Below are 57,671 nucleotides of genomic sequence, written 5' to 3'. Positions count from 1 at the left end.
GTTATGTTGGCAGCGCCAGTAACTCGGTTGTCCATTTCGAGGAGGTACGCCGCAACTCTTTCGACTGCATCTTTGCGGCCCGGAAGAAGCATGTGATCCTCAGCGTGCTGGAGGGCGTTGGTGGTCATGCGGAGCAAGTTATGCGTCACGGCCGCATCGCTGTCGGCAACCGTTTCGAGGCTTTGGCGCTTAATCGTCTCGACGATCGCTTTCGCCGTGAAGCGGTGTACGTCGCCGTTTTCCAGACCAAAGATGTCGCCGACAAGGTGAAACGCAATGTCCACTTTTGCACCGAGGAACCGACTCGAATTTTGCCGACTTTTCCTTACTCGATTTGCATTTGTTAAGGCGCGGCCTCAGCCCACCTCAGTAGCTTTCTCTTGCCGGGCAGCGATTCCATCGTGCGCGGGCGGGTGCGAGTTTGCAGCGAAGCTATGGGGAGCCTCATGTATATTAGCTCATCGCAGTCATCCGCCGACGCGATCGGCCCAGTCAGGGCAAGTCATCCAGAGGGCAAGGCCCTAATCGTCGATCTCGAAGATATTCTCCTCAACGTCGACTTTTCCCTTCAGTCGGCGTTTGTGCTTCTTACGCGAGATCCGGCAAGTATCGGACAGTTCGCGTTGCGTCTTCTGCGTGGGAGAGCCTCCGTCGACTCCTACATCGCCAATGCAGCATCCATAGACGCCTCCCTTCTGCCCTACAACGAAGTTGCTCTCGATCGCGTTCGACGAGCGGTTGCCAAGAACAGGACAGTCTATCTGGTCTCATCCTCGAACGAGCGTTACGTGCGCGCCGTGGCCAACCATCTCGGCCTGTTTGCCGGCGTGTTCGCCTCGAATAGTGACGAGCGAATGTCCGCGTCAGTCCTTCGGCAGCAAATCGATGATGCCTTGGGGCGCAATAGCTTCGAATGCTTCATACCAACCGAATCAGAGCAGGTACTCTGGCCCGTTTCGCCGGGGCAGATGCGCAATTGGCTGAAGTTGATGAGAGTGCATCAATGGACGAAAAATTTTCTGATATTCGTTCCGATGGTGACTGCTCAACGGATCGACCCGAATTCCCTCCTTTACGCGATACTGGCCTTCGTCTCGTTCTCGCTTATCGCCTCCGGCGCGTATATCATCAATGATCTTGTCGATATCGACGCTGATCGAGCGCATGTCCACAAGAAGCACAGACCTCTTGCCGCAGGCACGCTATCAGCGTCGCGCGCGCTGATTGTTGCTGCGCTGCTGACTATGACGGCTATCAGCCTCGCCATCTCGGTCTCAATGCATTTTGCGGCGGTAATCGCCTTGTATCTGCTGGTTACGACGGCCTATTCGCTCGTGCTCAAGCGCAAAATGCTTGTCGACGTGATCGTGCTGGCTGGACTCTACACAATTCGAGTAGTAGGCGGCGCTGTCGCAATCGTTGTTCCCCTATCGGAATGGCTGCTCGGATTCTCGATGTTTGTCTTTGTGGCGCTCGCGTTGGTGAAACGTTACGTGGAATTGACGGCTAGGATCGAGGCCGATTTGCCGGAGATGTCGAATAGGAACTACCGTAAGTCGGATTTGGGCGCTGTCGCTGCGCTGATGGCAGCGGCGTCGTTCAACGCGGTCACGGTGTTTGCTCTCTACATTTCGTCGGATACAGTCCACCATCTTTATCGGCATGCCCACTATCTCTGGTTAATTTGTCCGATTCTCATCTATTGGTTCGGCCGACTCCTTATGCTGGCGCACCGACGGGAGTTGGATGATGACCCGATATTGTTCGCCCTCAGGGACAAAAACAGTCTGCTCGCATTCGTGATGATTTGTGGAATTCTGATTAGCGCGATCTGAGGAGCTCACTGACTCGATTGGACGGTCGTTGGGCGGAGTTGGCTGCTTACAGGATTTGATTCGCGGTAAGTGATAGATCGCATGCCGCTTTACGTGACGTGTCGAGAATTCGGAAGCGACCTCATGGACAATTTTGTCGTTGCCAAACCTCCGCGTGCCCTTCCGCGAAAGGAGAGACGCGAACGACGTCTCGGCGATCTTGCAACAAAGGATGATTTCGTAGCCCGAGGAACTTGGTTCGCCGTGACATTGGGTATCTCCACGGTGCTGGGTGTCCAGATCGCTCTCGTTTTCATTGTCACCGGCGGGCATTTCGCATACAGCCTTGAGGCCCCCTACACGCACCTTGCCCTTGCCGACCAGATTGCACTTGGAAATTACGGACTCTTCGCCGGAGAACATTCGGCGCCCAGTTCGACGATCATTTTTCCCTTTCTGCTGTCTGCGTTGCGCTTTCTGGGCCTGGGCGCACTCCTTCCGCTTCTCGTCAACGTTGCATCGACGGTGGCTACAGGTGTTCTTGCCGTACGCCTCGCCAAGGAGTGCCAGATACCGCTGGCGCGCCTTTCGACCCAGTACTTGTTTGTATTGGCGGCCGTTATTGCCGTCGCACTCAACCTGCCAGGCTTGGCGCTGACCGGTCTTGAACATTCGCTGCATGTCGCAATGTCTGTCGCCTATCTGCTCGGTCTGGTGCGATTCGTGAGATATGGCCGCTGCGATTGGTGGTGGTTTGTCTGTATCATTGTTCAACCGATCATACGCTTTGAGGCGGCGGGGATGCTGGTCGCAGACACACTGATTTTCATCGCGTTCCGTCGCTATGGCTATGCGTTGGCAATCCTGGCAATTGGTGTGCTGTTGGTTGCGGGTTATTCCGCATTTTTGCATTTGCTCGGTCTGCCCCTGTTACCAAGTTCGATTTTGGCCCGTTCGGATTGGTCTAGTGCAGCGGTCGCCGATCACAGCGGTTTGGTGGCAGTCGGCGTTGCTCTGGCCAAGAACGTCTACTCCAATCTGAACAGTTTTGGAGCTGCGCAGATCCTTGCGGGAATTGCTCTTGGCGTAGTTTGGCTGGGAGGGGTAATGCGGGAACTTCAATGTCGCCCGATCACGAAATCGGACCAGGTCAAGCTGGCGACGCTTGCCTTCATTACCTTCGTTTCGCTAGCGCAAATAACGGGCGGCAAGCTAGGCTGGGTTCCACACCGTTACGAAATTTACGTGCTTGTTCTCAATGTGTGCGGCCTCGCCATTATCTTCGGCGAGGCGCTCTCTAAGTGGTGCACGAATGCGTCCTGGCGAGGCGTGGCGATCTTCTGCGCAGCTCTCACGATGATCTTTGCCGGATATGCCACGCAGTTTGCCTTCGCGATTCACTTGGCGCGCAGCGAATATCTTGGCGGCGCCCAACTCCACAGATTCGTCACGGATTTCTACCGCAAGCCTGTCGCCGTTAACCAACTTGGCTACGTCAACTACGGCAATTCCCAATATGTGCTGGATCTGTCCGGCCTGGGCTCCGAGTCCGCACGTATAGCGCGCATGACGGAGCACTCACTTGACTGGATGGATGTTCTCATGGAACGTCACGGAATTGGACTTGCGATCATGACACCTGGGATGGTTCCTCAGCATTGGATTAAGATCGCGACCTTGTCACGCAACGGGAGCAGTACCGAGAATTCCGACAGCGGCTTCGTTTTCTTTGCGCGTAAGGCAGACGATGTCGCTGAGATCGTCCAGGCTCTCGACAAGTTCGAGAGCACCTTGCCTAAGGGGGTGCAGCTAAAGCGCGACTATCCTCGGACGGGATAAAGGTCATCGTCGCGGGAGGTCGGATTAGGAATCGAAAGGAACGAGCATCTGGCGCTCTCCGTTATCCCGCATTGCGCCGCGAAGACCATCAAACGTCTCGCGCGCGGGCCCCAATTGAAAAATTCCGCTCAGGGTATTGCGAAGAACTCGATGTGAGTAGATCGGGTCCGATACACCTCGCTATCCGGGCCTCGACGAGGCGTGCGGACACTTCGCCTCTGGGCCGATTCCGATGAAAAAGGCGGCAGTAGTCCTGATGTATTGGCGCCAGCGCCGATGGGGCCCACCGGCCGTTATGCGGGTTTGAGTGATTGCGTCGGGATCAGCTTGGCCATCTTACGAAGGTTCCGGGCGGTGGCTGCGAGGGTGAACTCATCACGAGCACCTTTTGGACCTCGTCAACTTAGACGGTCGAGCTTGAGAATGCGCTTGAGGTGCGCGAACAGCATCTCGATCTTTTTGCGGAGCCGACGCGAGGTGCCTCCTTCCCACGACCTTGCGATCTGGCGGACCATGTCGCGAGCGCCCTCTTAGATTGAGCCCGGCACCCTCCGTGAGGGCTGCTTGGGCAACACCGGGACTTCAGTGCGCACCGATCGCAATCGCGCTTGCTGGCCATGTAAAGCATCGTGGCGCCATCGTTCACCAGCGCTCCGGTCGTGGTGAGTACCTTGCCGCCAGGACAGCGATACACGCCACCTGCGTGGTCATAGGTGAAGTCCTCGCGCGAGAATATCCCATCTGTGCGGACCGACTTGTCGAACACTGTGACGTGTGGCTCGATGCCGTGCTCGTATAGACCAACCATCCGAGATCTCGGCCGAGCCATAGCCGCAGTCGCCGAGACGAATGATCTGCACGTAAAATCCACGGCCGTTCCGACAAATGGGTCGATAAACCTGCGTTGAAACCGCAATGGCTTTTCTCCTTCGGAATGACGGCCTCTCGATCGACGAGCACGACGGGCTAGCCACTCGCCAATGCGGCGAGCGGAATACATGGGTCCAAGTCAATGGTCCGCTGCATCGCGAAACAACGCCTCGCTCGGACAAATCCAAACCATGGGCCCGCGACACCGATTCTAGCGACCAGCAGGGAGGCTAGCGCCTCCTTGCGCGCCCCTGGGCCATCGGTAACGACGCCGAGTGATTGTGGCGTCTGCAAAACGCAGCAATTGCTCTACAAGTGCAGCAATCGCTCTGGAGCGACGTAACACCGGGTTCGCTAGACCGTTGCGGTGTCAAACTCAAGATCCCGCCATGTCCCGAACGGCAGCGCCACGGCCGCGTCGATCGTCAACGCCCTGAAAGCGGTAGCCGGTGATCCACCGGAGGTACGTGCGAGCTTTGCCAAGGGCCAATGCGTCCATGGCGCTTATATCCCCTCGGATCAGGCAGAGGAGATTACTAAATCCCAGAGCTTCACAAGACCATCGCGCGTACTGGCCCGCTTCTCGGTCGGCGGCGGCAATCCCGGAGTGGTGAATACCGACGAGCGCGCGCTGCGCGGCTTCAGCTTCAGGCTCGGGAACGTTGATCATCGGTCCGACATTCTCACGCAGAGCGCTCCGGTGCACTATGCGAGGACGCTCGACCAGATGCTGGCGCTCCTCAACGCGAGCATTCCGGGAGCGGACGGCAGGCCGGATATGGAGAGAATCAGCGCATTTGCCGCCGCCAATCCCGAAACGCTGCACCAGGCCAATTACATCGCCACGCGTCCGGTGCCGGCGAGCTTTGCTGGAACAACCTATTGGGGCGTGCACGCCTTTCCCACGACGAATTCGATGGGGGAGACGCGGTTCATCAAGTTCAAGGTCACGCCGGTCGGCGGAGACTTCGCGCTGGCGGAGGACGAGGCCAGGACGAAGTCTGCGGATTTCCTGCACGAAGATCTCCAACATCGGATCGCCGCAGGCGATGCCCGCTTCAGCGTGATGGCGCTGCTCGATCGTCCCCGGGATCCCACTATGGACGTGACCATCCGTTGGCCGGACGAAGAACGACGAGAAGCAGTGCGGCTCGGAACGATCGTCATCACAGCTATCGAGCCAAACGATGCGTGCGACGCCTTCTTTTTCGATCCGGCAAATCTCGCCGAAGGCATCAGTCATCCGCCTGACGAGATCTTCGCGGGGCGCAGCGCCGCCTATGCCATCTCGTTTGCGAGGCGTCGTTGATCAGGTGAGTTCCCACTGATGGCCGCGGACTATGTCTCGCCTTCCGGCGTCCCAAGTGTTTCGCGGCGCCACACGGCTGGGCTGACACCGAGGGCTGCCGAGAACACCCGCGTAAAATGGCTTTGATTGGCGAACCCGACCGATAGTGCAATCTCGGCCAGCGGCAACTCGGGCACCGTCATCAACTGCTTGGCCGCCTTCACGCGCTGACGAAGCAGCCATTGGTGCGGCGGCAAACCAGTTGAGACCCGAAATGCACGTGAAAAATGGCTGACCGAGAGGCCGAACTCGGCCGCGATCTGCTGCAACGAAAGCTGCCCGCCGAGGTCGGATTCGAGTTTTTCGCAGGCGCGTTTCACTTGCCAAGCAGCGAGACCGCCGCGACTCGATACGGTGATGGGCTGCAGCCCGCCATAGGCCTGGGCGATGTGCGCGCTGAACGCGAGCATCATGTGGTCGATGAAAAGCTGGTTGACCTCGGCCGGCCGACTGAGCGCTTGCAACAGCGATGCTCCGATATGACGCATGACCTTGTCGTCATGGCCGAAGCCGAACTGACAGGCGAGGTCGCCAACACGCCGTGTACGGGATTCCTTGGCGACGGCGTCAAGCGCTGAACGCGGAAGATAAAACTGGAGGGAATGGAACGGCTTGTCGATGACAAAGCCCGGATCGCTCCTGAGGTCGTAGAGATACGTTGTACCGGCTCTGACATCCGCCTTAGTGACGCACTTGCCGTGATCCCAGAGTTCGCAGTCCGGGTAATTGTGAAGCTTAAGGCTGACGAGATAGGCCTCATCGGCCACCGAGCCCGAAAGGCCCGGCACGGGGTTATCGTCCTGGGTTTCCGTAACGGCGAGGTCGACGCCACGCATCGAACGCGTGATCAGCGAGGGCGGTGCATCCCTCAGGCGCAACTGCTGCCTAACCCTTTGTCCGAAGGTGCTCGCCTGTGCCATAGGCGCGGTCCCTTAGGTTTCGCTTCCCGTTGCACCATACGCTTGGCGGCGCCACGCGCCCGGGCTGACCCCGACCGCGGCCGAGAATACCCGCGTGAAGTGGCTTTGATTGGCAAACCCGACCGAAATTGCGATTTCGGCCAGGGGCAGATCGCGGACAGTCATCAACTGCTTGGCCGCTTTGACGCGCTGATTGAGCAGCCATTGATGCGGCGGCAGTCCGGTGGAGATTCGAAACGCGCGCGAGAAATGACTGACCGAGAGGTCAAACTCGGCCGCGATTTGTTGCAATGAAATCGTCCCGCCGAGGTCAGACTCGAGCCTTTCACAGGCTCGCTTCACCTGCCACGGCGCAAGACCGCCGCGAGCCAACTCGCCACTTCGCCTCAGCCCGCCATAGGTCTGGGCGACATGCGCGGTGAACGCAAGCATCATGTGATCGATGAAGAGCTGGTTGGCCTCGACCGGCCGACGCAGCCCCTCCAGCAACGACGCTCCGACATGACGGACGACCGCGTCGTCGTGTCCGACGCCGGGCTGATAGTCAAGTTCGCCGACGCGTGGCGCGCCGCTCTGTCTGGCGATATCGTCGAGTGCCGAGCGCGGCAAATAGAAAAAGACCGAATGGAACGGCTTATCTATGACGTAGCGTGGATCGCGCTTGAGATCATAAAGATACGTCGCACCGGCGCGGATGTCCGTCTTGACGATGCTCCGCCCGCGTTCCCAGCATTCGCAGTCCGGGTAGTCGCGAAATTTAAGACTGACAAGATAGGCATCCTCAGATGGAAACGAGCCCGAAAGATCGCGCACGGGATCGTCATTCCGGGTTTCGGTGACCGCGAGTTCGGCGCTGCGCAGGGAGCGCGTGATCAGCGAGGGCGCGTCCTTCAAGTACAAGGGTCGCCCGAGCCTTTCTCCGTAGACGCCCGCTTGTGTCATCTGAGGTCAGTCTTATCAGTGGAGTTGGATTGGGCGGGCTATCCTCGCGCCCGCAAGATCGCAGGACAGTATCGGAGGTGGATGGCTACCGTCCAGACTCGCTCGTGGAACGAGTGGCTGTGTTAGCCGCAGCCCGATCAATTCGCAACAGAACGATTTTCACAGTGATTCCAACGTAGTTTCGCTTTTTCGGCGAGGCTTCTCCAAATCACAGCTCGGTTCCATCGTGCGTTTGTGAATGCTAATGGCGCTTCCCCCCCGCATTGACCACGCCGTCAGCCGTGTACAGCGCTCGCCGAGGCTTTGAGCAGAATCCGGCAAAGCACCGCCGGTTTGGGAAAGAACCCGTAGTTCTCCGCGCCTAGAACACGCGCCGAAAGCTCGCGGCGCCCAGGCGCATCGATACAGGCTATACCAAGCGTCGGCTTCGCGCAGCCCGCAAGTCACGCCTGGCGACGCGAGTACTGGCCCCAACGCGAGTACCCCCTCATGAGCAAGCCGATCTCGCACGATCCTCTGCAGACTCCGCCGGCTACGCCCGTCGCGCGCCAAAACGACTTGCCGGTCTCCGACCGTCGCGCCGCCGACGCAGAGATGGCGCGTGTGCTCCACACCACGCCATTTCGCATGGCATTGGATGCCTCCGGCGCCGGGATAGCTCACTGGAAGCATGAACCATTGCACGACGTCGTCGAACCCATGAGCCACCATGTCGTCATGGCTTACAACGGCGTGACGCAGCACATGGAGCGGCGGTCGGGAAGATCGGTTGTGAGTGGAACGTTTCGTCCCGGGGTCGTGATCATCATTCCGGAAGGATCGAGCTCCCGATGGGATATCCCGAAGCCTGTTGATGTCGTGCAGCTTTATCTTCCTCACGCAACCCTGAAGCGCGTTGCCGACGAAGCCGCGACCGGCACGTCGACTGATCTCCTGGAGCGAACGGCACATCCCGACCCCATCACATCCCGATTGCTCCTTAGCGCGGCCGGCGTGCTGGAGAGCAATCGAGCACTGGATGCCCTGTTCAGGCATCAGCTGACAGACCTCCTGGCCACGCGCCTTCTGGCCGCCCACACCAGTTCGCCGACGACGCTGCAGCCGCCCGTGGGTGGGCTTTCGCCGAAGGTCCTGCACCGTGCGATCGAACGCTTGCGTTCGGACAGCGACGCGGATGTCTCCCTCGATGCCCTGGCTTCGGATGCCGGCCTGTCGCGTTTCCACTTCTGCCGCGCCTTCAAAGAGAGCACTGGGCTTTCGCCTCTTGCCTGGTTGCGGCAATACCGGCTCGAGCAGGCCATGAACCTGCTGCGCAACACCGACGCTTCGATCGTGTCGGTGGCGGTAGAGCTTGGCTATGCCTCCCAGACGGCTTTCGCCGCAGCGTTCAGGCGATTGACCGGGGAAACGCCGAGCGATTGGCGGCGACGCGTGCGCTAGCTCCTCCTGCAGTTGATGAAGTGCCTTCAGAAGCGAGGATAGCTCCATGAACAAGCCGATCCTGCACGATCCGCTGGAGGCTCTGCTCGTTGCCCCAGATGCGAGCCACAGCGACTCCCCGGTCGCCGAGCGACGCCGTGCCGACGTGGAGATGGCGCGCGTCCTCAAGACTGCACCGCTCCAGATGGCTTCCGACCCTTCCAACGGCGCCATCGCGCATTGGAAACATGGGGCTCTGCATGACGTGGTCGAGCCCATGACCGACCACGTGATCATGACTTACCCCACAGGCGTTCAGCGCCTGGAGCGGCGCACCGGGAAGTCGGTTGCGATTGGAACGGCGCGTTCCGGAGTTGTGACGATCATTCCGTCCGGTTCAAGCGCCAGATGGGATATTCCCGGCTTTGTCGATGTCATTCAATTCTATCTTCCACACGCGGCGCTCGAACGCATCGCCCGCGAGGCCAACGCGCCCGCTCCCGGCGATCTTCTCGAACGAACGGGGCATCCCGACCCCGTCGTATCCGGGTTGCTGATGAGTGCGGCGGAGGTGCTGGAGGGCAATGCAGCCCTGGATCTCCTGTTCAGGCAGCAACTGACCGATCTCCTGGCTACACGTATCCTGGCTGAGCACACCGGCGCGCCAACCACGTTCGAGCCGATCACGGGCGGGCTGTCTCCCCATGCTCTGCGACGCGCGGTCGAACGCCTGCGCTCGAACACCGATACTGACGTGTCGCTCGCTGCGCTCGCATCAGACGCCGGGCTCTCGCGCTTCCATTTCTGCCGCGCCTTCAAGGAAAGTACCGGGCTTTCGCCTCATGCCTGGCTGCGCCAGCAGCGGCTCGATCAAGCCATGAACATGCTGCGCGATACCGATGCGTCGATCGCGTCGGTGGCCGCACAGCTTGGTTATGCTTCCCAAACAGCGTTCGCCGCAGCGTTCAAGAAGTTGACCGGCGAAACGCCGAGCGATTGGCGACGGCGCATGCGGTAGCAGCAATCTCTATGCAGGCACCGCAATCGCGCTGGCGCAGCTGGAGCTCCGGTTCGGTAGATGATCAAGGTGCCCTACGCTCCCCATAGACGGAGACAAACGATGACCTCGAAGACCTTCGTCAGCCTCTTTGCAATCCCGCCGCGACGAAGACTCGTCGCAACGACAATCGTGTACGGACTTTCGTTGGCAGTTCGCTTCACCTCTGCAACCGGCGAGGAGGTGGAAATTCCACAGCAATCCCTGCAGAGGACGAACCCGGCGATGTCCATCGTAACCAACGATGACGTGCAGCTTCCCTATGCCAACTGGCGCGGTCCGAACGCCACCGAGCCGATTTTCTTTCGCCGCCGCTCCGCGGCATCGATGCCGAGCTGCCCCTCCCCCTAAGACCTGACGATTCCGTTTCACCTCTTCGCGTCGTCGTCGATCACAACGAGCCGCTACTTCGGGAGCGGCGGCAGCAACGCGCGTATGCCCGAAGACCAACAACAGGAGAATATCACATGCGACTTGTCATCATAGGCGCCGGCTTCGCCGGCATGTACGCTGCACTTTCCGCCGCCCGGCTGCGCGACATCCAGGGTGCTTCGCCCGACGAGCTCGAGATCGCGCTGGTTGCACCGGAGCCGACGCTGGTGGTTCGCCCGCGGCTCTACGAGCCGAAGCCGGAAACCCTGACGGCGCCTCTGCTGGATGTCCTCAAGTCCATCGACGTCGTCTACGTGCAAGGCAGTGCCGAAACGGTCGATACCAAGTCCCGAATGCTGCAGGTCGCTACTGCCAAGGGCCCGCGAAAGACGCTCTCCTATGACCGGCTGGTCGTGGCCACCGGCAGCCGGCTTTTCCGCCCGAATATTCCGGGCCTCGCCGAACACGGCTTCAGCGTTGACCAGCTCGACGAAGCGATTGCCCTCGACCGGCATCTGCACAGCCTGGCGGATCGGCCGGCAAGAAACGGACGCGACACCGTCGTCGTCGCCGGCGGCGGCTTCACCGGCATCGAAGCGGCGACGGAGATGCCCGCGCGGCTTCGTGCGATCCTCGGCAAGGATGCCAATCCGCGCGTGATCATCGTCGAACGTAACGGTGCGATCGCTCCCGATATGGGCGCTGGCCCTCGTCCCGTCATCGAGGATGCCCTGCGTAAACTCAGCGTAGAGACCCGGGTCGGCGCTGGCGTCACCTCGCTCGATGAAACCGGTGTCACGCTCTCAAATGGCGAACGCATCGAAGCGGAAACCGTAGTCTGGGCGGGAGGCATTCGCGCCGCGCCATTGACCCAACAGATCCCGGCCGAGCGCGACAATTTCGGACGTCTGCTGGTTGATCAGGATCTGCGTGTGACGTCGGTGTCTGGCGTCTTTGCCACCGGCGATGCCGCAAAGGCAGCGTGCGACGATGTCGGCAACTTTGCGCTGATGTCCTGCCAGCACGCTACCAGGATGGGCGCCTTCGCGGGCAACAATGCCGCTGCAGAGCTGTTGGGCGTCCCGACCAAGCCGTATCACCAGAAAGCCTACGTCACGTGCCTCGACCTCGGCGAAGCCGGCGCGCTCTTCACGCGGGGCTGGGAACGGAAAGTCGAGATCGTCGGCGAGGTTGCAAAGAAGACGAAGCACGAGATCAACACCGTGTGGATCTACCCGCCGCGGGCCGAGCGTGCCGCCGCGCTGGCGTCGGCCGATCCGGAGCACGTCACCGAAGTCTGAGGGCCTCACGCGATACGGCCGCGCTTCCCACGCAGAAGCGCGGCTCCCTCGCCATCGATCAAATTGGAGCTCATCACGATGAAACACGAGACCGTGCGCGCGAGCGCGTTCGCCATGCCGCTGACGAACCCGGCTTTTCCACCCGGCCCCTACCGCTTCATAAATCGCGAATACTTCATCATCCAGTACCGGACGGATCCCGAGGCGCTGCGCCGGATCGTACCGGCGCCGCTCGAGCTGGCCGAACCGGTCGTAAACTACGAGTTCATCCGCATGCCGGATTCGACCGGCTTTGGCGACTACACCGAAAGCGGCCAGGTCATCCCGGTTTCCTATCAAGGGCAGACCGGCAGCTTCACCCATCAGATGTTCCTCAATGATCATCCGCCCATCGCCGGCGGGCGTGAGCTGTGGGGCTTTCCCAAGAAGCTTGCGCAACCGAAGCTGGCGGTCGAGATCGATACCCTGGTTGGCACCTTGAACTACGGCTCGGTGCGCATCGCGACCGGCACCATGGGTTACAAGCACCGGGCCCTCGACATCGAAACCGAGGCCAGAAAACTCGCCGCGCCCAATTTCCTGCTCAAGATCATCCCACATGTCGACGGCTCGGCTCGCATCTGCGAGCTGGTCCGCTACCACCTCGAAGACATCACTGTGAAAGGCGCGTGGACCGGGCCAGCGGCGCTGGACCTGTATTCGCACGCCCTCGCCCCCGTCGCCGAACTGCCCGTCCTCCAAGTGCTGTCGGCCAAGCACCTCGTGGCCGACTTGACGCTCGGGCTTGGCACTGTCGTCCACGACTACCTGTCGCCCGCACAACGACGCGAATCCAGGTCCGAGATCCTTATCGAAGCGAACGCTGGCTGACCGGATCAGCCGCGATATCGGGAGATTGAAAATGCTGAAGGTGATGCGCGAGCAAATCAGCTGCGTGCCGCAAGCGTCCACGCCGCTGCCATATGACGTCGTCGCCCTGGTGCTGCAGGGTGGCGGAGCTCTGGGAGCCTATCAGGCCGGAGTGTATGAGGGCCTGCACGAAGCCGGTATCCGGCCGAACTGGTTGGCCGGCATTTCGATCGGCGCGCTCAATGCGGCGATCATTGCCGGATCGCCGGAAGATCAGCGAGTCGAGCGGCTACGCGAGTTCTGGGAGACCATCTGTGCATGGCCGGTGGGATGGCCCGCCGGCGAAGGGCTGGCCGATGCCCTCCCATTCGCGTTCGATATGCGCTCGTTGCACAATGCGATGGCAGCGATGAGGGCCTTATTCCAGGGGCAGCCCGGCTTCTTCAAGCCACGCTTCCCGTCGCCGTTCTGGTCGCCCTTTTCGGGTGATGCAGCGACCAGCTTCTACGACACCGCACCGTTGCAGCGGACGCTGGAGAAGCTCGTCGATTTCGATCGGCTGAACGCGGGCGAGGTGCGCGTCAGCGTCGGCGCGGTCAACGTCCGCACCGGCAACCTGACCTACTTTGACACGACCGAACGTAAGCTGGGGCCGAAGCATTTCATGGCTTCCGGCGCGTTGCCACCCGGCTTCCCTGCCGTCGAGATCGAAGGCGAACACTATTGGGATGGTGGCGTCGTCTGGAACACGCCGCTCTCACGCGTGCTGTCCAGCGAGCCGCGCGACACGCTGACATTCCAGGTCGATCTCTGGTCGGCCAGGGGGCGCGTTCCCAACGACATGATGGAGGTATCGAGCCGGCAGAAGGACATCCAATATTCGAGCCGTACGCGCGCCATCACGGACCAGGCGCTACGCATGCAGAAGATGCGTCAAGCGCTGCAGCGGACGATCCAGGCTTTGCCGGAACGCGCAAGGCAGGATCCGGAAATCCGCGCCATCGCGGACATGGCCCGCCATCGCTCCTACAACATCGTCCACCTCATCTATCAGTCCAAGATCTACGAGGGCCAGTCAAAGGACTACGAGTTCGGGCTGAACGCGATGCGCGCGCATTGGCAAAGCGGTCTGGACGATATCCGCCGCACGCTGGCCGACCCACGCCGCCTGGACCCGCCAGCTCCCGAGGTCGGCATCATCACACATGACGTCCACCGCCCCGATTGAAATCTAGCGTCCCACCCGACTTCGGAGAGAATCATGTCGACCCTTTCGTATGCTTCCGAGCAGGAAACGAAAACCAGCATTCGCCCGTCGCGTCAGGCGATCAGTCGCGCCGCGCTGGCATTCGCCGCCGCCCTCGGCGTCGCCGGGGCTGCCGCTTTCAGCCACTACTACATCACCACCGGCCGCTATCTGGAAACGACCGACGACGCCTACGTCAAGGCCGACTCCACCATCATTGCGCCGAAGGTTTCCGGTTACATCGCCGAAGTGCTGGTCGCCGACAATGAACCGGTGAAGGCTGGCCAGGTGCTGGCGCGCATCGACGATCGTGATTTCAAGACCGCGCTGAACCAGGCCAAGGCCGACATTGCGGCTTCGGAAGCCGCGGTCAAGAACCTCGACGCGCAGATCGAACTGCAGCAGCCCTTCATTCAGCAGCAGACGGCCGAGGTCGACGCGACCGAAGCCAATCTGAAATTCGCGCAGCAGGAGCGCGCCCGCTACGACGACCTCATGAAGTCGGGCTCGGGAACGATCCAACGCGCCCAACAGACTGACGCAGCGCTGCGCTCGCAGACTGCACAACTTCAGCAGGGCAAGGCGGGTTTGCTCGCAGCCAACAAGAAGGTCGAGGTGCTCTCGACCCAGCGCGCGCAAGCAGTCGCGCAACTCGACCGCGCACGTGCGGTCGAACACCAGGCTGCCCTGAATCTCTCCTATACGCAGATCACTGCGCCCGTCGACGGGACAGTCGGCGCGCGCACGCTGCGGGTCGGCCAATATGTTCAGGCCGGCACGCAGCTCATGGCGGTGGTGCCGCTGGATGCGGTCTACGTCGTCGCCAACTTTAAGGAAACTCAACTCACGCATGTGCGCAACGGACAGCCGGTCGAGCTACGGGTCGACAGCTTCCATTCGACCAGACTGAAGGGCCATGTCGACAGCCTGTCGCCGGCGAGCGGGCTCGAATTCGCCCTGCTGCCGCCGGACAACGCCACCGGCAATTTCACCAAGATCGTGCAGCGCGTGCCCGTGAAGATCGTGCTCGACGACCAGCACCTGAGCGGCCTCTTGCGTCCCGGAATGTCGGCGGAGCCGACGGTCAACACAAAATCGGCCGTCATCGCCGAGCGAGACGCCGAGAAACGGCTTGCCGCTCGTGGCGCCGAGCCCCGCACCTGAACAACGCACCTTCTCCTGCACGCGAGGAGACCGCCATGACGACACTGCAAACCGCCGTTAATGCCGTTCCTACCGGCCAAGGCCAATTATCGGCCGCGGCTCCCGCCGTCTCCGCAAGGACCTGGCTCGCGGTGATCGGTGCCACCCTGGGCGCCTTCATGGCGGTGCTCAACATCCAGATCGTCAATGCCTCACTTGCCGACATCCAGGGCGGCATCGGCGCAGGCATCGATGACGGCGGCTGGATCTCGACGTCTTATCTGATCGCAGAGATCGTGGTGATCCCGTTGAGCGGCTGGCTTGCTCAGGTGTTCTCGGTCCGCATCTATCTTCTCACCAACGCCTTCCTGTTTCTGGTGTTCTCGGCGGCCTGCGCGCTCGCGCAGGACCTGCCTCAGATGATCGTGCTGCGCACCTTACAAGGGTTTACCGGGGGTGTGCTGATCCCCATGGCGTTCACGCTCATCATCACGCTCCTGCCGAAGCCGAAGCAGCCGATCGGGCTGGCGATGTTCGCGATCTCCGCGACGTTCGCGCCAGCGATCGGTCCGACCATCGGCGGCTATCTCACCGAGAATTTCGGCTGGGAGTACGTCTTCTACGTCAACATTGCGCCCGGCGCGGTCATGATCGCCATGCTGTTCTTCTCGCTGGAAGCTGCGCCCATGAAGCTGTCGCAGCTTGCGGAAGGCGACTGGACTGGCATCATCACGATGGCGGTCGGGCTCGCCGCACTTCAGACCGTTCTGGAGGAGGGCAACAAGGACGACTGGTTCGGCTCGCCCTTCATCGTTCGGCTGGCCATCGTCGCCGCGGTTGCGTTGACGCTGTTTCTGGCCATCGAACTCACGGCAAATAAGCCGCTGCTCAACCTGCGAATTCTGTTCCGTCGTAATTTCGGCTTCGGCGTGCTCGCGAACTTTTTGCTCGGCGTATCGCTGTATGGCTCCGTCTACATCCTGCCGGTCTACCTGTCCCGCATCCAGGGCTACAACTCCGAGCAGATCGGCATGGTGCTCGCTTGGACCGGCCTGCCGCAGCTCCTGCTGATCCCGCTGGTGCCTCGCCTGATGAAGCGGTTCGATCCGCGCCTCGTCATCGGTATCGGCTTCGTGCTCTTCGGCGGATCCAACTTCTTGAACATCTACATGACCAACGACTACGCGGCTGATCAGCTTTTCTGGCCGAACGTCATCCGCGCGTTTGGTCAAGCCCTCGTCTTTGCTCCGCTCTCGGCGGTCGCCACCGGCGGAATCGAGGCCGAGAATGCCGGGTCCGCGTCCGCCTTGTTCAACATGATGCGCAACCTTGGAGGCGCGATCGGCATCGCTGCGCTTCAGACGCTGCTGACCAAGCGTGAGCAGTACCATTCCAACGTACTTTCGCAGTCGGTATCGATGTTCGAGCAGGCGACCCGCACCCGGCTCGATCAGCTCACGCAGTATTTCATGAGCCATGGCGTGATCGACCGTGCCGACGCCGCTCACCGCGCCTATGTCGCAATCGGCAAGGTCATCCAGAAGCAGGCGTTCATCCTCGGCTTCAGCGACACCTTCTATCTGCTCGGCGTCTCACAAATCGTCGCCCTGACTGCGGCGCTGATGCTCACCAAGCCCGACCGCCTCGACGCCGGCGGCGCCCACTGACCGTCTTTCTGTTGTGTCTCGAACATCGAAGGGAATCCCCATGTTGAAGGGAAAAGTAGCTATCGTCACCGGATCGACCAGTGGCATCGGACTGGGCATCGCGAAGGAATTGGCAAGGCTCGGCGTCGAGTTGGTGTTGAACGGCTTCGGCGACGCTGGCGAGATCGAGAAGATCCGCATCGGCATCGAACGCGAGCACGGCGCGCGCGTGGTCTACGACGGCGCCGATATGTCAAAGGGAGACGCGGTGCGCGGATTGATTGCCGCAACTGTCGAGAAATTCGGACGCCTCGACATCCTGGTGAACAATGCCGGCATCCAGTTCACCGCTCCGGTGGAGGAATTTCCAGCTGCGAAGTGGGATGCAATCCTGGCGATCAATCTGTCCGCAGCGTTCCACGGCATTGCCGCGGCGGTGCCCCAGATGAAAAAACAGGGTTGGGGACGGATCGTCAACATCGCTTCGACGCACGGTCTTGTCGCCTCGACTCACAAGGCCGCCTACGTTGCGGCCAAGCACGGGCTGGTTGGCCTGACCAAGGTGGTCGGCCTGGAAACCGCCGGCAGCGGTGTCACTTGCAACGCCGTCTGTCCCGGTTGGGTGCGAACGCCCCTGGTCGAAAAGCAGATCAGGGACATCGCCGCAGAAAGAGGCATCGATCAGAAGGAAGCGGCCAAGGAGCTTTTGGCCGAGAAGCAACCCTCTCTGGATTTCGTCTCTCCCTCGCAGCTTGGCGGCACCGTGGCTTTCCTCTGCTCGCCTGCGGCGGACCAGATCACGGGCACGGCAATCGCCGTCGATGGCGGCTGGACCGCACAGTAGCCAAGCGACACCGCACCGGCGCGCGCCGCTCCAACCGAAGACATTGAGGCCATCATGAATGCGGAGCAGAAAGTCGCTATCATCACCGGCGCGTCGCAGGGTATCGGCGAGGCCTTGGTCAAGGCATATCGCGATCGCAATTTTCGTGTCGTCGCGAATTCACGCTCGATCGGACAACCGTCTGATCCGGATATCCTTGCAGTTGCCGCGACATCGCCGATCCGACCACCGCGGAACGCATCGTGTCGCAGGCGATCCATCGCTTCGGCCGCGTCGACATTCTCGTCAACAACGCCGGCATCTTCGTCGCAAAGTCATTCACCGAATATACGGACGAAGACTATGCTCACCTGCTGAGGATCAATCTCGACGGTTTCTTCCATGTCACCCGGCGCGCAGCCAAGAACATGCTGAAGCGGGGATCCGGACGTATCGTGCAGATCACGACCAGCCTCGACGAACACGCGGTCAGCAGCGCGCCGTCGGCTCTGGCCGCCTCACGAAGGGCGGCTTGCACGCGGCAACGAAGTCGCTCGCAATCGAATATGCGAGCAAGGGCATTCGCGTCAACGCCGTGACGCCTGGCGCGCGGTCAAGACGCCGATGCATGCACCCGAAACGTACGACTTCCGACCTGCTGAATGTTCTAGTTCAACTTCCCTGCAGTTTCTATTGCGCTCGGCCGGCATATCGGGGCGATGAAACGAGTGGTGCGGGAAGATGGGACGGTGAGCCCTAGCGCATGCTCTACGACAAGCTGCCTACCGTAGATGATGACAAGGAGAGCGGTCGGTGAGTTCTCATCCAGGCAACTGACCATCTGCGCGGCAACTATCGTAGGCCGCCACGCTGATACTGGGTGATAATTATAACGCGGATGATGCAGTCCGAAATTGTTTCACCGCTACGCCGTACCTTCTGAAGCCGCTCCCACGTTTCCTCATTGATCGGTATCCGCCACTTACCGTTTGGTAAGCGTCGCCCGGTCTCGTCGGACGGAAACTCAGCCGCAATGAGGTCGCGACACTCGTCGGTGACGTCAATTTCCCGCATCGCTCTCGCGTATCGCCCGACCTACAACAATCGGCCAGTTAAATCGCAGCAATCTTTTCCGCGCCCTCAATCAACAATAGTGGTTCCAGTTACAGAAGAGGCCCTGCGTCTCGCCTCGAAATGACGCGATGAGCAACGCGTCAACATGTGACTCGCAGCACGATGGACCCATTGATGTATCGCAAGGCTTTATCCGAAACGCCGGCCCAAATTACCTTCGGAAGGCAGCCATACGTTCGGACAATCAGGAGTGAAACATGTACCGGCATATTCTCATTCCGACAGATGGGTCGGTGCTGGCGGAGCATGGGGTGGCGCACGGGTTGGCGTTGGCGAAGTTCGTTGGAGCCAAAGTATCCGTAATCAACGTTGTGGAACCGCTTTTTGCAGTGACAGGCGACTTTGCGAGCGTGTTGGATAACGCGGCAAATGCGGCCAAGAAGGCTGGCGTTCCCTGCGAGACAATTCAGGTGGAGAGTGGGCAACCGCATCAAGCCATCATCGCAACAGCCCAGGACAAAGACTGCGATCTCATTGTTATGTCATCGCATGGGCTCAGCGGACTTCCCATGCTCCTAATGGGCAGTGTGACAAACAAGGTGCTGACCTACACGAAAATACCCGTGCTGGTTTGTCACTGAATGTTGCAGACCGCCTGGGTCATTTCGGGACCGACCACGCCAGCGGCAAGTCCGGTGCGCTCGCTATGCCGCCGAAAGCGGAAGTGAGCTATATCATCCAGCTACGCAACAGCGAGAGGCTCCAACCACGTGTAGGATAGTTTTCCTGCGCATTTTTCAATTCGCAGAAGCTATAGCGCAAGCGCCGCTCCGAACCCTTCTGATTCCACTTCCAGAACCCGATCCCGCGCCCTTGCTTAATTTCCCGGCAAGCGGAAATGGCCGATCTTTAATTTGAGCGCCGGTCGGGCTTGCGGCAGGTATCGCGTATGACCCACCGTACAATGCCTGCTGCCGAGTATCGTTCGATTGCATCCGCATACAGGGCTCAAGCGAGGCAGGCCGGAATTTCTCGAAGGCGAGCCTCCCTTCTGACGAATATAAGCCGGACTTTCAGCGGCCTGGCGAGCCAGCTTGAAATGCTCGAAGCCGACGTGGCGGTGGAACAAAGGACGCTGCGATCCGGAGCGTAAATTGGAATGAGCGCGACGGCATCTTGATCACCTTGCCGCTCCTGCTGAAACCGGCAATTCTCGCCCCGGCTCTCATCCGGGTGATGCACTTCTTACCGTCGACGAGATGTGGATGCTGACGGGTGGCGGGCCGGCTGCAGCGACCCGCTGTCGGACCTTACATCTGTCGTCTCACACTTTCGAGAAATCGTTGCTTCTCGCCAGGCGCGTAACCTTGGGAAGCTCCGTAATACGGTTCATAGTAGTTATTGTACGGTGCTGCCCGGTAGTGGATCGGCGGGCGAGGCGGCGCGTAGATCATGCCCTGATTGGGACGAACATTAGCGTGCCGCCGGTGGGGATGCGCCGTAGCCGCATTCGCGGAACCACACAGGGTGACCAAAAGGCCTAACGCCAAGATGGAACGCATCGCTTGTCCTCCAATCGGCCATGCCGTCCAACAAAATAGCAGCTTCACGATTGGTCACACCTCTTCAGCCAAAGGTGCGTCGAGCAATAACTTAAGCACTGGCTACAGGGCGCGGCAGTTGATCCAAGTCAAAAGCGCGCCGGGCTAATGGCCTGCAGCCGGACAGAGTGGCGCGACCTGCCGTGTCGACGCGGCACACTATGATCGGTTCCGCGGCATAGACCGCTGGATGCGGGCCAGTGCCGCCGATTTGCACTTCCCTGCAGCATCTGCGGCAAGCTCGTTCAGGAACTTCAACAGCGCTAAAATCATAAACTTGTCGGCGCCCTTTGCTTCCCCGGGTCCGTCTCAGAACGTTCTTGTCATGTTTCACCAACCTCAGCGTGGGGCAATGGCCGCGCTTTCCGGCAGTCTAGGGAAAGCCGGCTTTTACGGAGGTCTGGCCAGCCGGGTCGCGGTAGCTGCTGGTCGTCGGGAGGAGCGCCATGGAGCGCATCTGGCTCAAGCACTACCCGCCGCGGATTCTCGACGGAGATCGACCCGTCGCGATCCGCATCGCTCGTTGCGATGCTCGAAGAACGCTTCGCCAAATATCGCGAGCACACTGCATTTATCTGCATGGACAAAGGGCTGACCTACGGCGAGACCGACGAGATGTCACGCGCTTTCGGGGCTTGGCTGCAGAGCAGAGGGGCTCTACCCGCTATCTCGGAATCAGGAAACCGAAACGACGCGCAGATTGTTGGTTGTCCCGCCCTCACCTAACGGTATTCCGGCCACGACCACCAAAGTATCGTCGGTGCTGGCGAACCCTTCCCGTTTCGCAAGCTCGGTCGCGCGGCTCACCATGTCTTCGTAGCTTTGCACGTGCTCGGAAAGCGCGCTGTGTGCACCCCACAAGAGGCAGAGACGACGGGACACTTCTACACTCGTCGTGGTGGCCAGGATCCGCACCCTGGGTCGCTTCCGAGCGACACGTGCGGCCGTTGTCCCGCTTGAGGTATAGGCGACGATGGCCGCCGCACGGATCGCCGACGCCAAGTCGGCCGCCGCCGCAGCAACCGCATGCGGCAGAGTCTGTTCCTCATCGGGCTGGGTTGCTTCGATGATCGAGCGATACATCTTGTGCTGTTCCGTGCTGCGGATGATGCGGTCCATCATTTCGACGGCTTCGCGCGGGTACTGGCCGGTGGCCGACTCCGCCGACAACATTACGGCATCCGCGCCGTCGTAGATTGCGGTTGCGACATCTGAAGCCTCGGCGCGTGTAGGCGTCGGGGCTGCCACCATGGAATCGAGCATTTGAGTCGCAACGATCACCGGCTTGACGGCCAGCCTGCAAGCACGCACCAGCTCCTTCTGACGACCAGGTACCTCCTCATGTGGAATCTCGACCCCAAGATCGCCGCGCGCGACCATGATCGCGTCCGACATCTGGATGATGTCATCGATCCGCTCGAGTGCAGCCGGTTTTTCGATCTTCGCCATGAGCCCTGCGCGTCCGCCGATCAGCGTTCGTGCTTCGATCATGTCCGACGGTTTCTGAACAAACGAAAGAGCCACCCAGTCCACGCCAAGACGCAAGCCGAATTCCAGATCGGCACGATCCTTGGCGGTGAGCGGCGACAGATTCAGAACCGTTCCGGGCAAATTGACGCCTTTGTGGTTCGAGATCGCTCCACCAACAATCACTTCGGCCTCGATGTCGTCATTGCTCAGGCTAGTCGCGCGAACGCGTACTCTGCCGTCGTCGATCAATAGATCGTCGCCAGGCGCAAGCGCTGCGAAGATTTCCGGGTGCGGCAACGGTATGGCTCGGCTATCCCCTTCCGATCCGGAGCGAACAAACCGGATGGAGTCGCCGGACCGGACCATGAGCTTCTGATCACGCAACGTGCCAATGCGGATTTTCGGGCCCTGAAGATCCATCAGAATGCCGATCGGTCGCTGCAGCTTCTGCTCGAGCGCGCGGATCGCGGCATGGACACTTGCATGATCTTCCTGGGTTCCGTGGCTGAAGTTGAGACGGAATGTGTCCACGCCTGCAACAAAGAGCTCCTTGAGCATCTCCGGCGAAGCGCTGGCGGGACCAACGGTTGCCACGATTTTTGCCCGTCGAAGACGCATAAGCGATTAATCCTTTATGCACACGACCCATTCCGGCACGATGACTGTTGCTCACATAAGCAAACTCACCCTTCATAGAAGCGAGATCGTCGCAACCGCGCCGCCAATGGAGGACTTTGAACCAGCTTCGTACGAAGGCGCGCGAATTTTCCTTCGCCCCTGACCCGATCAGGCTTTCTGATCGTCAGCAACGCCTTGCGCGCAGTTTCTGCAGACACTTCTAGCATTTTTATGCCGGGCTCGTACACTGCGGGTTGTGTAGATTGTTCGCTAGAGCGGTGCGGGATTCTGATCTGGAACGTCTCGCCATCCTATCTGTTACGTGTGGTTGGATCCACTAAGTGGGATCACCTGAAACAGGGAATAGGATTGCGAGGCAAAGGAAGCGACTTCCTTAACGGGCTTGCTGCGCAGGCGGCTAAACGCTCACCTCTTGAGGGGATTGCTGGCCAATGAAGGACATACTCGTTTTCCTTTCTCCTTCGGCGGGCAGAGATGATCTCTCTGGCGGCACGCGTTATGCGATCGGCCTGGCTCGCATGTACGGGGCGCGTCTGTCTGCATTGATCACGGAGATCGAGGCCGACCTCGCCGATTTGCCGCCTGAGCCGGACATCCGACAAGCCGGGAGCGCTCCCAGGAAGCAAACATCACGAACTGAACGGGCCGCACGAACGGCGGAGCTCGTTCAGTCCGCCCTGGCAGAGGCAAACGTACTGTGTGACATTCTACCAGCCGAAAGCCCGTCCATATCACTTCGCGAACGCGTCATCCATTGTACCCAGGTGCGTGATATTCTGATTATCGATGTGCGCGGACCACTCGATTCGCCCCGCAAAGACCTCGTCGAGGCAGCCCTGTTTGGCAGTGGTCGACCAATTGTCCTGGTGCCACCAGGCACCCTTGCACTCCCAGAAAGCCGGATTGTCATTGCGTGGGACGGGACACGCTCCGCGGTTCGTGCAGTTCACGATGCCTTGCCACTTCTCGTTGGAGCGCGCGAGGTGCTCGTCGTATCGGTCATTGATGACAAGCCGTTTTCGACGCCGCATTCTGGAGACGCACTCTGCCGCTATCTGGCGCGCTGGCAGGTTAATGCCAAGTTCAGTACCATCCACCGTGAGGCTCTGAACGTCGGCGCAACCCTTCTGGCCTATGCGCGGCAAGCAGACGCAGATCTGCTTGTGATGGGCGCATTCGCGCACGGATTCGAGCGCACCCTAATGCTCGGTAGCGCAACTCGAGATGTCTTCGAGGCCAGGATCGCAATTCCCGTACTCTTGTCGCACTAGCACCCCTTGGGTTGTCCGACGAATGCCCCTGCGCTGAAGAAGCCCGATATCGGCGTTGCGATGGGGCTCAAGGGCATCGAAGTCACCAAAGAGGCGGCGGACAACCTCGCCTCGATCACCGCGGCCGTAAAGAAGGCCGCACCGTCTACAACAACATTGAAACGGCGACCGCTTGGTCTGTCTTCATCCGGCTGTCCGGGCGGGCTCGGAGCGACTTGCGAGATCGACGCCACGCTGCCAAGCAGACTGACGTTCTCAAAGACATCCGCGCGCTTTCATCGCGCTACGTGGTTGCATCGATACGCGCGCGCTCGGCCACCACTTCAGCATGGAGACGCTCGACATCCTCCCGTCGGCACAATTGGGTGCCATGGGTCAGGACGGCCGCGGCTCCGGCGGCCATGCCGAGCATGAAGGCGTCCTCGACACTTTGTCGGCGCGCAAGCGCGAAAGTCATGGCCGCCACGAAGCTGTCGCCAGCCCCGACGGCGCTCACGGCCTTCACCTTGGGACCTCTCAGGCGCAACGTGCCGGAGGGATACGCGAGCAACGCACCATCGCGCCCCATGCTGACAGCAAGGTTTTCGACGGAGCCATTGGCCACCAAAGATGTCGCCGCCTCGACAAGTTCCTCGGCGGATTCAATCTTTCGGTGTGTCAGAATCTCGAACTCCCCGAAACTGGGCTTGGCGAGATAAATGCCCCCTGCCGATATCGCGGCGTGGAGTGCAGGCCCTGACGTGTCAAGGATCAGGCGTGCTCCCTTACGCCTCACAATGCGCGCCAGGCGGGCGTAAAAATCGATGGGAACCCCGGGCGGCAGGCTGCCGCTCGCGACGACATAGTCTGCATCGCATTCGCCAAGTTCGGATAGAGCCGATTGCCACTCCGCCTCGACAAGGGCCGAGCCCTCGCTTACGAAACGATACTCTAGCCCCGAAATCTCTTCCAAGACCGTGAAACTGATGCGAGTGCCGCCGGCTACCTCGATGCATTTTCCCGGCACGCCCAATTTCGCGACGAGTTCGTTCAAGACGAGTCCAGTTGCGCCGCCGGAAAGGTAGATAGCATAGGACCCAAGGCCCAGTTCCTTCAGCACGCGCGCGACATTGATGCCGCCACCCCCAGCGTCAGTGCGCTGTCCTACCGCTCGGTTCTTACGGATCGGTCTGATCTCGTTTGACTTGAACGCGAGATCGATGGTCGGGCTCAGCGTCAGCGTAACGATCGGCTTTGAGGCTATCTCCGGCTGCTGTATCATGGCGTAAGCCTTCTCGCCTGGGGATAGAAAGGTTGAAAGTTATCACCGTTGGAGGCTGAGAGCCATGCGGCTAGTCGGCGACATTGGTGGAACCAACGCAAGGTTTGCGATTGCAGAGCCGGGCAAGTGTCCCCGCGACGTACGCAAGCTCCCTGCTGCTCAATATCCCAATCTCGCTGACGCAGCAGAGGACTATCTGTCTCGTGCTCCGAAGGTGGAAGATGCGGTGCTTGCGGTAGCCGGTCCCGTATTGGGTGATGATGTCTGGTTCAGCAACAGCACTTGGCGATTCTCGATCGAGGATGTGCGCCGGCGACTCCGCTTGCGCAAGCTGATCGTCATCAACGATCTCGTCGCCCAAGCATTGTCCTTTGCTGCGTTGCAGCCCGATGAGATCGGCGCGGTGAAATCGGGAACCCGCAATCCGGAGCACCCTAGCCTGGTGATTGGACCCGGAACCGGCCTCGGAGTCGCTTTTCTGCTGAACAATGCGGGTACGTTTGTCGGCCTCCCGAGCGAGGCCGGACATGCAACATTCGCCCCGACGGACCGCCTGCAGGCGGAAATCCAGTCGCGTCTTCAGGATCAACATGCACATGTGTCAGTTGAGCGGTTGCTGTCAGGATCGGGACTGTTGTCGATCGCGACGGCTTTGGCCGAGATCAACGGGCAGATCATCGACGTTCAGGATCCAAGAGACGTTTCGGCGCGCGCTGCAGCAGGTCAGTGCCCCACCTGTCGTGAGGCAATAAGGATCTTCTCATCCATCCTCGGTTCTACGGCGGGCAGCCTCGCGCTGACCCTTCTGACCAGCGGCGGAGTCGTCATCACTGGCGGACTATGCCGCGGGCTGCGGCCACTATGGGATGTGGAAGCATTGACCGGAGCTTTCGTCGCAAAGGGACGGTTCAGCTCATACCTGGACGGGATACCGATCGATCAGATCTTGCGTCCTCACGCAGGTCTACTCGGCGCGGCACGGTACGTAGAGCGAAGCCGCTCCATTTGAGCTGAGCCAGAACGGGCGCGCGACGAAACTCAAGCTGAACGGCTATTGAGGGACCTGTGATGTCTTCACAAACAAGCCCGATGCCGAGCCCAGGGATGTCTCGCATTGCCGGTCTTATTCCGTCGCGATTTGATGCCGCAGCCTTCGATCTTGATGGCGTGATTACGGATACCGCGCGCATCCATTTCCAGGCGTGGCAGCAAACCTTCGATGCCTTTTTCGAAGGCGCCACCCGCCGCACCGGCGTTAGCTTTGCGCCACTCACGCTCCAGGATTATCACAGCTACATCGACGGGCGTCCCCGCGAGGAGGCTATTCGTGCCTTTCTGTCCGCTCGAGTTATGGAGATAGCGGAAGGCGGCGAAGCGGACGGCCCCGAAGCCGAAACCGTCCACGGCCTCGCCAAGCGAAAGGACGGGCTGTTTCTGGAGCGGATGCGCAGCAAGGGGGTAGACATCTATCCGTCCACGCTGGCGCTGATACGGCGTCTACGCGCCCTCGGCCTCAGTACGGCGGTGGTTTCGGCGAGCCGAAACTGCCGAGAGGTTCTGCAAGCCACGCGACTCGACCGGCTGTTCGATGCTCGCGTCGACGGACAGGATGCCGCGGCGTCGGGGCTGCGAGGGAAGCCAGCGCCGGACACGTTTCTTGAGGCGGCGCGACGCCTCGGGACCTCGCCCGAGCGCACCGTCGTCATCGAGGACGCGATTGCCGGAGTGGCCGCGGGACGCGCCGGCGGCTTCGGCCTTGTCATCGGCATCGACCGGACCGGCCATGGGACGGCCCTGAAAGACGCCGGCGCCGATATCGTTGTCGCCGACCTCAACCAGATCGATTTGGAATGGGAGGATGGGCTGGCACGGCGGCGCACGACTCGGCTGGATGTGCATCGGCTCGACCCGTTCATCGCGCAACCAGGGACAGAGACCTGCCATCCGGCAGCACAGGCTAGACCGGACCCGTGGCTGTTTGCCCATGAGGGTTTCGATCCTTCCTTGGAAGGCCGTCGCGAAACCCTGTTCGCCGTCGGCAACGGGTACTTCGTGACTCGCGGAGCGGCTGCCGAGGCACGCGCTGATGATCTGTATTATCCCGGCACGTATCTTGCCGGCGCCTACAACCGGCTCACGACGCTGATCGATGGCCGTCCGATCGAGAACGAGGACCTGGTCAACCTCCCCAACTGGCTGCCACTGACGTTCCGAATCGATGAAGGAGAATGGTTCGACCTGCGTCGCATCGAAATCCTTGGGTATCGGCTAACGCTCGATCTGCGCCGCGGCCTTTACTTGCGAACTTTGCGGGTACGCGACGCGCACGGGCGGGAAACCAGCCTCGCCGAGCGCCGGTTCGTGCACATGGACGCCCAGCACCTCGCCGGCCAGCATGTCACCATCACTTCGGAGAACTGGTCGGGCCGGCTCACGGTGCGCGCCATGCTGGATGGCGACGTCGCCAATACCGGCGTGCTGCGCTACAAAGCGTTTGCAAGCAGGAATCTGCGCGTGTGCGACGCGACCACCATTGCACCCTGCTCCATGCTGCTCCAGGTCGAGACGACGCAGTCGAAACTGCGGATCGCGCAGGCCGCGCGGATTGAGGTAAGCGTACGCGGTCTCGATGTCGCCGTCGACAAGCGCCCGATCAAGGAAGCCGCACGTGTTGGCTACGACGTCATGCTTGACGTCATGCCGGGCGTCAGCACTGAAATCGAGAAGATCATCGCGCTGTATACCTCCAGAGATCGCGCCATCGCGGATCCAGAAACTGCGGCGCGCACTGCGATCGTGCGGGCCGACGGCTTTGATGCACTTCTGAAAACCCATGAACGTGCCTGGGCATACCTGTGGGAGCGCACTGATCTTGATCTGCTCGATGTCGGCAGCGACGAAGCGGAGGAGACGCATTTGGCTGTGCGCCTGCACCTCTTCCATCTGCTCCAGACAGCTTCCAGTCACAGCATGGAGCTGGACGCCGGCATCCCTGCCCGCGGCTGGCATGGCGAGGGATATCGCGGCCACATTTTCTGGGACGAGCTATTCATCTTCCCATTATTGAGCTTGCACCTGCCGATCCTCGCTCGTGCGCTGCTGCTCTACCGCTACCGGCGCCTCGACGAAGCACGATGGGCCGCCCGGCAAGCTGGATTCCGCGGTGCAATGTACCCGTGGCAGAGCGGCAGCGATGGGCGCGAAGAAACCGACGTCATGTACTTCAACCCTCGTTCCGGCAACTGGATCAAGGACGACACGCATCTTCAGCGCCATGTTGGCGCGGCGGTTGCCTACAATGTCTGGCAGTACTACCAAGCGACCGACGATGCCGATTTCCTTTACTCCTTCGGCGCCGAGTTGATGTTCGAGATCGCCCGCTTCTGGGGCAGCATCGCGCAATGGGACGAAGCACGCGGCCGCTACGATATTCGCGGCGTCATGGGCCCGGACGAATTCCACGACGGCTATCCTGATCGCGATGCGCCGGGCTTGGACAACAACGCATACACCAATGTCATGGCGGCTTGGTGCATAACGCGCGCGCTCGACCTCTTTGAACTGTTGCCGCAAGGACGCTGCGAGGAGCTGTGTCGGGACCTGCGGATCGAGCAGGAGGAACTCGCACATTTGGAACATGTCAGCTGCAAGCTTTACCTGCCATTCCATAACGATGGCATTCTCAGCCAGTTTGAGGGCTATGAGGCTCTGCAGGAGTTCGACTGGAATACTTATCGGCACAAGTATCCAAGCATCATGCGCCTCGATCTGATCCTCGAGGCAGAGAACGACACGCCCAATCGCTACAAGCTCTCCAAGCAGGCCGACGTCCTGATGTTGTTCTATGTGTTTTCTGCAGAAGAACTGGCGGAGCTCTTCGACCGTCTCGGCTATGCCTTCGATCCTGGTACGATCCCCAGAACCATCGACTACTATTTGCGGCGCAGCTCGCACGGCTCCACCTTAAGCGCAATTGCGCATGCCTGGGTATTAGCGCGCTCCTGCCGGCAGCGCGCCTGGTCGCTGTTCACGGAGGCTCTGCAAAGCGACATCAGCGACGTTCAAGGAGGAACCACGCGCGAAGGCATCCATCTTGGCGCCATGGCTGGCACGATCGACCTATTGCAACGCTGCTTCACAGGGCTGGAGCTGCGCGGAGACGAACTACATTTCCATCCGGCACTGCCGGATGAATTGCGTCGGCTTGCTTTTCGGCTCCGCTATCGCCAGCACACGCTTAGCGTGGACATAACTCAGGATGCACTAACGCTGTCGAGTGATCCCAGTGGGGCGGAACCGATCTCTATCGCGGTCGGCGACCGTCATGTCGTCCTCCGCCCGGGCGAGCGCACCAGCCTGACGCTCGTTCGTCCCTCGTGACCACACGGGCACTAGCTCGGCAGCCCGTTGTGGGCGTCCTGAACAACGAAGATCCTGGTTTGAGAAGTGAAATCGCCTGCAACGAGAACCTCAATGCCCCGATACAACGTTCTGAGGCGTCCCCCGCGCAAATGCCTCGATGTTAGAAAGTGTCGTCGCGACGATTCGCTCCAGTGCCGCCTCGGTGTTGTAGGCATTGTGCGGCGTACAAATCACATTCGGAAAGCGCAGCAACACGTGGTTTGCTACTAGCGCTTTGAAATCGTCGGCGTCCGGGGCCGCCTCCTGGTGGAAGATCGCCGCCTCTTCACGGATCAAGGGTTCCTGCGGCAGGACATCGAGGCCAGCGCCGCGAAGCCTTCCATCAGCCAGCGCCCGCACCAGCGCTTCAACGTCAACGATGTGGCCGCGTGCGGTATTGATCAGGATTGCACCCGGCTTCATGCGGGAGAACTCACGATCCGAGAGCAAGCGAGCGGTGCCAGACGTTGCAGGCACGTGCAGCGTTACGACGTCGGAATCGGACAATAGCTTGTCAAGGTTGGTGTAGGTGAACTTGAGCCGGGTAGCGGCCGCTTCGTCCGGTCGGAGATCATAAGCAAGAACATTCATGCCGAAACCGCATGCGATTTCGATCACACGGAGCCCGATCCGGCCGGTGCCGACTACGCCGATCACCCCGTCGCGGAGCTCAAAGCCCCGCAGCCCTGTCTGCGTGAACCGCCCGCGTCGCGTCTGCTCCACCGACTCCACGAGTTTGCGCGCAACGCCCAACAGCAGAGCGAAAACGTGCTCGGCCACTGTCGAGTCGCCGTAGTCAGGCACGTTCGACACAGTGATGGCGTGCGTGGCGCAGTAATTGAGATCGATGTGATCGTATCCGGTCGATCGCGTCGCAATCAGTCTTAGCTTCGGAAATTGTGAGAGGGCCGATGCGTCCAACCGCGAATTGACGAATGGGCTGGCAACCTCGGCGTCGGAGAACTCAGCCGCGTTCCGCTTGTCGAGCGGTTCAGCAATGCATCGTACGCGATGGTGTGGCTCAAGGCGCAGGAAGGCTGGTCGCTCCCATTCCTCGGTTTCAAATACGACGATGTTCATGGTGGCCTCCCGGGTCTGAGCACGGGTTCGCAGCGCCGATGAGCTTATACGGTCCTATCCCATGCAGCCTCACATTGATGGCAGGATTCGGTCAACGCGCCGGCTTCTGATAGGACAGAGCTGCTGAGACATTTTCCTTCGAGATGGTGGGCTAAAGCATACGATGTGTACCCTCCGGTCGTCTCTCAACCTCCAAATGGGAACCACCGCACAAGCGTCAGCGCCAGAGCGCCCCCGAGCGCCAGGCATCCAAGACAAACTGGTCCCGTCTTTCTCAGCACATCGCCTTCGCGTCCTTGCAGGCCGACCGTCGCGGCGCCTGTGATGATGTTGTGCAGCGCCGCGCAATTGCCGACGGCAGCTCCGAATCCTTGGGCGGAGACTAGCGCGAGCATCGGCAAGCCGAGCCTGGCGGCCGCCGCCTGCTGAAGATCCGTCAGGAGGATGTTGGAGACGGTTGTCGAGCCTGTGATGAAGGAGCCGATGGCCCCAACTGAAGGAGCAAGCAGCGGCCAGGCCTGACCGGTCCGCGTGGCTGTCTCCGCCAGCGCCTCAATCATGCCCGCATGGACCATCAGCCGGGCTATAGCGAGCATCGCGAATAAGGCAACTGCAACGGGAACTAGCCGTCGAACGGCAGTGGTGACGGCACCGGCCAGATCGTCAGTCTTGCACCCCTGTAAGAGCCCTCCGAGCAGAAATCCTGCGAGCAGCATGGTCCCGGGATGATAGAGGGGCTCTACGCGACCGCCGAACGGTCCAGGCAACCCCCATTCGAGCACAATGTGCCGGAGCGCATCGCGGATCTGCGGAACGAGTCGCGTCACGAGGATTAAACCAACCAGGACGGCATATGGCAGACCAGCAATGGCAAGCGATCTCGCGTCTAGGCTTTTAGATTGCTGTGCGTGCACCCGCCTGAGCACAAAAGCAAATACCGATCCGCCGGCAAGGGCGCCGCCGAGCGTCGGCAGCTCTGGTCCCACCCAAATGGCCAAGGCCAGGTAAGGCAGCAGGAAACAAATGGCGGCGACGATCGCCCATGCCACATATTTCGCCTGGAAACGTCCTGTGCCCGCGATGAACACGATCGAAAGCACCAGCAATGGCGCCAGGCTCGCGTGCAGCAATGCCGTCGGCGGCGCGATGCTGTTGCCGCTAACGCCTGACACGTCGGTCTGCGCGAAGATCGGAGTGCCGAGCGCGCCAAAAGAAGTGCCTGTGACATGACCAATAAGCGGTAACGCGACCGCCACGACGGGCGTGAAGCCGAGGCTGACCAGCAGAGGCGCAGCCAGAGCTATCGGCGTGCCGAACCCCGCCGCCCCTTCCATGAATGGCGCGAAGAACCAAGCGATGATGAGAGCAAGCAAGGTCTTGTCCGAGGACAGGCTCATCAGTCCCGTCCGGATAGCATCGATCGCGCCCGAACGCTGCTGCAGCTCATAGAGAGACAAGGCCGGCAGGATGATCCACAGGATGTCAACGGCCGAGAAAATGGCCTCCGCGCCGGTTCCGATGAGCGTTCCGGCGAGGCCTTGCTCAGCATAGATACTCGTTCCTAAGCCAAAGAATCCGATTGCGCCAGCCGTGGCCGCCACGAGTCCGACCAGTCCCGCGTTCGCGGCCGACCACCGCAATACGGCCATGAGAAGAACGATCAGGGCGAGCGGAGCAATCGCGACCAAAGCTGCCATTCAACTTCCCGTGGACTTGATTTGGCTCAAACCCCAACCAAACGTTACCATGCGCCGACCTTTCGCAGAACCAGGCCACCTGATTGCGATTGCAAAAAATCGCCTGCATACGCGAAAGATTCCTAAGCGATGCGATAGCTCTTGAAACGGTAGCCGGGACCAGGTGTCCGGATCGCACAGGAGGCTAGCAAGCGACCGCAGATCAAGGTCGGCCGCCACAGATCGCGTTTAAACAATCGTCGCAGTCTTCGCGATCCAAACACTGTCGAGCGTAGTGCCAGGAAAGGGAGCCGAAGAAATGACCATTCGCATCGCCATCAATGGATTCGGCCGCATCGGCCGCAATACTCTCAGGGCCATCATCGAAGACGGCCGCAAGGATATCGAGGTGGTCGCGGTCAATGACCTGGGGCCTGTCGAGACCAACGCGCACCTTCTACGATACGATTCCGTGCACGGCCGCTTCCCAGGTGAAGTAACGGTTGAAGGCGACGCCATCAGCGTTGGCGGCCGCAAGGTCAGGGTGACCGCGATCAAGGATCCCTCAAGTCTGCCATGGAAGGACCTCGGCGTTGACATCGCGCTCGAATGCACGGGCGTCTTCAACTCGAAGGCCAAAGCTTCCGCTCACCTCACAGCGGGCGCAAAGGCCATCCTAGTCTCTGCGCCCGCCGACGGCGCCGATATCACGGTAGTTTACGGCGTTAACCACGGCGCGCTGTCGAAGGAGCACAGGGTCGTCTCCGCCGCCTCGTGCACAACCAACTGTCTGGCGCCCGTTGCCAAGGTGCTCAACGATGCGATCGGGATCGAAAAGGGCTTCATGACAACGATCCATGCCTATACCGGCGATCAGCCGACGCTTGATACATTGCACAGAGACTTGTACCGCGCGCGAGCCGCGGCGATGTCGATGATCCCGACCTCAACAGGCGCGGCAAAGGCGGTCGGCCTCGTGTTGCCGGAACTGAACGGCAAACTTGACGGTGTCGCCATTCGCGTTCCAGTGCCAAATGTTTCGGTGGTCGATTTCAAGTTCGTCGCGAAGAGGGCCACATCGAAGGACGAGGTGAACGCCGCGATCAAGCGAGCCGCCGACCAGCAGCTCAAGGGGATTCTTGGCTATACCAACAATCCTAATGTTTCCGTCGACTTCAACCACGATCCGCACAGTTCCGTCTTTCACATGGATCAGACGAAGGTCTTGGACGGCACGCTGGTGCGCGTGATGTCCTGGTATGACAACGAGTGGGGATTCTCGTGCCGCATGGCGGATACCGCCGTAGCAATGGGGAAGTTGATCTGAACAAGATTAGACGCTCCGCTGATGCGCCGCATACGGATGGCACGCTTCGTTGAGGCGGAGAGTTCGATCGTGCCGCCGGTCCGCATTCAACCCACATAGAGGTCATCAAAGAATAGTCTCACGGGTCCCAGGCAGATGGGCGCCAAGAGCTGCCCATTAAGACCTCGCTACACGGAGCCCGGCAAGGCGCCAAGCGGAGACAGTGCTTTCGCCAAAATGCGCCTACGGATCAATCAGGACGCCCGGGTTGAGTATGCATAGCGGATCCAGTTCCCGCTTGGCTGCCCGCAATGCGGCTGCGAAAAGCTCCGGCCGTTGCCGGTCATACCACGGCCTGTGATCGCGGCCGACCGCATGATGATGCGTGATTGTGCCACCTGCCGCGATCAGCGCGTCGCTTGCCGCGTTCTTGATGGCCTGCCACTGCTCGAGAAGTCCGCCGTGGCGACCAAGAGCATGGAAAGTGAAATAGGGTGCAGGCCCGTCCGGGTAGAGGTGGGTGAAACGGCAAGTGACTTCACCCCTGACGCCAGTTGCTTCAAGAATGGCGCGCTCGGTCGCCCCTTTGACGTTGTCGTGAAAGCCTTCGAACTGATCCCAGGTGACGGCAGTCTCGAACGTATCGTTGATGAGGCCTGCGGGCGTTAGAAATTCGCGCGCATAGGGCATCCGAATGAATGCATTGCGCCAGATGCCCGCCGCACCTTCCAGATGCGCGCCGCTCGCCTTTGCCGGCTCCGGCGTTCCCCGATGGTCGGTGCAGCATTCCAGCGCGCGCGCTATCCAGGCGTCCATCGGATGATCGCCCGACTCGAACGCGAGCACCATGATGGCAACGCTCCCATCGGCTGCACCAGTGTTAAAGGCCTCCTGTGAGTCCAGGATCCGACAATTTGATGGATAGAGGCCCGCTTGCGCGACTGCACGCACGGCGCGCGCAGCATCGAAGAACGACGGAAAACGAACGGACGCGCCGGCGCGGAATTTTGGACGGGGCTGCAATCGCATCCAGGCGCGCGAAATCACACCCAAAACTCCTTCCGAGCCGATGAACATCCGGTCGGGACTCGGACCCGCACCCGACCCGGGAAGCCGGCGCGTTTCGACCACACCAGCTGGCGTCACGACGCGCAGGCTTTCGACGAAATCGTCGATGTGAGTGTGAAGGCTGGCGAAATGGCCGCCCGATCGGGTCGCAATCCAGCCGCCGAGCGTCGAATATTCAAAACTCTGCGGGAAGTGCCGCAATGTGAAACCATGGGGCTTGAGCTGGTTTTCCAAAGATGGGCCAAAGGTGCCGGCTTCAATCAATGCAGCGCGGGATACCGGATCCACTTCGACGACTTTAGCGAGATTGCGCAGGTCGAGGGTAACGGCAGATTTATGCTTGATGCCGTCAACCCGCGGCTCGACTCCGCCGCAGACACTGGATCCGCCCCCGAAAGGCGTCAGCGAAGCGCCGACAGAACCCGCCCAGTCCATCACAGCGGAAATCTCCGCCTCATTTCGCGGATAGGCCACGACGTCGGGCGCACAATCGTAGTTGCCGAGCATCGCTCTGACGTAGTCCGGATATGACTTGCCATAGGTGTGCGCGGCGCGATCGTAGCGTTCCGCCGTGCAGAAGGGTGACAGCGAAGCCGGCGGCAGCACGCGCGGCTCCCGCAGGAAGAGGTCTTCAAGGCGCGGGACTGCGATCGTATCGAACTCGCCAGTTCCAAACTTCGCATGATAGCGGCCGAGAACGAAGTTTCGCTCCTCTGCGCTCATGCCTTCTCCTTCACGGCCCCACCCGTAATATTTTAGCCTTGCGACATCCATGAGGGGTCCCTCCCGGTTCTTTTCGAGAGTTTCTGAGATCGACGAGAATCTTCTGAACCACGGGGCCGCTGAAGGCGACCTCGGTCGATCGAAACGATACGCTTCCAAGGCAGAACGTGAAAGAGCACGCCGATGACAAGGCTCTGTCTCAGCGTCGGGTCTAACCGCCGCTCGAACACATGCGGCCACGGGCATTGTTCGAGGAGCAGCATCGCATCCTCAGGATTTTTCCGCCAGCTCATTCAACCGGAGCCCCTTGGTTATCATGGGCAGCACGATGCCTCACCGCATTTCGGCATAGGGAGTTGCGTGTCGCTTCACTTCCGCTTGGCCCTTGTGTCGCACCTGGCCTTATCCGGTCGAAAATGGGCATTCGTCGCACCACCATAGCCATCCTGCACCCGGGCTGCGCGGGCAAACTGCGTTGCATAACGTTTGCGCTTACAAGTGGAGCTAGTCGCAAACTAGAATGCGCCGATAACGCCTGTAGACATATTGGCAGTCACTACCGGAATAATAGCCGTAGCGCGAGCTACACTACTAGACGCATAGCCAGCGTAAGCGCCGGTTATGTAAGCAGAAGCAGCGTAAGCCGCGCGACGACTATATTGCGCTCCACCGACATGGTAGCCGTAGGCTCCGGAGCGGCTGATGTTGACCGACGCGGCGCGCGCCGAGTTTACGACTGCCGGCGTGCCGCCAATGCTTCTGGCCGCGGTGAAATCAGCGCGCGGCCCGGCCGCCGGACCGAGGCGAGGCGCTGGATCGCCGAGGCCGGCGCGAGGGCCAGGCTGAGGAGGGCCTGCGAAGGCCGGCGGACCTGCGGCGGGCATCGGAGGAGGTCCGGCGGGCGCCATCGGCGGAGGTGGAGGAAATTGCGCAAAGGCCGCAGTGGGCACGGGCAAAATCGTTCCGAGCGTCACACCGACGGCAAAGGTCAAGAATCTCTTCGAGGGCATCGTCGTCTCCGTTCTAGATTTGCGTCTCGAGCAGCAGCTCTGGCGCGTCGTGAGCGGCTATCTGTTCGGCCTGCTTTTCATGCGCAAACGCTTCAGGTTCATGCGCAGGCGATTCATCGCCCTGGTCAGGGTGGATCCTGAACCACGCAACATACAGCGCCGGCAGGAACAACAGCGTCAGCAGCGTGCCAACGATGATGCCGCCCATCATGGCGTAGGCCATCGGGCCCCAGAAAATCTCGCGGGCGATTGGAATGAGCGCGAGACTTGCGGCGGCCGCGGTCAACAGAATCGGACGCATGCGGTGCTCGGTGGCCTCGACCACGGCATCCCAGGCCGGCCATCCCTCCTTCTTCAGATCTTCGATCTGCACGATCAGGATCACCGAGTTGCGGATCAGAATGCCGATCAGCGCCAGAACGCCAAGGATCGCGACGAAGCCGAGCGGCGCACCGCTCGGGACCATCGCCATGACGACGCCGATGAGCGCGAGCGGCGCAACGGCAAACACCAGGAACAGCCGCGAGAAGCTCTGTAGCTGGACCATCAGCACGGTGGCCATGACGAACAGCATGAGCGGAACGACGGCGAGGATCGGCGCCTGGCTTTTGGCGCTTTCTTCGACGGAGCCACCGATCTTCATCGAATACCCTGCCGGCAGTTCCTTGGAAAATTCTGCGACCTTCGGCGCCAGCGCGTCCACGATCGTCTTCGGCTGGACATTGGTGATAGCGGCAGCTTTCAGCGTGACCGTGGGAATCCGCGCTCGCCGCCAGATCGTCGGCTGCTCAAGCTCGTAGCGCAGATTGGCGACGGCGCCGAGCGGCACGGACCGCCCGCCGAGGCCGGTCAACTGCAGATCGCGGAGTGTATCAATCGAGGCCCGTTCCGGCGCAGTGGCGCGTCCCGTGACGTTGACGAGATAGATGCTGTCGCGCACCTGCGTGATCGGCGAGCCCTCGAGCACGGAATTCAGGGTCGTGGCAATGTCTTCCGACGTCACCCCGAGCTGGCGCGCCTTGTCCTGGAGGACGTCGACCTTGACGACGCGGGCAGGCTCCATCCAGTCGAACACCACGTTGCCAAGATCGGGACTGCTCCGGACGATGCCGGCGAGCTTCTGGGAAAGCTCGCGGACCTTGGCGATATCGGGCCCGCTCAGGCGATACTGAACCGGACGTCCCACGGGCGGCCCGACCTCCAGCAACTTGACGTAGGTGTCGGTCCCCGGAAACGTTTTCTTCAGATAGTCCTCGAACTCGGCCTTGATCTTGTCGCGCGCCTTGATGCCGCCCTTGGTCACGATTACCTGCTGTCCGAACCAGGTGTTTGCAGTCTGCAAGTCGAAGGACAGCACGAACCGCGGGGCTCCAACGCCAACATAAGTCGACCAGTGATCGACGGAAGCGTTGCCCTGCAACTGCTCGCGCTCAAAGCGAGCCATCTGCGCATTGGTGTTGGTAATCGAGGCGTTCTGCGGCAGGTTCCAATCAATCACGAGCTCGGCACGATCCGATGACGGAAAGAACTGCTGCTGCACGAACTGCAGACCCACCATAGCGAACAGGAAAGCCGCAACCGTCACCGCAATGGTGCTCCAGCGGTGGTGCATGCAGAACAGTAGCAGGTGCGCGAACATTTGCGTGACGCGGCCCTTCTGCTCATGATGGCCTTTTATCTTGGCCGGAAGGATGGTGACGCCGAGCAATGGCGTGAACAGCACGGCTACGATCCACGACACCAGCAGAGAGACCGCAATCACCACGAAAAGCGTGAAGGTGAACTCGCCGGCATTGCTGCTGTTGAGCCCGATCGGGATGAACCCGGCCACAGTCACCAGCGTACCGGTCAGCATGGGGAACGCGGTCGAGGTATAGACATGGGTTGCCGCCTTTTCGAGGGGATCGCCGACCTCGAGCCGCGCCACCATCATTTCGACGGCGATCATGGCGTCGTCGACCAGAAGGCCGAGGGCGATGATTAGCGCACCCAGCGAAATGCGCTGCAGGGAGATGCCGCAATAGGCCATCACCACGAACGTGATGGCAAGCACCAGCGGAATGGCGATGGCGACCACGAGTCCGGCGCGCAAACCGAGGCTGAGGAAGCTGATCACGAGCACGATGATTACGGCCTCGAACAACGCCTCCGTGAAGCCGGAGACGGCATGCTCGACCACCACCGGCTGATCAGCAACCAGGTGCACGCCGACCCCGATCGGCAGGTCGGCAATGATCTTCGTCATCTCCTCCTTCAGCGCCTCGCCAAAATGCAGCAGGTTGGCGCCGGACTTCATGCCGATCGCGAGCGCGATCGCAGGCTGGCCGTTGTACCTGAACAGAGTCTGTGGCGGATCGGCGTAGCCGCGCGTGATGGTCGCAACGTCCGTTAGCGGAAAGAAGCGATCGTTGATGCGCAGATTGACCGCCTTCAGGCTCGCCTCGGAGGTGAACTGTCCATTGACGCGGACGCTGATCCGCTCCGGTCCCTCCTGGAGCACGCCAGATGGCGCGACGGCGTTCTGCCCCTGCAGTGAGTTCATGATCGAGTGAACGTCGAGGCCGAGAGCCGCAACCTTTCGGGTAGAGAATTCGAGATAGATCACCTCGTCCTGTGCGCCGAGAATGTCGACCTTGCCGACATCAGGCACGGTCAGCACCTTGGCTCGGATATCCTCGACCTCATCGCGGAGCTGTCGCTGGCTCAAGCCGTCGCTGGTGAAGGCGTAGATGTTGCCAAACACGTCGCCAAAGCGATCATTGAAACCGGGTCCGATCACGCCTTGCGGGAAGTCGCCCTTGATGTCCGCGATCATGTTGCGGACTCGGACCCAGGTGGGCTTCACATCCGCCGCCTTGGTGCTGTCGCGCAAGTAGACGAAGACGGTGGTCTGGCCTGCGACCGTCACGCTCTTGGTGTAGTCGAGCGATTCCAGCTCTTCCAACTTCTTCTCGATCCGGTCTGTGACCTGGCGTGTCATCTCCTCGGGTGAGGCGCCGGGCCACTGGACCTGGATCACCATGGTCTTGATGGTGAAATCAGGATCTTCCTGCCGCCCGAGCTGGAGGTAGGCAAAAAGGCCTGCCGCCATGAAGGCAATCATGAAATACCAGACGAGCGAGCGATGGCCGAGCGCCCAGTCGGAAAGGTTGAACGACTTCATGGTTTCTGATCCTGTTCGATACGGACTTGCTGTCCCGAGTTGAGGCTGTGGACGCCGGCGGTAACGACGCGCGCGCCGGGAGCAAGTCCGGCGATGATGCGAATTCCGCTTGGGTCGGCGATGCCATCGATTTTCTGCAGCGACACGGTGCTGGCGGGCTGATCGACCACCCAGACGAAATTGGCGCCGTCCTTTGCGAGCACGGCCGATGCGGGCAGGCGCAGGATCGGGGTCTGATCCTTGCCCAACTTTACCGTGACGGTTGCGCCGAGACGGAAGCTTTCCGGGGGGTTGTCGAGCCCAATCCGAACTCGTCGCAGGCGCGTCACCGGATCGGCCTGCGGCGCGATTTCGCGAACCCTGCCTTCGACCTGAACCGCTGGAAGGAGTTGCAGGCTGACGGTGAACGGCAGACCGATTTCGAGCGGAGCAGGAAGATCCTCGCCGATATCGACGACGGCTTCGCGGATTTCGGGCCTTGCGACCGTGACCACGCTTTGGCCGGGGGAGACCACCTGGCCGACTTCCGCGCCGACTGCGGTGACGACGCCACCGAAGTCGGCCTTGATCTGCGCATATCCGAGCTGCTCGATCGCCTTGGTCAGGTTCGCTTGTTCGTGCGCGACGGTTGCTTCGGCACCGGCGCGGGCCTGCTCGGCATTGTCCAGCGTCTGCCTGGTGGTCGCATCGCTGGTGATGAGCGTGCGCTGCCGCTCCTCCGTCGCTTTTGCCGTTGCAAGCTGCGCCTGGGCCTTCGCAAGCTGCGCTCTTGCCAAGCGGACGGCAAGGTCGAGAGCCGTGGGATCGAGGGCGCCGACAATCTGGCCTTCGCTGACGAGATCGCCGACATAGACGGGGCGCGAGGTCAGCCGTCCGAGCACGCGGAAGCCGAGATTGGTCTTGTAGCGGGGCTCTACGACGCCGACGGCAACCGTCCGATCTCCGTGGTTCGGCTCAACGAGCATTGAGAGCACGGGTCGAACCGGCTCCGGCGCCTTCGTCTCCTCATGACACCCGGCGAGCAGCAATGCCGGCGCCAGCGTGCCGGCGATCATGACCTGGATCTTCATGACCGGTCTCCTTCAAAGGTCACAAGCTGGCCAACGCTCAATAGCTTGCCGCCGTCGATCACGACGCGTTCGCCGGGCTCGAGCCCCGCCTTGATCAACACCTCGCCCGCCTCGTAGCCACCGAGCGTTACCGGCTTCAGCGACGCGGTTCGTGTCGAGGGGTCGACGGTCCAGACGGCGGCCTCCTCGCCCGCCGCCATCAATGCGCTCCAGGGCAGCGCAATCTGCTGCTGCGGCACGGCCCTCACCGTTCCTGCGATGGCGCTGCCGAGCGTCATCGCGGCCGGCGGATCCTGGATCGACACCTTGACGCGGATAGTGGAGCTCTTCGCGTCAACGGCCGGCGAGACTTCCCTGACCTGCCCGATCGCCGTCAGGCTTGGATCGGAGACCAGCGCCAGCACGACGTTGCGGCTGGCGGTCTGGCCAAGGAAGGCGGATTCGTAGACGTCGAAGACGGCATCCCGCTCTCCGTCGTGCGCCAGCGAGAATACGGGTTGCGCCGCCGGCACCACTTGGCCGACCTCCAGGTTGCGTGCGGTGATGACGCCGTCCGCCTCGGCGCGCAATGTGGTATAGCCAAGCGCGTCCCTCGACGTGCCAAGCTGCGCTTTTGCCGCCTCCAACTCGCTTTCCGCAGCTCGCAAGCCTTCCTGTGCCTGATCGTAGACCGTGCGGGTGGTGAAGCCGCTTGCGATCAGCGCTTTCTGCCGCTCGAAGGTAGCTTTCGCCACACGCAATTGAGCTTCCGCGGACGCCACTGCCGCAGTCGCGGCATCGACATCGGCCTGCTGCTCCGCCGGATCGATAAGCGCCAGGACCTCGCCTGCGTTAACGTGCGCGCCGACATCGACCATGCGCGCAATCACGCGGCCACTGATGCGGAACGAGAGATCGGCATGGAAGCGCGCCTGGACCTCGCCGGTCAACGTGAGGGAGGCCTGCCGTTCCCGCGGCTGCACGACCGCCGTGCGGACAATCGCTGCGCGGCTGCTCGTCGGTGCGGCGTGGTCATTGCAGCCGCCCAGCGCGGTTGCGACAAGCGCGACCGCTACGACGAGAGCCTTCGACGCACCTCGAGATCGAAGGTTGCGGGTATTATTGGAAGCCTGGAATGTCATGGCGCGTCCGTGCGATGGGGAGGTGACAACAACTCGCCCAGCACATCAGGGGCCTGGCGCGGAACAGCCAATTCGCCCCCGTGCTGGCGAGAAAGCTTCCGTTCGGGTTGGCTTGCAACAAGGCGGCTGCCTTGATCGAGGGCGATCGCTCTCGCAGCGAGCTTTCCAATCGCTCGCGTACTGCGCGGGGGCTTCAACTGACGCGTTGCGATAGTCCAGTTCGCGCCTCGCTCGCGCTCGGTCAGTGGGAACGACAGGACAACCGACGTGAACTCGGTTCCAAAACCCTGCTCGATTCGACCACCGAGGGCTCTGGCAAGGTCTTTGGCAATTCGCAATTTATTGTCCGAGGCGTCCCGTGCGGAGCGCGAGCCGTTATCCACGATCACGCAATTCGCCAGGGCACCGATGCGCGTCAGCTTGATCTTGATCTGTCCGGCACGCCCTTCGAAACAGGCGTGCCTTGCCGCATGGGTCACGAGTTCATGGACGATCAGGCCAAGCCGCCAGCAACGCTCCGGTTGAAGCGCGAGTGACTGGGTTGCAAATGCAAGCTGAATGTCCATTCGATCCAGGAGCGCCCGGCGCATGGCGCAGCCCAGTTTGCGGACATAGGTCGAAGCCTGGATTAGCGTCTCGCGCCCCGGCATCGCCAGCGCCCGGTGCACGTCGGCGTAGCCATGCAGCAGTTCGACGACGTCGCTTAAGGCGTGCTTCGCCTCCGGTCCCTCGACTCGAATGGCCGCGGCAGAAACCAAGCTAATGGCCGAGGCGACTCCATTGGAGACCCTGTGATGCAGATCGCGCAGCAGGGCACCTTCCTGCAAAGCCTGCGGGTCTGGGGTGAACATAGTCACGACAATCTCCACAATCGATTCGGATGATCGGGCCGAACGCCTACCCTTTGCGCCCCCGACCATCCGGCGCAGCCGCCGATGCCGCCAGGGCAGCGTTAAATATACTACACCGTATATTTTCTTTTTCTTGCATTTTTCCAAGGCCCGTGTCAAGTCGGAAGCAGACGCGCACAGACTCGTGACTGGGAGTTCGACGTATGAAGAAGACCATCAGCCCGAAGCGGGGCCGGCCGCCCAAGGATCTTGCCGGCGACGCGCAGACCCGCATTCTCGATGCGGCCCAGCAGCTGTTTCTCGAGAAGGGCTATCGGAGCGCCAGCATCGACGACATTTCTGAGATGGCTCCCGCGAGCAAGCCGACGATCTATGCCCACTTCCCCGGCAAGGAAGCGCTGTTCGCGGCGGTCGTAGCCCGCACCATCAGCGGGTTGACGGATTTCGAGGGCTTCACTCCTGAAGGCCGCACGCTCCATGACAAGCTCATGAGCCTTGGCACGGCAATCGTGGAAAGGGTGATTGAGGAATCTCTTGGCATGGTTCGCGCCACGATTGCCGAGGCGCAGCGCTTCCCAGAGTTGAGCCGCAACGTGCACGACGCTGCGCGAGACCGCTCCGTAAGCGCCGTTTCCCAGCTTTTGAACGAAGCAACTCAGAGGCTCGCGCGCTCACCCAAAGGTCCCTTTAGCGGGAAGCGAAGTCTCGCCACCGCTCAGATCTTCCTGGATTTGATCCTGCTTCCGATGCTGTTTCGGTCTCTGGTGGGCGAACCACCGAAAGATTTGAAAAAGGAGCTGCCCTCTTTCATGCGCGAACGCGTCGGCTTTTTTCTCGCAGCTTGTGAGGCAGACTGGACGCCATGAGTAGGCAGGCCGATTAGCTCTGGTAGACCGTCGCTCGACGTAGATCAGGCTGCACATCCACCAATTGGAGGGGCATTCCATAGCGGAGCGCGCCCATGCAAAACTTCATCATCTCTTCGAAGGTTGGCCGGACCGTCAACGATCTGGTCTGTGACGGGTTGACATAGGTATCCATCGCTTCCAGCAAACAGCATGTCAGCACCGTCGGATTGCCCGGTCGAAGCTCGCCGCTGGCTTGTCCAGCAGCGATGATGGACCGCACCACTCCGCGGACCCTGTCGGCGTAGGCAAGACTAACCGGCCAATTGGCAGCCACCGCAGCAGCCACCAGTTCGTGCAATCTGGTGTCGTTCGCCACCCGAAAATCATGCACTTGCGACAATGCCCTGAAGGTACCGGCTAGCCGCTGCAAAGCCGAGGCATCCCTGCGAACCGCTGTTGCAGCTGCCATGAATGTTTCCTCCAGCAGTTCCGCTACGACGGCCTCTTCAAGTGCTCGCCTTGAGAGAAAGAACCGATAGACGTTGGCCGAAGACATCGATGCTCCTCGCGCGACATCGGCCACCGTTGTCTTCCTGTATCCGAAGTCGCGGTATGAACGAACCGCCGCATCAATGATGCGTCGATGCGGACTAGACGAACTATTCCGAGGCGCTGGCTGTCGTTTCATCACGTCTGGCCTCAGCGGGACGGAATGATCTGCAGTTCGCGCCTGCACGCTTCCCCGAACTCTCGCAACGGGTCCATCTCTTCCATGAAACTGGGCAAGTCGACGAATGATCTGTTCGGGGCAAGGTAGGCTTCGACGATCAGACGGCCTACCCGCTCTGCCGCGCGAACCACCTCATCGCTGGACAAAATACGCATGCGACCAATCAGCGCGTACAGATGCACGAGCGCAGGGATCTCGGATCGATCGCTGACGAGCGCGTCGGCGTAAAGTCGCGAGGCCTCCTCGATAAAGCTACGATACAGCTTTTCGCGCTTCGAGAAGGCATGGGCATGGTGGCGCTCGCGCAGCGTCCGGCGCCTTGTCATCCACCCGCTGATGATTGTCGAGACTGCCCCAAAAGCTGAGCCGCCGAAGGCGGCCAAGGCAGGAACATACATTGTACTCATGGCGCTCATCCTTGTTTGGTGCCCGACAGGACCGAGAATCGCGGCGACTTTGCCGAGAAACGCTCCCATCCGCCGCTTCGGGCACACGTCCCTCTATCTGGCTTTAACCGCGGCAGCGGCCGCACCCTGCTCGAACACCGATCGGCAGGCCTCGCTGAGATCCGACTTTCGTTGCCTCAGACAGGTCTCCACCCGCGTCGGGTCGGGGAAGTAGCTGGCACATAATCGGAATGCGTCCGGCGCACATGCCGCCCTTTGCTCGGGCGTCCCGCGCTCTTCCTGTGCGAAGGCACTCGCGCTGTTGAGCGAGGCCAGCACCACCACGGTGTAGACAAAGGCGGACTTGAACATAGCGAACCCTTTCCCTGCTTCACGCAGCCGTTTTTCGATCGAGAAGCGCAGCCTCAGGCTCCGCAATCCCCGCCGTTCCTCGCCCGAACACACGCTTGTGAGTCTGCAGACTTGACAGACCTAGGGGTCCAGGCTGTATATGAAATATACGGTATAGTTTATTTAGGAGTTGGGAAATGTCAACCTTGTTGTTGTCGCTTGCGAGGGAAAATCCCTGGCCGGCACTTGCGGTCGCGTTCCTCAATCTGGTCGTCGCGCTGTTTCTCGTAGGTGTGAGCCTGCTACTGGGCATCTCGATTTCATTGCTCGCCTGGGTACACGCGCTCGTCGACCGCGAACCACCGGCCTTGGCATACGCCGGCAAACGGAGGGCTGCCCCATGACGTCGGCGCTGCTACTCGTCCGCGATTGCATTATCTGTTGGGTCACGCTCTGGCTGGCACCGGTTGAATACGTATTCGACATGGTCGAGTCGGAGCTCGTGCGCAGGGGAGTTGAGCTCGAGGATGTCGACCAAACCGCGCGGCGCGCTGCCTGACGATTACGCCCGAGATCCACATGCTGAACTACATCGAAGTCTTCGACGTCATCGAAATCGATCCGACCACTGGGCGTGAAATCTGGACTGGGCTCACGGGCACTCGATCGGCTCTCGCGCGCGACGGATACACGAGCGACCCGGCGGCCACCACCTGTTGCCCAAGAGAATGGCTTGACGAGCGCGGCTACGTCGATGTCGCACTCGCGCGCAAACGTCCCCGACCCTGGAGCATCTGACAATGAACCACCGTCATTCTACCGTCGGGAGCCCGCTGTCATGAGCAGGAAATCCGTTCTGTCGCGGCACGCGAGCAGTTTGGTCGAGGCCGAACTTCCGTTGCGGAGTTATTTTCTCTCGGTCGGGGGAGCGTTGCTGTTGCTGCTGCTGGCAGCGGATTGGGTACTTCCCGCGCCACTGCCCGGCAGGTTCGCAGAATCGGCCCCGGTCCTCCCGCCGATCCGCATCCATTCCGATGCGAAGCAACCAGAAGCGGCCATCATCGACACCAACCAGCCCGTCGCGGTGTTCGCGGACAACGCAATCGCCGGGGCTCTCTCGAAGACCCCGGGCGCGGCCGTGGTCGATGCCGCACAACCGCCGGGTCTGCCCGGGCACACCGATGTCGCCGACAGTAGTCGCGCCACGGCACCGACTAACTTACGCCTCCGCGAAAGCATGGCGGAGCTGAGACCGCCTGCTACCGATCCGACGGGTCCAGACAGGAGACGCGGCGGGCTCAGCTCGGCAGCAGAGCACAAGCCCACTCAGTCACGGAAAGGGAAGCCGCGACGATCCGTTCGTGGTCCGAGGTTGGATAGGCCTGTCGGCTGGTGCCATTGGAGCCGCGAGCGCGGTTCTTGCCTCAATGCCTTCTCGTCCCCTCACGTCAATTTACTCGTCACCGTTAGTGGCTGAAACTAAGGACTTACCAATGCGGAAGAAGCTCCTATTCGCCGTCCTGCTAATGTCTGCCACGCTCGCCGCGACCGGCGCGGCCGCCGAGGTTAGCCGCGCGCTTGTGGACGCCGAAAGTCGAGGCGCAGTCGCGCAGAGCGAGAGCGAGGAGAAGGCGATTCGTCGCGTGCTCGAGCAATTTCGGGCGACGCAGGTGCCCCTCAGCCAGGCGATTGCGATCGCCGAGCACCTGCATGAGGGCTCGAAGACCGCGGACGTCAGCTTCGAGACACCCGGTCCATCCGTCTATCGCGTGCGCACAGTGAAGGATGAGCGGGTCTGGGAAAACGTCATAGATGCGAACACCGGAAGCGTGACAAATAAGGAAGTTGCTTCGTCGTTGAAGGAGCTGGATCGAGAAGACCTCTCCAACATCATCGCCTTGAAGTGGATCAAGCATGAGCTGTCGGATGCCGTGAGGGTCGCCGAAAAGGCCGCCGAAGGCAACGCGCTGGCCGGAGGACTGATAAAGCAGGACGGCAAATTGAACTTCGTGATCGTCGTCGCCAGCGGCGATCGCCTGAAGGAGGTCATGCTCGAGCCGCCCAAAGTCGGAAAGCAGGCGTCGCCCCAGCTCGACCGGTGACACGACCGACCAACGCACGACCTCGTGAGTTGCTTTAGCACCCTATCCGCTAGTAAATAAACTATACGGTATATTTTCTTTCTGAGGTCAACCTGTGTCCATCATTCGAAATCTGGCCGGTCGGTTGAGACCGGAGCCGCGGCTCGCATGCCTGAGCTTCGCCCTGGTCGCCACGCTTGCATGCGCGAGCTTGCTTCCAGATGCGCCACCGGGCCATCCGCTGCCCGATTCGGCAACTGACCACCCGCGCCACGGCAAATCTGCCTGCACTGCTGTCGGCCGGCCACCTCTGCATATCGGCGCGAAGCCCCAAACTGACGGCAAACAGCCACACGAGGTGGAGTCGCCAGCAGCAGTGACGCACGCGAAACCACTCAGGGAGTGGTCGCTTTAGTTATCTCCTGCTCAGCACCTCGGACGATCTTCTCGTATCCGATCAGCCGACATCATCGGCCTCACGCCATTGCAAACTCAAGAGCACGCCCGTCATGAACTTCCAACCTCGACCTCACCTCACAACCGCTCAGCGGCGGTTACCCTTTGATTGCATCGCTCTGCTCTTGCAGGGCGGCGGCGCCCTCGGAGCATATCAGGCCGGCGTCTACGACGCCCTGGCGGAAGCCGATATCCACCCCGATTGGGTTGCCGGCATTTCGATCGGAGCCATCAATGCTGCCATCATTGCCGGCAATCCGCCCGAAGCCCGGGTCGAGCGACTGCGTGAGTTCTGGGCGCAGGTGACGTCGACGGGCCCGTGGAACTGGTCCGGCGGTCCCCTCCTTGATTGGACGCGCAGCGACAATACGCGCAATCTCATCAACCAGATGAGCGCGGGCTTTGCTGCGGCATGCGGCGCAACCGGATTTTTCTCCGCGCGCCCCCTTCTACCCTGGCTTCACGCCGATGGAACGAGCGATGCCACCAGCTTCTACGACACCGGTGCGCTCAAGACCACGCTGGAACGACTGATCGATTTCGATCGCATCAACGCAGGAACGACGCGCTTTAGCGCGGGTGCGGTGAACGTGCGAACTGGCAACTTCGTCTATTTCGACAACACGTCGCATACGATCCGGCCGGAGCATATCATGGCGAGCGGCGCGCTGCCTCCTGGCTTTCCCGCGGTGGAGATCGAGGGCGAGCATTATTGGGACGGAGGTCTCGTTTCCAATACGCCGTTGCAGTGGGTGATCGATTGGGGCGCCGCGCAGGACATGCTTGCGTTCCAGGTCGATCTCTGGAGCGCGCGCGGTCAAATTCCCCGCAACATGGCCGAAGTCGTCACTCGCCATAAGGAGATCCAGTATTCGAGCCGTACGCGCGCCAGCACCGACCAGTTCAAGCGTGTGCAGCGCCTGCGTCGCGCGCTTACCGATCTATTAGGCCGCCTTCCCGAAGATCTCAGCGAACACGAGGACGTGAAGCTCCTCAGCACGGCCGTCTCCCAGAATGTCTACAACATCGTTCACCTGATCTATCGCGCGCGGAACCACGAGGGCCACTCCAAGGACTACGAATTCTCCCGCCTCTCGATGCAGGACCACTGGCGCGCTGGCTATCACGACGCGCTGCGCACGCTGCGTCATCCCGAGGTGCTTGCTCGTCCTTCCAGCCCCGACGGCGTCTTCACCTTTGATCTTGAGCATGATGGCCGCGAGTAGCTCGGCGGACCAACCTTTTGGGAGAACGCGAATGCGTGAAATTGACGTCAAACAGCGGGCTTTTGCGATGCCGCTCACCAACCCGGTCTATCCGCCGGGGCCTTACCGGTTCACCGATCGCGAGTACCTGATCATTACCTATCGCACCGATCCGGCAAAGCTGTGCGCAGTCGTGCCCGAACCGCTCGAAATCGACGGCCGCGAGGCACTCGTCAAATACGAGTTCATTCGTATGCCGGACTCCAACGGCTTCGGCGATTACACGGAAAGCGGCCAGGTCATCCCCATCTCTTTCCGCGGGCGCAAGGGCGGCTACACGCATTGCATGTTTCTCAACGACGAGGGGCCCATTGCAGGTGGACGCGAGCTCTGGGGTTTTCCGAAGAAGCTCGCGCAGCCGACCTTACGAACCGAAATCGACACGCTGATCGGCACGCTGGATTACGGTCCAGTCCGGATCGCAACGGGCACAATGGGCTACAAGCACCGTGAGGCCGAGCTGGCGAACGTCAACGCCGCTCTCAACGAGCCGAACTTCCTGCTCAAGATCATTCCTCACGTCGATGGCAGTCCGCGCATCTGCGAACTCGTCGAATACCACCTCGAGGACATCGTGCTGAAAGGAGCCTGGACTGGGCCGGCAGCTCTCGCCTTGATGCCCCACGCTCTGGCACCCGTTGCCGAGTTGCCGGTCCTGGAGATCGTCTCCGCCGTTCACATCCTAGCAGACCTCACGCTCGGTCTCGGGAAAGTGGTCCACGACTATCTGCAACAACCGGTTCGACGCTCGCTTCGGGCCGAGGAAAAAGCTCTGGTCTTCTAAAAAGAACGTCGCGGGAAGCCGGAAGGACGTTCCGGCTGGCAAATCTTCGATTTTTCTTGCGAGCCACAGATAAGGTAAACGAGATGGGAATTCTGAAGGGTAAAACGGCCGTCGTAACCGGCTCAACCAGCGGCATAGGCCTTGCGTGCGCCCGCGCATTCGCGGGCGCCGGTGCCAATATCGTGCTCAACGGGATGGGTGCGCCGGCCGACGTCGAGAAGGAGCGCGCTGCGATCGAGCACGATTTTGCGGTAAAGGCAATCTATTCGCCCGCGGACATGGCGAAGCCGAAAGAGATCGCCGATCTCGTCTCCCTTGCCGAGAAGACGCTTGGTAGCGTCGACGTCCTCGTCAACAATGCCGGTATCCAGCACGTCTCTCCAATCGAGGAGTTTCCGGTCGAGAAGTGGGACGCGGTCATCGCGATCAACCTCTCCGCCGCCTTCCATGCCATCCGCGCTGCCGTGCCCGGCATGAAGAAGCGCGGTTGGGGCCGCATCATCACCACGGCCTCAGCGCACTCGCTGGTCGCCTCGCCGTTCAAGTCCGCCTATGTAGCGGCCAAGCACGGCATCGCCGGTCTCACCAAGACAGTCGCATTGGAGCTCGCCAGATCGAAGATCACCTGCAACTGCATCAGCCCCGGCTAGTCTGGACACCGCTCGTGGAAAAGCAAATCCCGAATACGATGGAGGCGCGGCGCATGAAGAGGATCAGGTGATTAACGACGTCCTGTTCGCAGCGCAGCTCACCAAGGAATTCGTCACTGTTGAACAGGTGGCCTCGCTCGCGTTGTTCCTGTGCAGCGACGACGCTGCCCAGATCACCGGCGCAAATCTGGCCGTCGATGGCGGCTGGACAGCCACGTAAAGCGGTACAATTCGGCTTCAGAAGCGCGCGACGGCACGTTAATGCCGTCGTGGGCTCGCAACCCGGACGTCAAAGCTATGTCTCCCACCGTAAGCAGCAACCAGACCGATGAACCCGACGGCAGCGAGGTCTTGCGCCGGCATAACCGCTCGGAGCGCAATGTTACGAGAGGCACGCTTCTCGCCCTCGCCGAAGATGAGAACGTGACTAAGGCCTTGCGCCTGCGCGAGGACGCCTTTAACGAGGACGTGCTGCCCGCCAGGGCAGAGCTGAAGGCTCCGCAGGATTTCTACGCTGCAATCGAGGCGGAGCGCGTGATGCGAAGCCAGCAGCAGCCATCACCCGAGCAAATTGCCTGCCACAAAGGACAATGTCCTTTCCTCATCTGGCAGCTTGAGGGCCAAGTTGATTGGCGCACAGCAGCTTGCAAGCCGAGACATGGTTGACGCAGGTCAACGCGAGCGAAGCCAAGCTCAGGGATCATTTCACTTCAGCAAGTCAACGGAGACGGCTATGTCACAGCAGAGCAGCATGCATTTTTATCTGAACTGGGCCAAGGAGCGGATCGACGAGATGGATGCCGCACTAGCTTCGTTCGAGATCAAAGCCGGTGAGGCCAAGGCCGAGTCCAAGGTCAAAGCCGATCAGATCGTCGCCGATCTGAAGGAGCGCCGCGACGAATTCCAGGCGCAGTTGAAGACGCAAGCGCAAGCCGGCGAAGCTGCCTGGGCGCGCACCAAGACGGACCTTGAGAAGCAGTGGAACGGGTTCGAGGCGCAGATGAAGACTTACTTCGAAAGCGCCGGCAAACAGATCGAGCAGCAGCAGGCCACGTTCAAGCAGGTCGCCGCCGCGCAGGCAAAGGCCTGGGGCGAAGCAGTGGACAAGTTCCGGGAGGCGGCCGGAAAAGTTGCCGCGGCCCACACCGGCGACTTCGACGCAGCTCTCAAGCAGATGAAGACCAACGCGTCCGAGGCGGAATCGCGTGTGCAGCAGCTAAAGCAGGCGGGCACTGAGTCCTGGTCGGTGTTGAGTGCGGCGCTCGCGGAATCCCGCAAGGCGTTCGACCAGGCCAACCAGGCCGCATGGAATGCCTTGAAGGGCTCGGCGCCCAAAGGCTAACACAATCTCTAGGGGATGTTGATAACACGCAACATTCCCCGGCTATCCCAAGGAGGGTGATCAGAACTCGGCAATCATTCCTGCGCGATCACCGCATCGAGCCACGCGCAGTTTAATGGCTGCACGCTGGGATCCGGCACGCGCACCCCGCGCGATGCCGCCGCCAGACGCATCTCGCGCAGACGCTTGCGCTGTTCCTCCGGCATGTACAACCGCTCATGCCCCCACAGCGAGGGCCCGTCAAAGGTCTCGTGGGGCTGCCAGCTCGTGGGATCAATGACCCGTCCGCCCCAGCCATACTCGATGAAGAAGCCGCAAGGCGTGCTGACGTAGAACGAGGTCATGTGGTCATTGGTGTGGCGCCCCAACGTATAGCCAATACGCTCTTCTTCTAACTGGGCAAGGTCATAGCCTTGGCCGACGTCATCCAGGCTACCGACCTCAACCATGAAATGATGCATCGCCTTCTTGCCCGAGCCGACCATGGCGAAGCTGTGATGGCGGCCGTTGACGTGGAAGAAATAGAGTCGATACGGCTTCAGGCCGAAGTCCGACACCTTGAATCCAAGCACGTCGCGGTAGAACGGCAGCAGCGCCTCGACATCCTCGACATTGAGCACGGCATGGCCCATCCCCAGCGCGCCGGTGCGAAAGCCCGAAATTGGCCGTCCCGGCCGGAACGGCTCGGAGGCAAGTTCGGGCTTGCAGAACGCTTCGAGCGGATTGCCGGCGGGATCGCTGAACGAGATCAGCTCGCCGACGTGGCGCTCATCAGCGAGCGCGCGCAAACCGCGCCTGACCTTGACGCTGGCATCCTCCAGGCGGGCAGCAAGGCGGTCGAGGTCCTCACTGGTCGCTACTTCCCAGCCCATCACACCGAGGCCGGCGTCGCTGCTGCCGTCCACGATCAGCCGCTGCTTGCGGTCATCCATGCGGAACGCGCGGATCGCGCCACCGCGGTCGACCTGCTGCATGCCAAGCAGGCGGGTCGCCATCTGGCTCCAGTCGTCGAGCTGCTGCGATTTGATCCCGATGTAGCCGAGTGCGCAAATTTCCATCCCATTTCCTCCGGCGACCGCACGGCTCCAACCCCCAGGCGCCAAGTTTGCCTCAACGCCATACACCACTAAGGTACGGTCTTGCAGTCGCCTCGCGTTTCCAACGAGGATATTGTCGGCGCGGGCGGGGACAAGAGAGGAATTTCGGGGTGTCCAAGGAGCGGACGCGGAGCGGACCGCCGCGGCAGTCGGAAGGCGTCCGCGCGTTCAAGCGGGGCTGTCTCTTATACACATTTTCGCGTCACGCGCCGGGCACTCGGCCTCGGCGACGGCTACGATCCCGGCGTGGTGATCTGCCAGGCCGCCGCGCCTTACCTCGCCGACCTCAGCAAGAGCCTGGTCTGGCCGGTCGACCTTTCCACCTACGAGAATGCGGCGATGGTCATCCAGGAGACCACGCATTCGCGCAGTCCGCTCTCGATCGACCGGGGAATGATCGGCCGGCGGTTGCCGATGCTGCGCACGTCTGCCGGTAGGGCCTATCTTGCGGCCTGCGGCTCAAGCGAACGCGACCTAATCGTCAATCATTTGCGCCGTATCGACGAAGCCGACGATCGCCCGTTTCTCGAACAACCGCGTTTGCAGCGCATGATCGCCGAGACTGCCGAGCGCGGATATGGCGTCCGCAGCGAGGGAGAATTCAATTCAAGGACCTCTTCGATTGCGGTGGCGATCGTGCGCGACGAGATCGTATTCGGCTGCATCTCGATCATCTGGATCCGCTCGGCGCTTAGTTTGAATGAGGCGCTCGCCAACTTCGTCGCGCCGCTGCGGGAGGCTGCCGTGGCCATTCCCATCGACTCTTAGCCCGTCCGTCCGCGTGGCGGACAGTCTGTGCGTCGGGGGTTGCCGTCGCGGCCCGTCCGGAGAACAGATGCGGGCATGCAAGATAGATCCACAGGCTTGGACTTCGATGTTGTGATCGTCGGGCGCGGTCCCGTCGGTGCGACGCTCGCCAATCTGCTCGGCCTCTGCGGTGTGCGGACGTTGGTGCTGGAGCGCGAGGCACGAACCTATCATCTGCCGCGCGCGGTGCATTTCGACGACGAATGCATGCGCATCTTTCAGACCATTGGGCTCGCCGAGGCGATCCTGCCGCATGTCAATGTGAGCCCCGGGATGCGCTTCGTCGACGCCGAGGGCCGGCTCATCCTGGACTGGCCGCGCTCCCCAGAGCTCACGGCGATGGGCTGGCATCTCAGCTATCGCTTCCACCAACCCGATCTCGAATACATTCTGATCAACGGCCTGCGGCGCTGGTCCAACGTAGAGCTCCGCAACTGCTGCGACGTGTTCGCGCTCGATCAGGACGACCGCGGCGTGCGCGTGCGTTATGAGACTCTCACAAATGGGCAAATTTCGGAGGTCCGCGCGGCATTCGTGGTCGGTTGCGACGGAGCCCGTTCGCTGGTGCGGCGCTTCATCGGGTCCGGCATGGACGATCTCGGCTTTCACGAGCGCTGGCTGGTGATCGATGCTCTGCTGCAGCGCGAGCGGCCCGATCTCGGCAACCACAGCATCCAGCATTGCGATTCCCGCCGGCCAGCGACTTACATCCGCGGCACAGGAAAGCGCCGGCGCTGGGAGATCACCGTGCATCCGGACGAGGATGCTCAGACGATCACGCAGCCCCCGAAGGTTTGGGAGCTGCTGTCCCGCTGGATCTCGCCTGACGACGCCGAGATCGAACGCGCCGCCGTCTATACCTTCCATTCGGCCATCGCCAAGCAATGGCGCTACAGACGCCTCCTGCTCGCCGGCGACTCCGCACACCAGACGCCACCGTTCCTGGGCCAAGGCATGTGCGCCGGCATCCGCGACGTCGCGAACCTCGCCTGGAAGCTTGGCGAGGTCATTGCCGAGCGTGCCTATCCGAGACTCCTCGACAGCTATCAGACCGAACGTTCGCCTCATGTCCGCGAGTTTATCGAGCTCGCGATCCGCCTCGGCGGCGTGATCAACACCAAGGCCATGGATACCGGTCTATCGGCTGGCCAAGCGCGCGAGAATGCGCCGCTCAAGCTGGAGGTTTGCAAGCCCTTACTCGGGCCCGGCCTCGCGATTGATGCGCTTCCGCTCGCCGGACAGCTTGCCCCGCAATTTATGCTGACCGATGGCCGCCGTAGCGACGATCGAACCGGGTACGCCCCCGTCCTGCTGATCGAGAGAACCGCGGAGCTCTCCGCGCGCGCCTGTGCGTCGCTCACGCAGGCGGGAATGGACGTGCTGAGCGGTGAGGACGCAGCAGATATTCCCCACTGGTTGCGAGAGCACAACGTGCATGCGGCGCTGATTCGCCCCGACCGATATGTGCGGGGCGCGGCGCGAAGCGATCTCGAACTCGACCTGCTGGTCGCAACGGCGTGCGCCTCTGCTGAGGTGCCGAGTGCGGCCCGACCCACTTCAGAATGGTGAAGGATCTATCATGAGATTGCTTTCTTTTACGGTGGACGGCCGTTCGAGCTACGGCGCTCTCAAGGACGATGGCGTCGTGGATCTTGGCGCTCGCCTCGGGCGCGAAGGCTGCCCAACCCTGCGCAAGCTGCTCGAAGCCGATCGGTTGGCGGATGCGGCACAGATCGTGGATTCAAGCCGTCCCGATCATCCTCTGGACAATATCTCCTTTGCGCCCGTGATTCCCGATCCCGACAAGATCATCTGCGTTGGCCTCAACTATCGCGATCACGTTGCAGAGGTCGGTCGCGCTGTCACCGAGAAGCCGGCCCTCTTTGCCCGCTTTGCGTCCAGTCAGGTCGGACATGAGCAGCCGCTCATAAAGCCAAAGGTCAGTGACGATTTTGACTATGAGGGCGAGCTTGCCGTGATCATCGGCAAGACCGGCCGCCACATCCGAACAAGCCGTGCACTCGAACATGTCGTAGGTTACGCCTGCTACAACGAGGGTAGCGTCCGCGACTGGCAGCGCCACACCAGCCAGTTTCTCGCCGGCAAGACCTTTGCCGAGAGCGGCAGTTTTGGGCCCTGGCTCGTTACTTCCGACGAGATCCCTGACCCGTCCAAGCTGACGCTCCAGACCCGCCTCAACGGCAATGTCGTGCAGAATACGACCACCGATCTCATGATCACCGCCGTCCCTGAACTAATCGCATACATCTCGACCATATGCCCGCTCGTCCCCGGCGACGTGATCGTCGCAGGTACGCCCGGCGGCGTCGGCCTGAAGCGCACGCCGCCGTTGTGGATGCGCGCCGGCGACACGGTGGAAATCGAAATTTCCGGCATTGGGACGCTGCGCAATCCGGTGATCGCCGAGCCCACATAGCGGCCTCTCGGAACAAATGTCGCGACCGACGACGGGAAGAATTCTCACAACAACAGATCGAGGAAACGACATGGCCGGCCACCGCACACAGTCCACGCTTGCGTTGCTACTCGCCCTCATTCTCACCGGCTCAGTTGCCCACGCAGAGATCAAGGGCGATGCCATTCGCATCGGCGTACTCACGGACATGAACGGCATCTTTGCAACCGCCATGGGACTGGGTTCAGTTGAAGCGGCGCGGATGGCTGCGGACGAATTCGGCGGCAGGATCAATGGCAAGCCGATCGAGATCTTGCAGGCCGACCATCAGAACAAGCCGGACGTTGCGGCTTCGCTCGCGCGCAAATGGTTCAACGACGGCGTCCAGGCGATTGCGGATGGCGGCAGCTCCGGTGCGGCACTCGCAGTACAGGAGCTCGTGCGCGCGAACGCCCACGTTTTTCTGATCTCCGGCGCGGGCGCCAACCAGCTCACCGATGAAGCTTGCGCGCCGACCAGCGTGCAATGGACGCACGACGCCTACTCCACCGCCACCGCGCTCGTCTCGGGCATCATGCAGTCAAGCAAGGAGCCGTGGTTCTTCATCACCGGCGACTATGCGTTCGGACATTCCGTCGAGGCGACGGCGCGGGCACGGATTGCCGAACTCGGAGGAACGGTCGCCGGTAGCGTCAAGGCGCAGCTCGGCACGCCCGACTACGGCTCATTCCTGCTGCAGGCGCAGTCATCCGGCGCCAAGATCCTGGCCCTCAATGTCGCCGGCGACAATGCCACGGCCATCAAGCAGGCCGAAGAATTCGGGCTGGCCGCCCAAGGCATGAAGATCGTGCCGATGTCATTTCAGAATGTCGACATTCACGCGGTCGGTTTAAAGGCCACACACGGCGATCTCATCCTGACCAGCTTCTTCGAGGACGCCTCGCCGGCCGCTCGCCGCTTCTCCGACGCTTTTTATGCTCGGCGGAACGCCATGCCATCGCAGATCCAGGCGGGTGTCTATTCGGCCGTGCGACATTATCTCCAGGCCGTCAAGGACACCGATTCAGATGACGGTCCGACCGTCATGGCGAAGATGAGGGTTACGCCCGTTGTGGATGCCTATACGCAAAACGGCCGCATCCGCGACGACCGGCGGATGGTGCGCGATCTCTATCTAGTTCAGGCGAAGACGCCCGAGGAATCCAAGGGCCCGTGGGATTTGGTCAAGCTCGTCGCGACTGTCCCACCGGACCAGGCGTTCCGCCCACTTGACCGCAGCAAGTGCGGTCTTGTGGGAAAATAAAGTGCGTGCAAATCGGCCGCCTCCACTGCGCGCCGATCGTCAGATCTGCTTCGCTGCGTGAGCGGAATTGGCGGGGAGTGCTCAAGCGACTTCCGTCAAGTGCGGCGTAGAAAATCGTACGCTTGGTACAGGGGGAGCGAATCCAACCCTAGACCCGGATGATCCGATTCTGGTTCTGCAGCGAGCGGTACCTTGCGGCGAGGACAGAACAGATAGGGATCCGTCACTCATCGTCCGGGCTCTGGGTATTGCTCGGGCGCCTCTCCGATGGTTTTGAGAAGCCTCGGATATTTGCCCCCTGCCTGCTTGCTGTTCCGACCGATGGCTTCAACTCGGAACTGCCAGTTATCACCGTAGTCAAAAAGGAATGTCATTTTTGCGCCGACCGTCGGGAAGGCTTCGACGACCCGGGTTCGCTTCACGCTGCGAGCCTCACTCTCTCCCATGTCAGCGAACAGCTCGTACCTGACAGGCGAGCCGAAGACATCTCCAGTCAATTTGCTGTAAAAGCCAAAAGCGTGGTCAAAATCGAAGCCGAAGACTCGAATGATCTCTCCGGCTAAGTCGTAGAGATTTTTTGCGCTCAGTATCTCGAAATCTCGGTAAACCTTCGGACTTAATGACACGCGAAAAACGTGGGTCTGCGGCTCGGCCATCTCGCTATCCTCACTCACTCACGAACAGAAAACGTCCCCAAGATCAAATGTAACCCTCCGGTGCAGGCCGCGGGTTAGCTGCGTTTGGCGCGCTTGCCTGCCCATTTTTTGGCGAGGGCCTCAAC

Annotated in this window: 46 protein-coding genes and 5 pseudogenes (1 of these 51 running past the window's edge); 33 read left to right on the top strand and 18 right to left on the bottom strand. The window is 61.0% G+C overall.

All coding sequences use genetic code 11. The features are described 5' to 3' along the window. A pseudogene (locus SO180_RS27270) lies at positions 1-275 on the bottom strand (helix-turn-helix domain-containing protein); its annotated part reaches 175 nt to the left of the window's first position; the annotation flags it as partial. Positions 276-446: 171 nt separating this feature from the next. Between SO180_RS27270 and SO180_RS27265 the strand changes: the two are divergent. Beyond that, complete coding sequence (locus SO180_RS27265; protein WP_449381920.1) at positions 447-1,835, top strand: UbiA family prenyltransferase; 1,389 nt, start codon at positions 447-449, stop codon at positions 1,833-1,835. 123 nt (positions 1,836-1,958) lie between these two features. After that, on the top strand, positions 1,959-3,653 hold the full coding sequence (locus SO180_RS27260) for a hypothetical protein (protein WP_449381919.1): 1,695 nt from the start codon (positions 1,959-1,961) through the stop codon (positions 3,651-3,653). A 293-nt stretch (positions 3,654-3,946) separates the two neighbouring features. Here SO180_RS27260 and SO180_RS27255 read toward each other — a convergent pair. Next, a pseudogene (locus tag SO180_RS27255) lies at positions 3,947-4,492 on the bottom strand (transposase); the annotation flags it as partial. A gap of 398 nt (positions 4,493-4,890) precedes the next feature. Here SO180_RS27255 and SO180_RS27250 point away from each other — a divergent pair. Beyond that, positions 4,891-5,832 (top strand): catalase family peroxidase, encoded by a 942-nt coding sequence (locus SO180_RS27250; protein WP_449381918.1) that lies wholly within the window; start codon positions 4,891-4,893, stop codon positions 5,830-5,832. 29 nt (positions 5,833-5,861) lie between these two features. Here the strand turns inward: SO180_RS27250 and SO180_RS27245 are convergent, their stop codons facing one another. Together SO180_RS27245 and SO180_RS27240 are read right to left on the bottom strand one after the other, a co-directional pair. Next, positions 5,862-6,791, bottom strand: a complete 930-nt coding sequence (locus SO180_RS27245) for a helix-turn-helix domain-containing protein (RefSeq protein ID WP_449381917.1) — start codon at positions 6,789-6,791, stop codon at positions 5,862-5,864. Between the two features lie 12 nt (positions 6,792-6,803). Next, the gene (locus SO180_RS27240; protein WP_449381916.1) at positions 6,804-7,733 is read right to left on the bottom strand and encodes a helix-turn-helix domain-containing protein; all 930 of its coding nucleotides are present in this window, start codon (positions 7,731-7,733) and stop codon (positions 6,804-6,806) included. Between the two features lie 489 nt (positions 7,734-8,222). On the opposite strand from SO180_RS27240, the gene SO180_RS27235 reads away from it, so the two are divergent. The 11 genes and pseudogenes from SO180_RS27235 (at position 8,223) to SO180_RS27185 (ending at position 19,304) form a co-directional block, all read left to right on the top strand. After that, positions 8,223-9,173, top strand: coding sequence for a helix-turn-helix transcriptional regulator (locus tag SO180_RS27235; protein ID WP_449381915.1), 951 nt, complete (start codon positions 8,223-8,225; stop codon positions 9,171-9,173). Positions 9,174-9,219: 46 nt separating this feature from the next. Continuing rightward, complete coding sequence (locus tag SO180_RS27230; RefSeq protein ID WP_449381914.1) at positions 9,220-10,170, top strand: helix-turn-helix transcriptional regulator; 951 nt, start codon at positions 9,220-9,222, stop codon at positions 10,168-10,170. A gap of 102 nt (positions 10,171-10,272) precedes the next feature. Further along, a complete protein-coding gene (locus tag SO180_RS27225; RefSeq protein WP_449381913.1) occupies positions 10,273-10,560 on the top strand; it encodes a hypothetical protein in 288 nt (95 codons plus the stop codon). A gap of 116 nt (positions 10,561-10,676) precedes the next feature. Then, positions 10,677-11,882, top strand: a complete 1,206-nt coding sequence (locus SO180_RS27220; RefSeq protein WP_449381912.1) for an NAD(P)/FAD-dependent oxidoreductase — start codon at positions 10,677-10,679, stop codon at positions 11,880-11,882. A 78-nt stretch (positions 11,883-11,960) separates the two neighbouring features. Then, entirely contained in the window at positions 11,961-12,752 is a 792-nt protein-coding gene (locus SO180_RS27215) for an acetoacetate decarboxylase (protein ID WP_449381911.1), read from the top strand. Positions 12,753-12,783: 31 nt separating this feature from the next. Then, a complete protein-coding gene (locus tag SO180_RS27210) occupies positions 12,784-13,959 on the top strand; it encodes a DUF3734 domain-containing protein (RefSeq protein WP_449381910.1) in 1,176 nt (391 codons plus the stop codon). Positions 13,960-13,992: 33 nt separating this feature from the next. Then, entirely contained in the window at positions 13,993-15,141 is a 1,149-nt protein-coding gene (locus tag SO180_RS27205; RefSeq protein ID WP_449381909.1) for an HlyD family secretion protein, read from the top strand. Positions 15,142-15,176: 35 nt separating this feature from the next. After that, positions 15,177-16,787 carry a DHA2 family efflux MFS transporter permease subunit gene (locus SO180_RS27200; protein WP_449381908.1) on the top strand — a complete coding sequence of 537 codons (1,611 nt, stop codon included), beginning with the start codon at positions 15,177-15,179 and terminating at the stop codon, positions 16,785-16,787. Between the two features lie 40 nt (positions 16,788-16,827). After that, a complete protein-coding gene (locus SO180_RS27195) occupies positions 16,828-17,610 on the top strand; it encodes a 3-hydroxybutyrate dehydrogenase (protein WP_449381907.1) in 783 nt (260 codons plus the stop codon). Positions 17,611-17,664: 54 nt separating this feature from the next. After that, positions 17,665-18,234 (top strand): annotated as a pseudogene (locus SO180_RS27190) (SDR family NAD(P)-dependent oxidoreductase); the annotation flags it as partial. 686 nt (positions 18,235-18,920) lie between these two features. Continuing rightward, positions 18,921-19,304, top strand: coding sequence for a universal stress protein (locus SO180_RS27185; protein WP_449381906.1), 384 nt, complete (start codon positions 18,921-18,923; stop codon positions 19,302-19,304). A gap of 1,635 nt (positions 19,305-20,939) precedes the next feature. On the opposite strand, the gene pyk is transcribed toward SO180_RS27185, so the two are convergent. Then, positions 20,940-22,352 (bottom strand): pyruvate kinase, encoded by a 1,413-nt coding sequence (gene pyk, locus SO180_RS27180; protein WP_449381905.1) that lies wholly within the window; start codon positions 22,350-22,352, stop codon positions 20,940-20,942. Positions 22,353-22,804: 452 nt separating this feature from the next. Here pyk and SO180_RS27175 point away from each other — a divergent pair, with 452 nt between their 5' ends. Further along, positions 22,805-23,644, top strand: a complete 840-nt coding sequence (locus SO180_RS27175) for a universal stress protein (RefSeq protein WP_449381904.1) — start codon at positions 22,805-22,807, stop codon at positions 23,642-23,644. A gap of 283 nt (positions 23,645-23,927) precedes the next feature. Here the strand turns inward: SO180_RS27175 and SO180_RS27170 are convergent, their stop codons facing one another. Next, positions 23,928-24,905 (bottom strand): 1-phosphofructokinase family hexose kinase, encoded by a 978-nt coding sequence (locus SO180_RS27170; RefSeq protein ID WP_449381903.1) that lies wholly within the window; start codon positions 24,903-24,905, stop codon positions 23,928-23,930. A gap of 64 nt (positions 24,906-24,969) precedes the next feature. On the opposite strand from SO180_RS27170, the gene glk reads away from it, so the two are divergent. Both glk and SO180_RS27160 read left to right on the top strand, forming a co-directional pair. After that, a complete protein-coding gene (gene glk / locus SO180_RS27165; protein WP_449381902.1) occupies positions 24,970-25,914 on the top strand; it encodes a glucokinase in 945 nt (314 codons plus the stop codon). A 95-nt stretch (positions 25,915-26,009) separates the two neighbouring features. After that, a complete protein-coding gene (locus tag SO180_RS27160) occupies positions 26,010-29,285 on the top strand; it encodes a beta-phosphoglucomutase family hydrolase (protein WP_449381901.1) in 3,276 nt (1,091 codons plus the stop codon). 90 nt (positions 29,286-29,375) lie between these two features. Here the strand turns inward: SO180_RS27160 and SO180_RS27155 are convergent, their stop codons facing one another. Together SO180_RS27155 and SO180_RS27150 are read right to left on the bottom strand one after the other, a co-directional pair. Then, entirely contained in the window at positions 29,376-30,386 is a 1,011-nt protein-coding gene (locus tag SO180_RS27155) for a hydroxyacid dehydrogenase (protein WP_449381900.1), read from the bottom strand. A 185-nt stretch (positions 30,387-30,571) separates the two neighbouring features. Next, on the bottom strand, positions 30,572-32,083 hold the full coding sequence (locus SO180_RS27150) for an L-lactate permease (RefSeq protein WP_449381899.1): 1,512 nt from the start codon (positions 32,081-32,083) through the stop codon (positions 30,572-30,574). A 298-nt stretch (positions 32,084-32,381) separates the two neighbouring features. Between SO180_RS27150 and gap the strand changes: the two genes are divergently transcribed. After that, the gene (gene gap / locus SO180_RS27145) at positions 32,382-33,389 is read left to right on the top strand and encodes a type I glyceraldehyde-3-phosphate dehydrogenase (RefSeq protein ID WP_449381898.1); all 1,008 of its coding nucleotides are present in this window, start codon (positions 32,382-32,384) and stop codon (positions 33,387-33,389) included. A 222-nt stretch (positions 33,390-33,611) separates the two neighbouring features. Here the strand turns inward: gap and SO180_RS27140 are convergent, their stop codons facing one another. The 5 genes from SO180_RS27140 to SO180_RS27120 all read right to left on the bottom strand — a co-directional run bounded on the left by SO180_RS27140 (position 33,612) and on the right by SO180_RS27120 (position 42,374). Then, the gene (locus SO180_RS27140) at positions 33,612-35,210 is read right to left on the bottom strand and encodes an FAD-binding oxidoreductase (protein WP_449381897.1); all 1,599 of its coding nucleotides are present in this window, start codon (positions 35,208-35,210) and stop codon (positions 33,612-33,614) included. A gap of 972 nt (positions 35,211-36,182) precedes the next feature. Then, the gene (locus tag SO180_RS27135) at positions 36,183-39,332 is read right to left on the bottom strand and encodes an efflux RND transporter permease subunit (protein ID WP_449381896.1); all 3,150 of its coding nucleotides are present in this window, start codon (positions 39,330-39,332) and stop codon (positions 36,183-36,185) included. Beyond that, positions 39,329-40,402 (bottom strand): efflux RND transporter periplasmic adaptor subunit, encoded by a 1,074-nt coding sequence (locus tag SO180_RS27130; RefSeq protein ID WP_254107483.1) that lies wholly within the window; start codon positions 40,400-40,402, stop codon positions 39,329-39,331. The genes SO180_RS27135 and SO180_RS27130 overlap by 4 nt, the downstream gene beginning before the upstream one ends. Continuing rightward, complete coding sequence (locus tag SO180_RS27125; protein WP_449381895.1) at positions 40,399-41,523, bottom strand: efflux RND transporter periplasmic adaptor subunit; 1,125 nt, start codon at positions 41,521-41,523, stop codon at positions 40,399-40,401. The genes SO180_RS27130 and SO180_RS27125 overlap by 4 nt, the downstream gene beginning before the upstream one ends. Further along, positions 41,520-42,374 (bottom strand): histidine kinase dimerization/phosphoacceptor domain -containing protein, encoded by an 855-nt coding sequence (locus SO180_RS27120; protein WP_449381925.1) that lies wholly within the window; start codon positions 42,372-42,374, stop codon positions 41,520-41,522. The genes SO180_RS27125 and SO180_RS27120 overlap by 4 nt, the downstream gene beginning before the upstream one ends. Before the next feature lie 203 nt (positions 42,375-42,577). Between SO180_RS27120 and SO180_RS27115 the strand changes: the two genes are divergently transcribed. Next, a complete protein-coding gene (locus tag SO180_RS27115) occupies positions 42,578-43,240 on the top strand; it encodes a TetR/AcrR family transcriptional regulator (protein WP_449381894.1) in 663 nt (220 codons plus the stop codon). Positions 43,241-43,253: 13 nt separating this feature from the next. Here the strand turns inward: SO180_RS27115 and SO180_RS27110 are convergent, their stop codons facing one another. The 3 genes from SO180_RS27110 to SO180_RS27100 form a co-directional block, all read right to left on the bottom strand. Further along, a complete protein-coding gene (locus tag SO180_RS27110; RefSeq protein WP_449381924.1) occupies positions 43,254-43,910 on the bottom strand; it encodes a TetR/AcrR family transcriptional regulator in 657 nt (218 codons plus the stop codon). Between the two features lie 11 nt (positions 43,911-43,921). Further along, entirely contained in the window at positions 43,922-44,359 is a 438-nt protein-coding gene (locus tag SO180_RS27105) for a hypothetical protein (protein ID WP_449381893.1), read from the bottom strand. A 93-nt stretch (positions 44,360-44,452) separates the two neighbouring features. Then, positions 44,453-44,776, bottom strand: coding sequence for a hypothetical protein (locus SO180_RS27100; protein ID WP_449381892.1), 324 nt, complete (start codon positions 44,774-44,776; stop codon positions 44,453-44,455). A gap of 110 nt (positions 44,777-44,886) precedes the next feature. Here SO180_RS27100 and SO180_RS27095 point away from each other — a divergent pair, with 110 nt between their 5' ends. From SO180_RS27095 to SO180_RS27050, 10 genes and pseudogenes are all read left to right on the top strand, one after another. Continuing rightward, complete coding sequence (locus SO180_RS27095; RefSeq protein ID WP_449381891.1) at positions 44,887-45,093, top strand: hypothetical protein; 207 nt, start codon at positions 44,887-44,889, stop codon at positions 45,091-45,093. Beyond that, positions 45,090-45,248: a hypothetical protein gene (locus tag SO180_RS27090; protein ID WP_449381890.1), complete on the top strand. Its 159-nt coding sequence runs from the start codon at positions 45,090-45,092 to the stop codon at positions 45,246-45,248. Before SO180_RS27095 ends, SO180_RS27090 begins: the two co-directional genes overlap by 4 nt. 20 nt (positions 45,249-45,268) lie before the next feature. After that, entirely contained in the window at positions 45,269-45,487 is a 219-nt protein-coding gene (locus SO180_RS27085) for a hypothetical protein (protein WP_449381889.1), read from the top strand. Between the two features lie 40 nt (positions 45,488-45,527). Further along, complete coding sequence (locus SO180_RS27080) at positions 45,528-46,166, top strand: hypothetical protein (protein ID WP_449381888.1); 639 nt, start codon at positions 45,528-45,530, stop codon at positions 46,164-46,166. A gap of 16 nt (positions 46,167-46,182) precedes the next feature. Next, positions 46,183-46,791 carry a PepSY domain-containing protein gene (locus SO180_RS27075; RefSeq protein ID WP_449381887.1) on the top strand — a complete coding sequence of 203 codons (609 nt, stop codon included), beginning with the start codon at positions 46,183-46,185 and terminating at the stop codon, positions 46,789-46,791. 488 nt (positions 46,792-47,279) lie between these two features. Beyond that, positions 47,280-48,452 carry a DUF3734 domain-containing protein gene (locus SO180_RS27070; RefSeq protein ID WP_449381886.1) on the top strand — a complete coding sequence of 391 codons (1,173 nt, stop codon included), beginning with the start codon at positions 47,280-47,282 and terminating at the stop codon, positions 48,450-48,452. A 31-nt stretch (positions 48,453-48,483) separates the two neighbouring features. Beyond that, positions 48,484-49,275: an acetoacetate decarboxylase gene (locus tag SO180_RS27065; protein ID WP_449381885.1), complete on the top strand. Its 792-nt coding sequence runs from the start codon at positions 48,484-48,486 to the stop codon at positions 49,273-49,275. Between the two features lie 83 nt (positions 49,276-49,358). Beyond that, positions 49,359-50,145, top strand: a pseudogene (locus SO180_RS27060) (3-hydroxybutyrate dehydrogenase). Between the two features lie 77 nt (positions 50,146-50,222). Further along, the gene (locus tag SO180_RS27055; RefSeq protein WP_449381884.1) at positions 50,223-50,591 is read left to right on the top strand and encodes a hypothetical protein; all 369 of its coding nucleotides are present in this window, start codon (positions 50,223-50,225) and stop codon (positions 50,589-50,591) included. 67 nt (positions 50,592-50,658) lie between these two features. Then, positions 50,659-51,267: a sll1863 family stress response protein gene (locus SO180_RS27050; RefSeq protein WP_449381883.1), complete on the top strand. Its 609-nt coding sequence runs from the start codon at positions 50,659-50,661 to the stop codon at positions 51,265-51,267. A 74-nt stretch (positions 51,268-51,341) separates the two neighbouring features. On the opposite strand, the gene SO180_RS27045 is transcribed toward SO180_RS27050, so the two are convergent. Next, on the bottom strand, positions 51,342-52,325 hold the full coding sequence (locus SO180_RS27045; protein ID WP_449381882.1) for a VOC family protein: 984 nt from the start codon (positions 52,323-52,325) through the stop codon (positions 51,342-51,344). 149 nt (positions 52,326-52,474) lie between these two features. On the opposite strand from SO180_RS27045, the pseudogene SO180_RS27040 reads away from it, so the two are divergent. From SO180_RS27040 to SO180_RS27025, 4 genes and pseudogenes are all read left to right on the top strand, one after another. Further along, positions 52,475-53,132 (top strand): annotated as a pseudogene (locus SO180_RS27040) (DNA-binding transcriptional regulator). Between the two features lie 75 nt (positions 53,133-53,207). After that, positions 53,208-54,740, top strand: a complete 1,533-nt coding sequence (mhpA, locus tag SO180_RS27035; protein ID WP_449381881.1) for a bifunctional 3-(3-hydroxy-phenyl)propionate/3-hydroxycinnamic acid hydroxylase MhpA — start codon at positions 53,208-53,210, stop codon at positions 54,738-54,740. A 10-nt stretch (positions 54,741-54,750) separates the two neighbouring features. After that, positions 54,751-55,608 carry a fumarylacetoacetate hydrolase family protein gene (locus SO180_RS27030; RefSeq protein ID WP_449381880.1) on the top strand — a complete coding sequence of 286 codons (858 nt, stop codon included), beginning with the start codon at positions 54,751-54,753 and terminating at the stop codon, positions 55,606-55,608. A 70-nt stretch (positions 55,609-55,678) separates the two neighbouring features. Then, a complete protein-coding gene (locus SO180_RS27025; protein WP_449381879.1) occupies positions 55,679-56,890 on the top strand; it encodes an ABC transporter substrate-binding protein in 1,212 nt (403 codons plus the stop codon). 227 nt (positions 56,891-57,117) lie between these two features. Here the strand turns inward: SO180_RS27025 and SO180_RS27020 are convergent, their stop codons facing one another. Beyond that, a complete protein-coding gene (locus SO180_RS27020) occupies positions 57,118-57,546 on the bottom strand; it encodes an IS1096 element passenger TnpR family protein (RefSeq protein ID WP_449381878.1) in 429 nt (142 codons plus the stop codon). Between the last annotated feature and the right edge of the window lie 125 nt (positions 57,547-57,671).

It is taken from the genome of Bradyrhizobium sp. UFLA05-112, from assembly GCF_053572325.1.
Note: the sequence above shows the minus strand (reverse complement) of the source record. Positions and strands in the feature narration are given on the sequence as shown.

Excerpts from the sequence above, each read along its gene's own strand:
- SO180_RS27120 (WP_449381925.1), bottom strand. The coding sequence starts at position 42,374 with ATGTTCACCCCAGACCCGCAGGCTTTGCAGGAAGGTGCCCTGCTGCGC.
- SO180_RS27150 (WP_449381899.1), bottom strand. The coding sequence starts at position 32,083 with ATGGCAGCTTTGGTCGCGATTGCTCCGCTCGCCCTGATCGTTCTTCTC.
- SO180_RS27175 (WP_449381904.1), top strand. The coding sequence starts at position 22,805 with ATGAAGGACATACTCGTTTTCCTTTCTCCTTCGGCGGGCAGAGATGAT.
- SO180_RS27155 (WP_449381900.1), bottom strand. The coding sequence starts at position 30,386 with ATGAACATCGTCGTATTTGAAACCGAGGAATGGGAGCGACCAGCCTTC.
- SO180_RS27085 (WP_449381889.1), top strand. The coding sequence starts at position 45,269 with ATGCTGAACTACATCGAAGTCTTCGACGTCATCGAAATCGATCCGACC.
- SO180_RS27205 (WP_449381909.1), top strand. The coding sequence starts at position 13,993 with ATGTCGACCCTTTCGTATGCTTCCGAGCAGGAAACGAAAACCAGCATT.
- SO180_RS27225 (WP_449381913.1), top strand. The coding sequence starts at position 10,273 with ATGACCTCGAAGACCTTCGTCAGCCTCTTTGCAATCCCGCCGCGACGA.
- SO180_RS27265 (WP_449381920.1), top strand. The coding sequence starts at position 447 with ATGTATATTAGCTCATCGCAGTCATCCGCCGACGCGATCGGCCCAGTC.
- SO180_RS27055 (WP_449381884.1), top strand. The coding sequence starts at position 50,223 with ATGTCTCCCACCGTAAGCAGCAACCAGACCGATGAACCCGACGGCAGC.
- SO180_RS27220 (WP_449381912.1), top strand. The coding sequence starts at position 10,677 with ATGCGACTTGTCATCATAGGCGCCGGCTTCGCCGGCATGTACGCTGCA.
- SO180_RS27110 (WP_449381924.1), bottom strand. The coding sequence starts at position 43,910 with ATGAAACGACAGCCAGCGCCTCGGAATAGTTCGTCTAGTCCGCATCGA.
- gap (WP_449381898.1), top strand. The coding sequence starts at position 32,382 with ATGACCATTCGCATCGCCATCAATGGATTCGGCCGCATCGGCCGCAAT.
- SO180_RS27185 (WP_449381906.1), top strand. The coding sequence starts at position 18,921 with ATGTACCGGCATATTCTCATTCCGACAGATGGGTCGGTGCTGGCGGAG.
- SO180_RS27065 (WP_449381885.1), top strand. The coding sequence starts at position 48,484 with ATGCGTGAAATTGACGTCAAACAGCGGGCTTTTGCGATGCCGCTCACC.
- SO180_RS27235 (WP_449381915.1), top strand. The coding sequence starts at position 8,223 with ATGAGCAAGCCGATCTCGCACGATCCTCTGCAGACTCCGCCGGCTACG.
- SO180_RS27215 (WP_449381911.1), top strand. The coding sequence starts at position 11,961 with ATGAAACACGAGACCGTGCGCGCGAGCGCGTTCGCCATGCCGCTGACG.
- SO180_RS27195 (WP_449381907.1), top strand. The coding sequence starts at position 16,828 with ATGTTGAAGGGAAAAGTAGCTATCGTCACCGGATCGACCAGTGGCATC.
- SO180_RS27030 (WP_449381880.1), top strand. The coding sequence starts at position 54,751 with ATGAGATTGCTTTCTTTTACGGTGGACGGCCGTTCGAGCTACGGCGCT.
- SO180_RS27020 (WP_449381878.1), bottom strand. The coding sequence starts at position 57,546 with ATGGCCGAGCCGCAGACCCACGTTTTTCGCGTGTCATTAAGTCCGAAG.
- SO180_RS27160 (WP_449381901.1), top strand. The coding sequence starts at position 26,010 with ATGTCTCGCATTGCCGGTCTTATTCCGTCGCGATTTGATGCCGCAGCC.
- SO180_RS27260 (WP_449381919.1), top strand. The coding sequence starts at position 1,959 with ATGGACAATTTTGTCGTTGCCAAACCTCCGCGTGCCCTTCCGCGAAAG.
- SO180_RS27240 (WP_449381916.1), bottom strand. The coding sequence starts at position 7,733 with ATGACACAAGCGGGCGTCTACGGAGAAAGGCTCGGGCGACCCTTGTAC.
- mhpA (WP_449381881.1), top strand. The coding sequence starts at position 53,208 with ATGCAAGATAGATCCACAGGCTTGGACTTCGATGTTGTGATCGTCGGG.
- SO180_RS27230 (WP_449381914.1), top strand. The coding sequence starts at position 9,220 with ATGAACAAGCCGATCCTGCACGATCCGCTGGAGGCTCTGCTCGTTGCC.
- SO180_RS27070 (WP_449381886.1), top strand. The coding sequence starts at position 47,280 with ATGAACTTCCAACCTCGACCTCACCTCACAACCGCTCAGCGGCGGTTA.
- SO180_RS27080 (WP_449381888.1), top strand. The coding sequence starts at position 45,528 with ATGAGCAGGAAATCCGTTCTGTCGCGGCACGCGAGCAGTTTGGTCGAG.
- SO180_RS27140 (WP_449381897.1), bottom strand. The coding sequence starts at position 35,210 with ATGGATGTCGCAAGGCTAAAATATTACGGGTGGGGCCGTGAAGGAGAA.
- glk (WP_449381902.1), top strand. The coding sequence starts at position 24,970 with ATGCGGCTAGTCGGCGACATTGGTGGAACCAACGCAAGGTTTGCGATT.
- SO180_RS27025 (WP_449381879.1), top strand. The coding sequence starts at position 55,679 with ATGGCCGGCCACCGCACACAGTCCACGCTTGCGTTGCTACTCGCCCTC.
- pyk (WP_449381905.1), bottom strand. The coding sequence starts at position 22,352 with ATGCGTCTTCGACGGGCAAAAATCGTGGCAACCGTTGGTCCCGCCAGC.
- SO180_RS27210 (WP_449381910.1), top strand. The coding sequence starts at position 12,784 with ATGCTGAAGGTGATGCGCGAGCAAATCAGCTGCGTGCCGCAAGCGTCC.
- SO180_RS27170 (WP_449381903.1), bottom strand. The coding sequence starts at position 24,905 with ATGATACAGCAGCCGGAGATAGCCTCAAAGCCGATCGTTACGCTGACG.
- SO180_RS27075 (WP_449381887.1), top strand. The coding sequence starts at position 46,183 with ATGCGGAAGAAGCTCCTATTCGCCGTCCTGCTAATGTCTGCCACGCTC.
- SO180_RS27105 (WP_449381893.1), bottom strand. The coding sequence starts at position 44,359 with ATGAGTACAATGTATGTTCCTGCCTTGGCCGCCTTCGGCGGCTCAGCT.
- SO180_RS27090 (WP_449381890.1), top strand. The coding sequence starts at position 45,090 with ATGACGTCGGCGCTGCTACTCGTCCGCGATTGCATTATCTGTTGGGTC.
- SO180_RS27245 (WP_449381917.1), bottom strand. The coding sequence starts at position 6,791 with ATGGCACAGGCGAGCACCTTCGGACAAAGGGTTAGGCAGCAGTTGCGC.
- SO180_RS27200 (WP_449381908.1), top strand. The coding sequence starts at position 15,177 with ATGACGACACTGCAAACCGCCGTTAATGCCGTTCCTACCGGCCAAGGC.
- SO180_RS27130 (WP_254107483.1), bottom strand. The coding sequence starts at position 40,402 with ATGAAGATCCAGGTCATGATCGCCGGCACGCTGGCGCCGGCATTGCTG.
- SO180_RS27125 (WP_449381895.1), bottom strand. The coding sequence starts at position 41,523 with ATGACATTCCAGGCTTCCAATAATACCCGCAACCTTCGATCTCGAGGT.
- SO180_RS27135 (WP_449381896.1), bottom strand. The coding sequence starts at position 39,332 with ATGAAGTCGTTCAACCTTTCCGACTGGGCGCTCGGCCATCGCTCGCTC.
- SO180_RS27050 (WP_449381883.1), top strand. The coding sequence starts at position 50,659 with ATGTCACAGCAGAGCAGCATGCATTTTTATCTGAACTGGGCCAAGGAG.
- SO180_RS27115 (WP_449381894.1), top strand. The coding sequence starts at position 42,578 with ATGAAGAAGACCATCAGCCCGAAGCGGGGCCGGCCGCCCAAGGATCTT.
- SO180_RS27045 (WP_449381882.1), bottom strand. The coding sequence starts at position 52,325 with ATGGAAATTTGCGCACTCGGCTACATCGGGATCAAATCGCAGCAGCTC.
- SO180_RS27095 (WP_449381891.1), top strand. The coding sequence starts at position 44,887 with ATGTCAACCTTGTTGTTGTCGCTTGCGAGGGAAAATCCCTGGCCGGCA.